The organism is Tenacibaculum agarivorans, assembly GCF_001936575.1.
Lineage (GTDB): Bacteria > Bacteroidota > Bacteroidia > Flavobacteriales > Flavobacteriaceae > Polaribacter > Polaribacter agarivorans.
The window spans coordinates 1-57,671 of the sequence record NZ_MSMP01000014.1; the positions used below are offsets into that span (position 1 = coordinate 1).

Annotated in this window: 47 protein-coding genes and 1 pseudogene (1 of these 48 running past the window's edge); 24 read left to right on the plus strand and 24 right to left on the minus strand. The window is 30.8% G+C overall.

The genetic code is table 11. The features are described 5' to 3' along the window. The first annotated feature begins 138 nt into the window (after positions 1 to 138). The 3 genes from BVC87_RS12105 to BVC87_RS12115 all read left to right on the plus strand — a co-directional run bounded on the left by BVC87_RS12105 (position 139) and on the right by BVC87_RS12115 (position 4,188). Complete coding sequence (locus BVC87_RS12105) at positions 139 to 2,358, plus strand: RelA/SpoT family protein (protein ID WP_075342649.1); 2,220 nt, start codon at positions 139 to 141, stop codon at positions 2,356 to 2,358. Between the two features lie 73 nt (positions 2,359 to 2,431). After that, complete coding sequence (locus BVC87_RS12110; RefSeq protein ID WP_075342650.1) at positions 2,432 to 2,881, plus strand: Fur family transcriptional regulator; 450 nt, start codon at positions 2,432 to 2,434, stop codon at positions 2,879 to 2,881. Between the two features lie 35 nt (positions 2,882 to 2,916). After that, the gene (locus BVC87_RS12115) at positions 2,917 to 4,188 is read left to right on the plus strand and encodes an adenylosuccinate synthase (protein WP_075342651.1); all 1,272 of its coding nucleotides are present in this window, start codon (positions 2,917 to 2,919) and stop codon (positions 4,186 to 4,188) included. A gap of 43 nt (positions 4,189 to 4,231) precedes the next feature. On the opposite strand, the gene BVC87_RS12120 is transcribed toward BVC87_RS12115, so the two are convergent. Beyond that, positions 4,232 to 5,668, minus strand: coding sequence for a pyridoxal phosphate-dependent decarboxylase family protein (locus BVC87_RS12120; protein ID WP_083629427.1), 1,437 nt, complete (start codon positions 5,666 to 5,668; stop codon positions 4,232 to 4,234). A gap of 123 nt (positions 5,669 to 5,791) precedes the next feature. On the opposite strand from BVC87_RS12120, the gene BVC87_RS12125 reads away from it, so the two are divergent. From BVC87_RS12125 to BVC87_RS12135, 3 genes are all read left to right on the plus strand, one after another. Further along, positions 5,792 to 7,459 (plus strand): OstA-like protein, encoded by a 1,668-nt coding sequence (locus tag BVC87_RS12125; protein WP_075342653.1) that lies wholly within the window; start codon positions 5,792 to 5,794, stop codon positions 7,457 to 7,459. Positions 7,460 to 7,527: 68 nt separating this feature from the next. After that, positions 7,528 to 8,712 carry an aspartate aminotransferase family protein gene (locus tag BVC87_RS12130; RefSeq protein WP_075342654.1) on the plus strand — a complete coding sequence of 395 codons (1,185 nt, stop codon included), beginning with the start codon at positions 7,528 to 7,530 and terminating at the stop codon, positions 8,710 to 8,712. 191 nt (positions 8,713 to 8,903) lie between these two features. After that, a complete protein-coding gene (locus BVC87_RS12135) occupies positions 8,904 to 10,676 on the plus strand; it encodes an AMP-dependent synthetase/ligase (protein ID WP_075342655.1) in 1,773 nt (590 codons plus the stop codon). Between the two features lie 74 nt (positions 10,677 to 10,750). Here the strand turns inward: BVC87_RS12135 and BVC87_RS12140 are convergent, their stop codons facing one another. Beyond that, positions 10,751 to 11,110 (minus strand): hypothetical protein, encoded by a 360-nt coding sequence (locus BVC87_RS12140; RefSeq protein ID WP_075342656.1) that lies wholly within the window; start codon positions 11,108 to 11,110, stop codon positions 10,751 to 10,753. 136 nt (positions 11,111 to 11,246) lie between these two features. After that, entirely contained in the window at positions 11,247 to 12,902 is a 1,656-nt protein-coding gene (locus BVC87_RS12145; protein WP_075342657.1) for a M1 family metallopeptidase, read from the minus strand. Between the two features lie 298 nt (positions 12,903 to 13,200). Here BVC87_RS12145 and gcvT point away from each other — a divergent pair, with 298 nt between their 5' ends. Continuing rightward, positions 13,201 to 14,283 (plus strand): glycine cleavage system aminomethyltransferase GcvT, encoded by a 1,083-nt coding sequence (gene gcvT, locus BVC87_RS12150; RefSeq protein ID WP_075342658.1) that lies wholly within the window; start codon positions 13,201 to 13,203, stop codon positions 14,281 to 14,283. Between the two features lie 73 nt (positions 14,284 to 14,356). On the opposite strand, the gene BVC87_RS12155 is transcribed toward gcvT, so the two are convergent. Then, positions 14,357 to 14,917, minus strand: coding sequence for a 1-acyl-sn-glycerol-3-phosphate acyltransferase (locus BVC87_RS12155; protein WP_075342659.1), 561 nt, complete (start codon positions 14,915 to 14,917; stop codon positions 14,357 to 14,359). Positions 14,918 to 14,964: 47 nt separating this feature from the next. Between BVC87_RS12155 and rmuC the strand changes: the two genes are divergently transcribed. The 6 genes from rmuC to BVC87_RS12185 all read left to right on the plus strand — a co-directional run bounded on the left by rmuC (position 14,965) and on the right by BVC87_RS12185 (position 22,834). Further along, on the plus strand, positions 14,965 to 16,404 hold the full coding sequence (gene rmuC, locus BVC87_RS12160; RefSeq protein ID WP_083629433.1) for a DNA recombination protein RmuC: 1,440 nt from the start codon (positions 14,965 to 14,967) through the stop codon (positions 16,402 to 16,404). A 13-nt stretch (positions 16,405 to 16,417) separates the two neighbouring features. Beyond that, the gene (locus tag BVC87_RS12165; RefSeq protein ID WP_143569773.1) at positions 16,418 to 17,122 is read left to right on the plus strand and encodes a DUF4178 domain-containing protein; all 705 of its coding nucleotides are present in this window, start codon (positions 16,418 to 16,420) and stop codon (positions 17,120 to 17,122) included. Between the two features lie 5 nt (positions 17,123 to 17,127). Continuing rightward, on the plus strand, positions 17,128 to 18,027 hold the full coding sequence (locus tag BVC87_RS12170; protein WP_075342661.1) for a DUF350 domain-containing protein: 900 nt from the start codon (positions 17,128 to 17,130) through the stop codon (positions 18,025 to 18,027). Between the two features lies 1 nt (position 18,028). Continuing rightward, positions 18,029 to 19,585, plus strand: coding sequence for a polyamine aminopropyltransferase (locus BVC87_RS12175; protein WP_075342662.1), 1,557 nt, complete (start codon positions 18,029 to 18,031; stop codon positions 19,583 to 19,585). 2 nt (positions 19,586 to 19,587) lie between these two features. Then, positions 19,588 to 19,908 carry an S-adenosylmethionine decarboxylase gene (locus BVC87_RS12180; protein WP_099098852.1) on the plus strand — a complete coding sequence of 107 codons (321 nt, stop codon included), beginning with the start codon at positions 19,588 to 19,590 and terminating at the stop codon, positions 19,906 to 19,908. Positions 19,909 to 20,206: 298 nt separating this feature from the next. Next, positions 20,207 to 22,834, plus strand: coding sequence for a starch-binding protein (locus BVC87_RS12185; protein ID WP_075342664.1), 2,628 nt, complete (start codon positions 20,207 to 20,209; stop codon positions 22,832 to 22,834). A gap of 122 nt (positions 22,835 to 22,956) precedes the next feature. Here the strand turns inward: BVC87_RS12185 and glyA are convergent, their stop codons facing one another. From glyA to BVC87_RS12210, 5 genes and pseudogenes are all read right to left on the minus strand, one after another. Next, positions 22,957 to 24,231, minus strand: coding sequence for a serine hydroxymethyltransferase (glyA, locus tag BVC87_RS12190; protein ID WP_075342665.1), 1,275 nt, complete (start codon positions 24,229 to 24,231; stop codon positions 22,957 to 22,959). Position 24,232: 1 nt separating this feature from the next. Then, positions 24,233 to 24,529 (minus strand): LETM1 domain-containing protein, encoded by a 297-nt coding sequence (locus tag BVC87_RS23955; RefSeq protein ID WP_075342666.1) that lies wholly within the window; start codon positions 24,527 to 24,529, stop codon positions 24,233 to 24,235. After that, positions 24,529 to 24,750: pseudogene (locus tag BVC87_RS12200) on the minus strand (proline dehydrogenase family protein); the annotation flags it as partial. The pseudogene BVC87_RS12200 and the gene BVC87_RS23955, both read right to left, overlap by 1 nt. Before the next feature lie 19 nt (positions 24,751 to 24,769). After that, entirely contained in the window at positions 24,770 to 25,300 is a 531-nt protein-coding gene (locus BVC87_RS12205; protein ID WP_075342667.1) for a hypothetical protein, read from the minus strand. Between the two features lie 184 nt (positions 25,301 to 25,484). Beyond that, positions 25,485 to 26,648 (minus strand): proline dehydrogenase family protein, encoded by a 1,164-nt coding sequence (locus BVC87_RS12210; protein WP_075342668.1) that lies wholly within the window; start codon positions 26,646 to 26,648, stop codon positions 25,485 to 25,487. Positions 26,649 to 26,748: 100 nt separating this feature from the next. Here BVC87_RS12210 and aroB point away from each other — a divergent pair, with 100 nt between their 5' ends. Together aroB and BVC87_RS12220 are read left to right on the plus strand one after the other, a co-directional pair. Further along, positions 26,749 to 27,807, plus strand: a complete 1,059-nt coding sequence (gene aroB, locus BVC87_RS12215; protein ID WP_075342669.1) for a 3-dehydroquinate synthase — start codon at positions 26,749 to 26,751, stop codon at positions 27,805 to 27,807. A 29-nt stretch (positions 27,808 to 27,836) separates the two neighbouring features. Beyond that, complete coding sequence (locus BVC87_RS12220) at positions 27,837 to 28,187, plus strand: hypothetical protein (RefSeq protein WP_143569774.1); 351 nt, start codon at positions 27,837 to 27,839, stop codon at positions 28,185 to 28,187. A 483-nt stretch (positions 28,188 to 28,670) separates the two neighbouring features. Here BVC87_RS12220 and bshA read toward each other — a convergent pair whose 3' ends face one another. Further along, positions 28,671 to 29,792 carry an N-acetyl-alpha-D-glucosaminyl L-malate synthase BshA gene (bshA, locus tag BVC87_RS12225; protein WP_075342671.1) on the minus strand — a complete coding sequence of 374 codons (1,122 nt, stop codon included), beginning with the start codon at positions 29,790 to 29,792 and terminating at the stop codon, positions 28,671 to 28,673. Between the two features lie 128 nt (positions 29,793 to 29,920). Next, positions 29,921 to 30,766: a transketolase gene (locus BVC87_RS12230; protein ID WP_075342672.1), complete on the minus strand. Its 846-nt coding sequence runs from the start codon at positions 30,764 to 30,766 to the stop codon at positions 29,921 to 29,923. 296 nt (positions 30,767 to 31,062) lie between these two features. On the opposite strand from BVC87_RS12230, the gene BVC87_RS12235 reads away from it, so the two are divergent. Beyond that, positions 31,063 to 32,772, plus strand: coding sequence for a helix-turn-helix domain-containing protein (locus tag BVC87_RS12235; protein WP_075342673.1), 1,710 nt, complete (start codon positions 31,063 to 31,065; stop codon positions 32,770 to 32,772). Between the two features lie 110 nt (positions 32,773 to 32,882). On the opposite strand, the gene BVC87_RS12240 is transcribed toward BVC87_RS12235, so the two are convergent. The 3 genes from BVC87_RS12240 to dnaB all read right to left on the minus strand — a co-directional run bounded on the left by BVC87_RS12240 (position 32,883) and on the right by dnaB (position 36,176). Beyond that, on the minus strand, positions 32,883 to 34,148 hold the full coding sequence (locus tag BVC87_RS12240; protein ID WP_200799187.1) for an asparagine synthetase B: 1,266 nt from the start codon (positions 34,146 to 34,148) through the stop codon (positions 32,883 to 32,885). Positions 34,149 to 34,155: 7 nt separating this feature from the next. After that, positions 34,156 to 34,509, minus strand: a complete 354-nt coding sequence (locus BVC87_RS12245; RefSeq protein ID WP_075342674.1) for a lipoyl domain-containing protein — start codon at positions 34,507 to 34,509, stop codon at positions 34,156 to 34,158. Between the two features lie 146 nt (positions 34,510 to 34,655). After that, entirely contained in the window at positions 34,656 to 36,176 is a 1,521-nt protein-coding gene (dnaB, locus tag BVC87_RS12250) for a replicative DNA helicase (protein ID WP_075342675.1), read from the minus strand. A gap of 128 nt (positions 36,177 to 36,304) precedes the next feature. Between dnaB and BVC87_RS12255 the strand changes: the two genes are divergently transcribed. The 4 genes from BVC87_RS12255 (at position 36,305) to lysA (ending at position 40,670) form a co-directional block, all read left to right on the plus strand. Next, entirely contained in the window at positions 36,305 to 37,378 is a 1,074-nt protein-coding gene (locus BVC87_RS12255) for a DUF3810 domain-containing protein (RefSeq protein WP_075342751.1), read from the plus strand. Then, a complete protein-coding gene (locus tag BVC87_RS12260) occupies positions 37,375 to 37,920 on the plus strand; it encodes a hypothetical protein (protein ID WP_075342676.1) in 546 nt (181 codons plus the stop codon). Before BVC87_RS12255 ends, BVC87_RS12260 begins: the two co-directional genes overlap by 4 nt. A 31-nt stretch (positions 37,921 to 37,951) precedes the next feature. Continuing rightward, entirely contained in the window at positions 37,952 to 39,190 is a 1,239-nt protein-coding gene (pepT, locus tag BVC87_RS12265) for a peptidase T (RefSeq protein ID WP_075342677.1), read from the plus strand. Positions 39,191 to 39,467: 277 nt separating this feature from the next. Continuing rightward, entirely contained in the window at positions 39,468 to 40,670 is a 1,203-nt protein-coding gene (gene lysA / locus BVC87_RS12270) for a diaminopimelate decarboxylase (protein WP_075342678.1), read from the plus strand. Positions 40,671 to 40,858: 188 nt separating this feature from the next. On the opposite strand, the gene BVC87_RS12275 is transcribed toward lysA, so the two are convergent. The 4 genes from BVC87_RS12275 to rpsF form a co-directional block, all read right to left on the minus strand. After that, positions 40,859 to 44,014 (minus strand): TonB-dependent receptor, encoded by a 3,156-nt coding sequence (locus BVC87_RS12275; protein WP_200799188.1) that lies wholly within the window; start codon positions 44,012 to 44,014, stop codon positions 40,859 to 40,861. A gap of 115 nt (positions 44,015 to 44,129) precedes the next feature. After that, the gene (gene rplI / locus BVC87_RS12280) at positions 44,130 to 44,579 is read right to left on the minus strand and encodes a 50S ribosomal protein L9 (RefSeq protein ID WP_075342680.1); all 450 of its coding nucleotides are present in this window, start codon (positions 44,577 to 44,579) and stop codon (positions 44,130 to 44,132) included. 14 nt (positions 44,580 to 44,593) lie between these two features. Beyond that, positions 44,594 to 44,890, minus strand: coding sequence for a 30S ribosomal protein S18 (gene rpsR, locus BVC87_RS12285; protein ID WP_072554894.1), 297 nt, complete (start codon positions 44,888 to 44,890; stop codon positions 44,594 to 44,596). Between the two features lie 6 nt (positions 44,891 to 44,896). Continuing rightward, positions 44,897 to 45,238 carry a 30S ribosomal protein S6 gene (gene rpsF, locus BVC87_RS12290; RefSeq protein ID WP_075342681.1) on the minus strand — a complete coding sequence of 114 codons (342 nt, stop codon included), beginning with the start codon at positions 45,236 to 45,238 and terminating at the stop codon, positions 44,897 to 44,899. 112 nt (positions 45,239 to 45,350) lie between these two features. Between rpsF and BVC87_RS12295 the strand changes: the two genes are divergently transcribed. Continuing rightward, the gene (locus BVC87_RS12295) at positions 45,351 to 46,247 is read left to right on the plus strand and encodes a sterol desaturase family protein (RefSeq protein ID WP_075342682.1); all 897 of its coding nucleotides are present in this window, start codon (positions 45,351 to 45,353) and stop codon (positions 46,245 to 46,247) included. 15 nt (positions 46,248 to 46,262) lie between these two features. Here BVC87_RS12295 and BVC87_RS12300 read toward each other — a convergent pair whose 3' ends face one another. The 4 genes from BVC87_RS12300 to mqo form a co-directional block, all read right to left on the minus strand. Beyond that, on the minus strand, positions 46,263 to 47,333 hold the full coding sequence (locus BVC87_RS12300; protein WP_200799189.1) for a hypothetical protein: 1,071 nt from the start codon (positions 47,331 to 47,333) through the stop codon (positions 46,263 to 46,265). 50 nt (positions 47,334 to 47,383) lie between these two features. Then, positions 47,384 to 48,160 carry a hypothetical protein gene (locus BVC87_RS12305; protein WP_075342684.1) on the minus strand — a complete coding sequence of 259 codons (777 nt, stop codon included), beginning with the start codon at positions 48,158 to 48,160 and terminating at the stop codon, positions 47,384 to 47,386. Then, positions 48,147 to 48,707 (minus strand): RNA polymerase sigma factor, encoded by a 561-nt coding sequence (locus tag BVC87_RS12310; RefSeq protein WP_075342685.1) that lies wholly within the window; start codon positions 48,705 to 48,707, stop codon positions 48,147 to 48,149. Before BVC87_RS12310 ends, BVC87_RS12305 begins: the two co-directional genes overlap by 14 nt. A gap of 402 nt (positions 48,708 to 49,109) precedes the next feature. After that, positions 49,110 to 50,585, minus strand: a complete 1,476-nt coding sequence (gene mqo / locus BVC87_RS12315; RefSeq protein WP_075342686.1) for a malate dehydrogenase (quinone) — start codon at positions 50,583 to 50,585, stop codon at positions 49,110 to 49,112. 61 nt (positions 50,586 to 50,646) lie between these two features. Between mqo and BVC87_RS12320 the strand changes: the two genes are divergently transcribed. Beyond that, on the plus strand, positions 50,647 to 51,159 hold the full coding sequence (locus tag BVC87_RS12320; RefSeq protein WP_075342687.1) for a hypothetical protein: 513 nt from the start codon (positions 50,647 to 50,649) through the stop codon (positions 51,157 to 51,159). On the opposite strand, the gene priA is transcribed toward BVC87_RS12320, so the two are convergent. Continuing rightward, positions 51,134 to 53,611, minus strand: a complete 2,478-nt coding sequence (gene priA / locus BVC87_RS12325; RefSeq protein WP_234974665.1) for a replication restart helicase PriA — start codon at positions 53,609 to 53,611, stop codon at positions 51,134 to 51,136. The two genes, BVC87_RS12320 and priA, sit on opposite strands and share 26 nt — an antisense overlap. A gap of 36 nt (positions 53,612 to 53,647) precedes the next feature. Here priA and BVC87_RS12330 point away from each other — a divergent pair, with 36 nt between their 5' ends. Both BVC87_RS12330 and BVC87_RS12335 read left to right on the plus strand, forming a co-directional pair. Continuing rightward, positions 53,648 to 54,508 (plus strand): alpha/beta fold hydrolase, encoded by an 861-nt coding sequence (locus BVC87_RS12330; RefSeq protein WP_075342688.1) that lies wholly within the window; start codon positions 53,648 to 53,650, stop codon positions 54,506 to 54,508. A gap of 103 nt (positions 54,509 to 54,611) precedes the next feature. Next, a complete protein-coding gene (locus tag BVC87_RS12335; protein WP_075342689.1) occupies positions 54,612 to 55,277 on the plus strand; it encodes a hypothetical protein in 666 nt (221 codons plus the stop codon). A 145-nt stretch (positions 55,278 to 55,422) separates the two neighbouring features. Here BVC87_RS12335 and BVC87_RS12340 read toward each other — a convergent pair whose 3' ends face one another. Further along, positions 55,423 to 57,671, minus strand: partial view of a DUF559 domain-containing protein gene (locus BVC87_RS12340; RefSeq protein ID WP_075342690.1) — the 3' portion only. 280 nt of this gene lie beyond the right edge of the window; only the last 2,249 of its 2,529 coding nucleotides appear in the window; the start codon falls outside the window, past its right edge; its stop codon occupies positions 55,423 to 55,425.

Below are 57,671 nucleotides of genomic sequence, written 5' to 3' on the forward strand. Positions count from 1 at the left end.
AATAATATTTTACAAAAAGATGCTAACTCAAAAGTTAGCATCTTTTTTGTTGAAATAAGCAAAAACTTGTTCATTACGATTCTTTATAGTAACTTCACTTTACAATTGTAGTTAAAGTATTAACCCCCATAGTAAGAAATGGCATATTCTGCAACAGTAGAGGAAGAAAATAAAGAGATAGCAAATCGATACAAAGATTTACTAAAAGGGACATATCAAACATTATCTGAAGAAGATAAAAAATTGATTCGTAAAGCCTTTGAGGTTGCTGTTGAAGCACATTCGAAACAAAGAAGAAAATCAGGAGAACCATACATCTTCCACCCTATTGCTGTTGCCAAAATTGTTGCTTACGAAATTGGTTTAGGTGCTACATCTATTGCTGCGGCTCTTTTACATGATGTTGTAGAAGATACACATTACACCATAGAGGATATGGAGCAATTGTTTGGAGAAACTGTTGCTCGTATTGTGAGTGGATTAACTAAAATCTCCATTTTAAATAAAAGTCAAGACGCCTCTATACAGGCCGAAAACTTTAGAAAAATGCTACTTACTTTACACGATGATGTTCGTGTAATTCTAATCAAAATAGCTGACCGTTTGCATAATATGCAAACTATGGATGCAATGCCTCCACATAAGCAAGTTAAAATTGCTTCGGAAACCTTATATATTTATGCTCCTTTGGCACATCGATTAGGTCTGTACAATATAAAAACCGAACTTGAAGATTTAGGATTAAAATATACTGAGCCAGAAGTTTATAAAGATATACTTCTAAAAATTAAAGATAGTAAAGAAGAGCAACAACAATATATAGACCTTTTTAATTCAAAAATTCAAGAAGCATTAGATAAAGAAGGTTTTAAATATGAAATTAAAGGTAGATTTAAGTCTATTTTCTCCATCAGAAGAAAAATGCGCAAGCAAAATGTTTCTTTTGATGAAGTATACGACAAATTTGCTATTCGAATAATTTATACACCAACATCTAATGATGAAAAATTTGATGCTTGGAAAATCTATTCTATTGTTACCGATTTTTACAAACCTAATCCTGCAAGATTACGAGATTGGATTACCCAACCAAAATCTACTGGATATGAAGCATTACATATCACTGTAATTGGTCCAGAAGCTAAGTGGGTCGAAGTGCAAGTTAGATCACAGCGAATGGATGAGATAGCCGAGAAAGGTTATGCAGCTCATTTTAAGTATAAACAAGGTAATGTAAATGAAAATGGACTAGAAGGTTGGTTAAACAAATTAAAGGAAACTTTAGAAAACAATAATACACTTAATGCTGTTGATTTTGTTGAAGATTTTAAACTCAATCTATACGCAAAAGAAATCTATGTATTTACACCTAAAGGAGATTTAAAATCACTGCCTAAAGGTGCTTCAGCATTAGATTTTGCTTTCGCTATTCATACTGATGTTGGATTAAAATGTAGAGGAGCAAAAGTAAACGGCAAATTAGTTCCATTAAGTCACGAATTAAAAAGTGGAGATCAGGTTGACATTTTAACAACATCGGCAAATAAACCTAATGCTAGATGGTTAGATTTTGTAATAACAGCCAGAGCAAGAGCTAAAATAAAATCAGCATTAAAAGCTGATGAAAAGAAAATAGCAGAAGAAGGAAAAGCTATTTTAGTACGTAAGCTTAGACATCTTAAAATTAATTATGATGAAAAGCTAATACATGAAATCTCTAGTTATTTCAATTTAAAAACTAGCTTTGATCTTTTCTATCGTATTGGAAATGGTGCTATTGATAACTCACAATTAAAAGAGTTTGTAGCACAAAGATCTAGTCCGATAATGAGCTTTTTAAAAAATCCTTTCAAACGAAATGCTTATAAGGATATTACTGATGATGAAGAAGTAACTAATAAATATGATGCATTAGTATTTGGACAAGATGAAGAAAAACTAGAATATACACTGTCTGTATGTTGCAATCCTATTGCTGGAGATGAAGTTTTTGGTTTTGTAACCATTAATGATGGAATTAAAGTACATAAAACCAATTGTCCTAACGCCATTTCTCTTCAATCTAACTTTGCTTATAGAATTATTAAAGCGAAGTGGATTGATTCTACTAAACAAGAATTTTCTGCTATATTAAAAATTAGTGGAGTAGATAATAAAGGAATTGTAAATAATATTACCAAAATCATTTCCAATACTATGAATGTGTACATTAATAGTATTAATATATCTGGTAATGCTGGTGTTTTCGAAGGAAAAATCTCATTGACTGTAAAAAATAGAAATCAACTTACCAAACTTATCAACCACATAAAAAAAGTAGAAGGTGTACAAAAAGTATCTCGTGTTAATACTTTGTAGATATCTTCCTGAAAAGCCTATTTTTTTATCAATAAATAACCGTAAATTTGCATTTGGTTAAATAGTTAAATATATGAGTAACTCGGCTGAAAATCAAGAAATCGTAAAAAAAGTATTCACTTCATTTTTAGAAGAAAATAAGCATCGTAAAACTCCTGAACGTTATGCTATTTTACAAGAAATATATGATGCCGATGAGCATTTTGATATTGAATCATTATATATCAAAATGAAAAATAAAAACTATCGTGTTAGTAGAGCAACGCTATACAACACTATGGATCTATTGTTAGACTGTGGATTGGTACGTAAACATCAATTTGATGGACAATCTATGGCTCGATACGAAAAAAGTTACTTCGACAAAAACCATGATCATGTAATTTTAACAGATACTGGTGAAGTAAAAGAATTTTGTGATCCAAGAATTCAAATCATAAAACAAACTATAGAAGAAGTTTTTGATATTGATATTCACAACCACTCGTTATACTTCTACGGAACAAAAAAAGAATCTAAATAGAACTTTAAATACACACATAACAACACACTAATATAATGGCAGTAGATTTATTACTAGGCTTGCAATGGGGAGATGAAGGAAAAGGAAAAATTGTTGATGTTCTTACTCAAAATTATGATATCATAGCAAGGTTTCAAGGAGGTCCAAATGCAGGACACACCTTAGTTTTTGATGGAAATAAATATGTTTTACATACTATTCCTTCAGGAATTTTCCATAAAACAGCATTAAATGTAGTTGGTAACGGCGTAGTTATCGATCCTGTAATTTTCAAAAAAGAACTAGAAAATTTAGATAACCACAATATTAATTATACTGACAAACTTTTAATTTCTAGAAAAGCACATTTAATACTTCCAACGCACCGATTATTAGATGCAGCCTCTGAAACTTCTAAAGGAAAAGCTAAAATTGGTTCTACCTTAAAAGGAATTGGTCCTACATATATGGACAAAACTGGTAGAAATGGTATGCGTGTTGGTGATCTAGAGCTAGACAACTGGAAAGAAAAATATAAATCATTAACTGAAAAGCATATCAAAATGCTAGACTTTTTTGAAGTTGATATTCAGTATGATTTAGACGAATTAGAAGAAGAATTTTGTAGAGGTATTGATAAATTAAAAACATTACAGTTTATAGATTCTGAAGAGTTTTTAAATACTGCTATAAAAGATGGTAAAAAAATATTAGCAGAAGGAGCTCAGGGCTCTTTATTAGATATTGATTTTGGAACTTATCCATTTGTTACTTCAAGTAATACAACTGCTGCTGGTGCATGTACTGGTTTAGGTGTAGCTCCTAATAGAATTAAAGAAGTATTTGGAATTTTTAAAGCCTATACAACAAGAGTAGGCTCTGGTCCTTTCCCAACCGAGCTTTTTGATGAAGTTGGAGAAACAATGGGAAGAGTTGGTCATGAATTTGGTGCAACTACTGGTAGGCCTAGACGTTGTGGATGGTTAGACTTGGTTGCTTTAAAATATGCAGTTCAAGTTAATGGAGTAACACAATTAATGATGATGAAAGGTGATGTTCTTTCTGGTTTTGATACACTTAAGGTATGTACTTCATACAAATACAAAGGTGAAGAAATCAAACACCTTCCTTATAATATAGAACCTGAAAATGTAGAACCTATTTATTCTGAATTTAAAGGTTGGGAAGCTGACTTAACAGGAATGACCGATGAGAAATCTATGCCTGAAAACTTAGTCAATTATATCAATTTTATTGAGAAGGAAACTGGAGTACCGATTAAAATTGTTTCTGTAGGTCCAGATAGAAAACAAACTATTGTAAGATAGATTATTCAAAAAAAGAGTTCTTTTCAGAACTCTTTTTTTTATATTATAATACTACATCTTGAGCATAACTTTCACATTGATGTAATGTTTCTAAAACATCTTCTAAAGTAGTTCTTGGATTGATCAAGCACATTCTCAACACTACCTGTTTATTTAATATAGTAGTTACAAAAACAGCTTCTCGAGACTCCATTACTTTTTTGGAAATTTCTTGATTGATTTTATCAATTACTTCTTCTGAATACTCCTTATCAATAGGATTATATCTAAAGTTTATAACAGCTAATGTCGCTGGAGAAACAACTTCCCACACCCTACTGCTTCTCAAATACCCTTCAACTTGTTCAGTCAATTCAATATTATACGTAATTGCTTTTCTAAACGCTTGTAGACCGTAGGTTTTAATAGACATATAAAACTTTAATGCGCGTAATCTTCTAGTTAATTGCACTCCATAATCATAAAAATTAATTTCAGATTCGTTTCCTTCTATATCTCTTAAATACTCAGGTTTTTCACTAAATGTACTACTTAACCAAGAAGCATCTTTAACCAACAGACATCCTATTTCATACGGCTGAAAAAACCATTTATGTGGATCTACTGTAAGCGAATCAGCTCTTTCAATACCTCGTAACATACGTTTACCTTTTTCAGCAAGTATAGCAGCTCCACCATACGCTCCGTCAATGTGCAACCAAATATTTTCGGTTTCGCATATATCTGCTATTTCATCTAAAGGATCAACAGTCCCAGTATTCGTAGTACCTGCATTCGCAATAAAACAAAAAGGTTGTAGTCCTTCAAGTTTATCCTTAGCTATGGCATTTTTAAGCTTATTCACTCCTAATCTAAATTCAAAATCAGTAGGAATAATTCGAATTTGCTCCTTCTTAAATCCTAACACTCTTATCGCTTTTATATTCGATGAATGTGCTTGATCAGAAAGGTAAATCACCACTTTAGAAAAATCATCTCCACACTTTTTTCTTCTAGCAGTTACTAAAGCTGTTAAATTTGCCATAGATCCTCCACTGGTAAAGATTCCTCCTCCCTTTTTAACGGGAAAATCATACATTTTCAACAACCAATTGATCGTTACAATTTCTAATTCTGCCGCTGCAGAAGACACCAACCATCCTCCTGAAAAAATATTAAATCCTGTAGCTAAGGAATCAGACATAGTACTAATAAAATTACTAGGCCCTGGTACAAATGAATAAAATTTTGGATGTGAAGCAATAGTACTATTAGGTACTACATTTTGCATTACAAAATCTAAAATTTCATTAGCATCTGTGGCTTCTTCTGGTGCTTCTTGTAGAAATATAGCATCCAATTCTTTACGACTTTTAAATTCAGGAACAGGCTTTTTATGTCCCATATCATTCCAATGTTCTGCAATAATATCTACAATTTTATATCCGTAAGACTTCATCTCTTCTAAAGATAGATCGAAGTAATTTTCCATGTTTGTCATTAATTTAGTGCAAAATTATACTTCTTTTAACGAATAGAAATAGTATTTGAAACTAATTTTATAACATCATTTAGAAATTTGGCATGTTCTTTTCTTTATTTTTGTGCATTAAATTCAAAAATTTTGAAGAGATTACTTTTTTTTATTTCATTTATAGTATCAATTACTAGTTTTTCACAAGAAAAGAAAAATAAGAAAATCAAAATCTTATCTTCTCAAATCTCCACTTTTGATGAAGGCAAATATCCTGGTGCAACTATACTTATAGGAAATGTTAAAGTTGCACATGAAGGTGCTACATTAGATTGTAAACGCGCGCTACTTTATAGAGAAGACAACATTTTTAAAGCTATTGGTGAAGTCGTTATTGAACAAGGTGATAGTATTATTCAATATTCTGATTTTGCTAATTATGATGCCAATACTAAAATTGCTAAATCTTGGGGAAATGTAGAAGTAAACGACAAAGAAATGACGTTAAAAACAGATACGTTATACTTCAACAGAACTGAACAAATTCTATTTTATCCAGCTAAAGGAACCATTAGAGATCAAAAAAACACGTTAAAAAGCTATAAAGGAACCTATTACTTAGAAGATAAAAAGTTTACGGCTAAAAACAATGTTAATGTGATTAATCCTGATAATGAACTGAATTCTGATCATTTGGATTATTACACCAATACAAATCTAGCGTACGTTTATGGTCCTTCTACTATTTTTAACTTTAAAGATAGTACCAAAGTTTATGCAGAGAGAGGCTTTTTTGATACCGATAGAGATGTCTCATATTTTGTAAAAAATGCAAAACTCTATTTAAAAGATAGAACCATTAATGCAGATAGTTTGTATTATGACAAAAGAAAAGGATTTGCTTCTGCTAATAATAGAATAAAAGTTATTGATACAGTTCAGGATATGGTTATTAAAGGGAATTATGCTGAGCTTTTTGAAGATAAAGATTCTATGTTTATCATTAAAAAACCTGTAGCCATTTCAATTTTAGAAAAGGATTCTTTATACATACATGGCGATACTATTCTTGTTACAGGCAAAAAGGAAAACCGAATATTGAGAACCTATCATAATGTAAAAATATTCAAATCAAATCTGCAAGGTAAATGTGATTCAATTCATTCTAGTCAAGCTATTGGATTAACAAGAATGTTTAGAAATCCTATTCTTTGGTCTGGAAAAAGTCAAATTACTGGAGATAGTATTCAATTTACTAATCATAAAGAAACAAATCAATTAGATTCTTTACGCGTCTTACAAAATGGTTTTATCATACAAAATGACTCTATAGATCCTAGTAATTTTGACCAAATTAAAGGAAGAAATATCTACGGAAAATTTGAAGATAATAATTTAAGAACGCTGTTAGTTAAGGGAAATGCAGAATCTTTATATTATAATAGAAATGAAGAAACCTTAGAATTAGAAACCATTACTAAAGAAATTTCTAGTGATATTGAGTTTTTACTAGAAGATAATGAAATTGTAGAAACAAAATATTTTAAAACTACTGAAGGGAAAACTTTTCCTCCTTCTGAATTTCCTGAAAAAGACAAACGTTTTCCTGGTTTTCTGTGGAGAGAAGAAGAACAACCTAAGGTTATGGAAGATATCTTTATAAAAGATAATGCTACTGCTGAAAAAGAAACTGTAGAAAAAACAAACCCCGATGTAGAAAAAGCTAAGAAGCAGCTATTTCAGGAAAATGAGAAACGAGACTTAAAACGTTCTAAAGAATTAGAATTAAAAGAAATACAATTAAAGGAAGAGGAATAAAATTTATATGAATTATTGAATGTATTCAATTTTTTAAACAATTCAATAATCAAAAAGATGTTAAACAAATGAAAAATGAATTCTTAACATACCAAGCACAAACCTCTCCTCACCCACTTTGTATAGAAATTTCTCACGCTAAGGGTTCTTATATTTATAGTACTGAAGGTAAAGAATATTTAGATTTTGTAGCTGGTGTTTCTGCTAATAGTCTAGGGCATAATAATCTTAAGGTTAATGAAGCCATAAAACAGCAAATAGATGCGTATACTCATGTAATGGTTTATGGAGAATTTATTCAGAAACCACAATTAGAGTTATGCAAAGCTTTAACTAAAACTTTACCAACACATTTAAATTGTGTGTATTTAGTAAACTCTGGGACTGAAGCTACTGAAGGTGCACTAAAACTGGCTAAACGCTTTACTAATAGAACTGAAATTATCGCTGCAAAAAACGCCTATCATGGTAATACTGCTGGTGCGATGAGTGTTTGCGGTGCTGAATCACAAAACAGCGCTTTCAGACCTTTAATTCCAGGCACAAAATTCATTCAATTTAACACAGAAGATGATATCCAAAAAATTACTACAAAAACTGCTGCTGTAATTCTAGAAACCATACAGGGAGGAGCTGGATTCATTGAACCTAAAAACAATTTTCTAAAAAAAATAAAAACCAAGTGTGAAGAAGTTGGCGCTTTGTTGATTTTAGATGAAATTCAAACAGGAGTTGGTAGAACTGGAACATTCTGGGGCTTTGAAAATTATAATGTTACTCCTGATATCATTATTACAGGAAAAGGTCTCGGTGGAGGAATGCCTATTGGTGCATTTATTGCTTCTAAACAACACATAGATTGTTTGAAAGATAATCCTAAATTAGGACATATTACTACTTTCGGTGGACACCCTGTAATTGCTGCAGCGGGTTTAGCTACTATAAATGAAATTAGCACTTCCAATATTATGGAAGAAGCATTGAGAAAAGAAACCATTTTTCGAACACACTTAACACATCCTCTTATTAAAGAAATTAGAGGAAAAGGATTAATGTTAGCTTTAATTGTTGAGACTCCTGAAATTACAAATGAGGTAATTTTACAGTGTTTTGAAGAAGGACTTATCTTATTTTGGTTACTTTATGAAAAGAAAGCCATTCGAATAACCCCGCCTCTAACAATCTCAGATGAAGAGATTATTAAAGGTTGTAAAATTTTAACAAATATTTTATGCAATATAAAAATCTCTTGATCGTTTTATTAATACTTCTATAGTTGATTGGGGATTTTATTAACTATTGAATCGGTTGAGAGTGATTTCTCAACCGGTTTTTTTTTACATAGGTTAAAAACCTTTCACTAAACCCAAGCAAATCAAGGATAAACAATTTTTGCCTAAACAAGTTAATTTGTTTAATTTGTAACGCACAAATTTAGATTTATATGTCGATTGAAATTACGCGTCTTTTTGATTTTCCATATTATCAATTGGAAAAATACAATCTTGAAAAATCATTAACTACTAAGTACAACGGAGAATGGAAATCTACGTCTACAAAAGAGTATTTAGCAAAAGCTAATGCTATTAGTAGAGGATTACTAAGATTAGGAGTACAACCCAATGATAAAATAGCAATTATATCTACAAATAATTGCACAGAATGGAATATCTGTGATATTGGAATTTTACAGGTAGGAGCACAAAACGTTCCTATATATCCTACAATTTCGAAAGAAGATTACGAGTATGTTTTAAACCATTCTGAATCTACCTATTGTTTTGTTTCTGATGAAATGATTTTAGAAAAACTAAATCAAATAAAAGGAAATACAAAACTTAAAGAAGTTTTTACTTTTAAAGATATCGCTGGAGAAAAAAGCTGGGATGAAGTTTTAGAGCTTGGTAAGGATGAAAGTAATCAAAATGAAGTTGAGGAAAGAAAAGCCGCTGTAAAATCTGAAGATTTAGCTACTTTAATCTATACTTCAGGTACCACAGGTAGACCAAAAGGAGTTATGCTTTCTCATCATAATATTGTTTCTAATGTTTTATCTAGTGCCGCTAGAGTACCTTTAGATGCAGGTTATGGTAGAAGTTTAAGTTTTTTACCTGTGTGTCATATATTTGAACGTATGATCCTCTATTTATATCAATACTGTGGTATTTCTATTTACTTTGCTGAAGCTATAGATAAATTGAGTGAAAATGCACAAGAAATTAAGCCTAATGTAATGACTGCAGTACCTAGGCTTTATGAAAAAATTTACGATAAAATTTATGCAAAAGGTACCGAGTTATCTGGTGTTAAAAAAGCATTGTTTTTCTGGGCTATCAAATTAGGTTTAAAATATCAACCTTATGGTAAAAATGGATGGTGGTATGAGAAACAATTATCAATTGCCAGAAAACTAATCTTCTCTAAATGGCAAGCTGCTTTAGGAGGTGAACTTAAAATTATGGTTTCTGGTAGTGCTGCATTACAACCAAGATTGGCTCAAGTTTTTGCTGCCGCTGGAATGCCAGTAATGGAAGGTTATGGTTTAACTGAAACTTCACCAGTAATTTCAGTAAATGATTTAAGGAATAATGGTTTTAAAATAGGTACTGTAGGTAGGATCATAGATGGCGTAGAAGTTAAAATTTCTGAAGAAGATGAAATTTTGGTGAAAGGTCCTAATGTAATGATGGGATACTACAAAGATCCTGAAAAAACAGCACAAGTTTTAAAAGATGGTTACTTTCACACAGGTGATAAAGGTAAAGTTGAAAATGGCTTTTTAAGTATTACTGGAAGAATTAAAGAAATGTTTAAAACTTCTGGTGGTAAATATGTAATTCCTACACTTTTAGAAGATAAATTAAAACAATCTCGATTTATAGAGCAAGTAATGGTTGTAGGTGAAGGAGAAAAAATGCCAACAGCATTAATACAACCTAATTTTGATTTCCTTAAAGAATGGGCTTCTCGTAATGACATGAACATCTCGGATCAAAAAGATTTAGTGGCTAACGAAAAGGTTATCGCTAGAATTCAAGAAGAATTAGACGATTGCAACTGTCATTTTGGGAAATGGGAGCAAATAAAACGTTTTGAACTAACTCCTGATCAGTGGACCATTGATGGTGGACATCTAACTCCAACCATGAAAATGAAGCGAAAAATTATTAAAGAAATTTATACAGATCTGTACGAAAAAATGTACGATAGAGCTTAAAATAAAAAAAGATGATCTTACAAGATCATCTTTTTTTATTTATAGACATTTAATTAACTAATGTATTTTTTAATTTAATATTCTTCAAAAGTAAATTCGGTTAGTTTTTTTTCAGAAGTTAATTTAATTATGAGTACCATAGAAGCATTATCAAACTCCAATAGGTAGCAAAACCCTCTTTCTCCTTCTATCATAAACTCAGAAGAATGAATACTTCCTAGTTCATTATGGTAATTTTCAATGTTTTTCTCTAACGTGGTAACAGCTAAATTCGATTGTAATTCAGAGGAAAATAAGCCATGAATACTTTTTGCTTTCTTGGTATTGATATAATTAATAATAGTTTCTACTAATTTAGTGTAATCGTCTTCAGTTTGTGCAAAAGAAAATTGAAAAGAACATAACATTACAATTACACAGATAATTTTTTTCATGTACTATGAAATTTGGGGTTAATAATTGGGGTTTATTAAAAGATTATAATCTCACACAAATATAGGAGCTAACTTCCTGATAACAAAACCAAAAGATAGCCTAACTAGACTAAGAAACAAAAACCTTGCCGAATAGTTATTCTTCAGCTTTTTTTACATAAAAATTTCTATTAATTTCTATAACTGAACTTTTTCCTGTAGATAATTTCATTTCTTGCCAAGAATCAGACGGGTAAAGTAATACTTCTTTGGTATTTATTTTTAATGCAATTGGCATAGTAAACCCTTTAATTACATTAGTCCATTTATACTTTAACTTTCCTTGTTCTATTTTATAATCAAACACTGGAATATCAATTGTTCTCAAATATTGATCGAAAACTTTTGAAAAATCTATTCCTGATTTTTGATTGATATACTCTTCTATCTCTTTAGTCGTTACGGTTTTATGAAAAAATGTTTCATTTAAACCTCTTAAAATAGCTCTCCATTTGGTATCATCATCAATTATTGTTCGTATGGTATGTAACATGTTTGCTCCTTTAAAATACATATCACCAGAACCTTCAGAATTCACATTATACACTCCTATAATTGGTTTATCATTAGCTATTAATGCTCTAGTACCTATAACGTAATCTTCTCCTGCTTTTTTCCCATAATAATACTCTAAGAAAAGACTCTCTGAATAAGACGTAAAACTCTCATGAACCCACATATCTGCAATATCTTTGTTAGTAATGCTATTTGCAAACCATTCATGACCAGATTCATGAACAATAATGAAATCGAATTTTAATCCCCAGCCTGTTTGAGATAAATCTCTCCCTGCATATCCTTTTACATATTGATTTCCATAGGTTACAGAACTTTGATGCTCCATTCCTAAATAAGGAACTTCAACAAGTTTAAAACTGTCTTCATAAAAAGGGTATTTTCCAAACCAATGCTCCAAAGCTTCTATAGTACGTGGTGCATCTTTAAAATGGATTTGTGCTTTTTCCATATTATCTTTTAATACATAATAATCCATATCTAGCTTTCCTCCTTCTCCATCATATTTTTCTGAAAATTGTACATAATCACCAATATTTACATTTACACCATAATTATTAATAGGATTACTTACAAACCAATGATAAGTTTTACTATCATCTTTATGTTCATCAATCTTACGTAATCTTCCGTTTGCAACTCCTACTAAACCTTTTGGTACTTTTATACTTATAGCCATACTATCCACTTCGTCATACATATGATCTTTATTTGGCCACCAAACACTAGCTCCCAAACCTTGACAAGATGTAGCTACAAAATCTTTTCCATTTTTATCTTTTTTCCACGAAAAACCACCGTCCCAAGGTGCATTTTTTGCTTCTTTAGGATGTCCTTCATAAAAAACTGTAATTGCATTTGTATTTCCTTTTAGTTGTTTTTTTTGTAGGCGAATATAATGTGCATATCCTTCGGATGAAAACTCCAATTCTTTATCATCTTGAATAATCTTAGTTATTTTCAATGGAGATTGTAAATCGATTTGTAGAATATTAGACGACTTTAAAACTTCATATTGAATTGTGTTCTCCCCTTTTATAAATTTTTGTTGAGGATCTACAGCCACATCTAAATGATAGTATTTTAAATCCCACCAAATACGTTCTGGAGTAATACTACCTCTTAGTGTATCTTGTTTAGTGAATGTATTTCCATCTTTAAATAGCCCTTCTTGTGCTGTAAGATCAGTAGAGAATAAATAGATAAGTAAAAATAAAATTGTTATGATTTGTTTCATTATATACATAAAGCTTTTGCTAACGCGAATATATCGATTCTTAACATAGAATAGTAATCACAAAGCATGCCTTTCTATTCAAAGGATATAATTAAGCATAAAAAATACCTGATGATCTTTTCCTAAAAGCCCCAGCTTCTAACTTTAAATCCTAGTATTAGAAATTAAACATTGTTAAATGATCAGAGATAATTGTTTATTTAAAAATCAACACTTGTTATCAGAATACTTGAAAAGATTATAATTATTTTAAAAAGGATTCAATATTTTTGGTGTATCAAATTAACAAACAAATTCAATGAAAAATACTGCTTTAACACATGTTCACGAAGCTCTAGGAGCTAAAATGGTTCCTTTTGCAGGATATAATATGCCAGTACAATATGAAGGTGTAAATATTGAACATGAAACTGTTAGAAAAGGTGTTGGAGTTTTTGACGTAAGCCACATGGGGGAGTTTTTCCTTAAAGGTGAAAATGCTCTAGCATTAATTCAAAAGATAACTACAAATGATGCGTCTAAGTTAGTTCCTGGAAAAGCTCAATATACATGTATGCCTAATGCAGATGGAGGAATTGTTGATGATTTAATTATCTATATGATTGCTGAAAATGAGTATATGCTTGTTGTAAATGCTTCTAACATAGAAAAAGACTGGAATTGGATCTCACAACATAACGACTTACAAGTTGATATGGAAAATAGATCAGAAAACTGGTCATTATTAGCTATTCAGGGTCCAAAAGCCGCTGAAGCAATGCAATCATTAACTAAAGTTGATTTATCTACTATTAAGTTTTACACCTTTGAAATTACTGATTTTGCTGGTATTCCAGATGTAGTAGTTTCTGCTACAGGATATACTGGTTCTGGTGGATTCGAAGTATATGTTAAAAATGAAGATGTAGAAGCTTTATGGAAAAAAGTTTTTGAAGCTGGTGCTGATTGGGGAATTAAACCTATTGGATTAGCTGCTCGTGATACATTACGTCTAGAAATGGGCTACTGTTTATACGGTAATGATATTACGGATACTACTTCTCCTATTGAAGCTGGTTTGAGCTGGATTACTAAATTCTCTAAGGATTTTGTAAATGCTGAAGCTTTAAAAGCCCAAAAAGAAAATGGAGTTTCTAGAAAATTAGTTGCTTTTGAGTTAACTGAACGTGGAATTCCTCGTAAAGACTACGAAATTGTAAGTCCTTCTGGTGAAGTTATCGGACAAGTGACTTCTGGAACTATGAGTCCAAGTTTAGGAAAAGGAATTGGTTTAGGATATGTAACTATTGAAAATTCTAAAGTAGATTCTGACATTTTAATACAAATCAGAAAGAAACAAGTTCCTGCTAAAGTAGTGAAGTTACCTTTCTATAAAGGATAAGTAAAGGATATTTATAAAACACAAGACCTCACAAGTTTTAGAAACCTGTGAGGTCTATTTAGTTTATACAATTTTAAAGTAGATTTTCAGCATTAAACTGCTCAGGTTTTGCTCCTTGTATATCTTTATAGAAATTCAAAAAGTGTGTAAAATCAGCTTCTTTATCGTCGGTAGTGTAAAAGGGTTCTGCTACTTTAATCGTTTTGTTTCCGAAGTCAAAAGCAAACATAACAATAGGTACGTTTGCCCCTTTAGCAATATAATAAAATCCTGTCTTCCATTTCTTCGCTAGTTTTCTAGTTCCTTCAGGAGATATTCCTAATCTAAATTCTTCTTTTTCATTGTAAATCTGCACCACAGAATCTACAAAATTATTACTCTTTGTACGATCAACAGGTGTACCGCCCAACCATCTATAAATAAACCCGAATGGAGGTTTAAATAACGAAGCTTTACCAACAAAATCTATAGGAATTTGTATAACATTTCTTGTTAAAATAGCTATTGGGAAATCTTTCCAACTGGTATGTGGAGCACCTATTAAAACATACTTTTTTATATCGCCTCTAAAGCTTCCTTCAATCTTCCATCCTAAAATTTTATGAAAAATAAATTTAGAAATTACATGTATCATTAATTGATTTTAAAACGGTAAATTTAAGGCTTAAATTTTTTATGCAGATGAACGAACAGCTTTTATATATTTTAATAACTGGTTTTGTAGGAGTTATCATAGGTTATTTAGTAGGTTTTATTATTCAAAAAAGTAAAACTTCAATACTAGAAAAAGACAATTCTAGCCTTCAAGAGCGAAATTCAATGCTTTTAGAAAACAAAACTACTATTGAAAATAGCATAACTGAATTGAAAGAAGAATTAAAAACTGTTCAAACTGAAAAAGATACTTTAAAAGAAAGAAATCAATCTTTGTCAGAGTACAAATCTTCTGCTGAAAAAAATACTGAGGAATTGAAAAGCGAGTTGAAGTTTTTGCAAACGGAAAAAGAAAGTTTAATTAAAGTCAATACTCGTCAAGATGTAGATTTAAAGAATCTACAACATAAACTCGCAGAACAAAAAGGAGAAATTGAAGGTTTACAAGAAAAATTCACCAAAGAATTTGAAAATCTAGCAAATAAAATCTTAGAAGAAAAATCGAATAAGTTTACGGTTCAAAATAAAGAAAATATTAAGAATATTCTAAATCCTTTAGAAAAGAAGATTAAAGACTTTGAGGAAAAAGTAGATAAAACACATAAAGAAAGTATCGATTACCATTCTGCTTTACGTCAACAAATCCTAGGGTTAAAAGAATTAAATGCTCAAATGAGTAAGGAAACCTTGAATTTAACTAGAGCGTTAAAAGGTGATAGTAAAACTCAAGGAAACTGGGGTGAATTGGTTTTAGAACGTGTTTTAGAAAAATCTGGTTTAGAAAAAGATCGGGAATATTTTGTACAGCAATCGTTTACTAATGAGGAAGGAAAACGTATTCTACCTGATGTGGTGATTCATCTTCCTGATAATAAAAAGATGGTGATCGATAGTAAAGTATCGTTAACAGCATATGAAAAATATGTAAATACTGATGATGAAACAGAAAAAACAGCCTACGTAAAAGAACATTTAATGTCATTAAAGAGACATGTTGAACAACTTTCGGATAAGAAATATGAAGATATTTATAAAATAGAATCTCCTGATTTTGTTTTACTATTTGTTCCTATTGAACCTGCCTTTGCCGTAGCTTTAAATGAAGATAATACATTATACAACAAAGCATTTGAACGAAATATTGTTATTGTTACACCTACTACGCTATTGGCTACATTACGTACTATTGATACGATGTGGAATAATGAAAAACAACAACGTAATGCCTTAGAAATTGCTAGACAAGCAGGTGCGTTGTACGATAAGTTTGAAGGATTATTAAAAGATTTAATCAACATTGGTAAAAAAATAGATGCTACTAAAAGTGATTATAGCGCTGCTATGAATAAACTAGTAGATGGTAGAGGGAATCTAATCACTAGTGTTGAAAAACTAAAGAAAATGGGAGCCAAAGCTAAAAAAGCACTTCCTGATAGTATTATTGAAAGAGCTAGTGAAGAGAGCTAATCAAAAAATTGAAATGGAAATACAAAAGTTAAAAATAGGATACTTATTTGATTATAAAAATCAGACTTGGAAAGTTACTGATATTTATAAAATCAATTGGGATGATGGTTCTAAAACTACTGAATATAAAGTAAAGGATAAAAACGGGATTGTTCGCTATCTAATGGTAGAATTGGTTAGAAAACAAAGGCCTAATTATACATTCTGGGAAAAATTACATGATATTGATCACTTTTTAGCGCAAATCAATCAAACCGAAAGTGATTATGTTGCTATCAACAATGCAAAATTTCCTAAGCAATTTTATTATAAAAACGTTGAGTATAATTTTGACGAACGTTGCGATGGTACCTGCTATTATGACTCTGAATCAGAACGTGTAAATTCTTTAGATTATACAAACTCACGTGACGATCGTTTTTTTTCAATTCAATTATGGGATGATGAAATTGAGATTTGTACTGGAAAAACCATCTCTAAAAGTGAAATTAAGAATATCCAAGAACGAAAAATAGCAATAGGAGACTCTATCAGTGTTTTCTTTTCTAAATATTTTGTAGGGATTATTTTTATTTCTTTTATGCTGCTAACATTCGCATTGCAAAAATGCTCTAAAAGTACTTGGAATGGAAATAGAGATCCAAATGATTCTACAAAAGTGCATAGAAGTACGAACAATTATTATAGAGGGAGAAGTTCTAGAGGTTACGGAAAATAAAAATTATGGAAGAAAATACACTTATTTGGTTAGCTAAAACAGTAACATACGTTACCCTTTTTTATATTTCATTCATCATTTCTAAGTTATTTTTCAAATTAAAAAATAGAAAAATAAACATTGAAAAGGAATTAACACTGAAAGACAATGTGGCTTTTGCCGTAACTGCTACAGGGTATTTTATAGGAACTTTGATCATCTTTGTAGGAGTTTTACATGGTGAATCTCATGGACTTGTAAAGGATAGTATTTTAATATTTTTCTATTCTCTTTTTGGAAATATACTTTTAATATGTTCTTCAGTTATTAACGAAAAAATTGTTTTTGGTAAAAAATTCAGGTTCTACAAAGAAATTATAAGAGATGAAAACTTAGGAACTGGATTTATTGAAGCTGCTAATTTTATTGGTTCTGGATTAATTGTTTATGGTGCTATTTCTGGTAGAAATATTAACTTATTCCCAGAAAATGGAGAAATTGGTCATTACTTTTCTGACTTCTTAAGTCTGTTGTTTTTCTGGTTATTAGGTCAAATTGTATTGTATATTTTTTTAAAAATATACCGTAATTTAGTTAAATATGATTTCATCAAAGAAGTCCAAAAAGACAATAACGCTATAGGAATTGTATATGCCAGTATTTTTATTGCTATATCTTTCTTATACTCTTTTGCCTCTAGAGGAGATATTGAATCTTGGGAAATCGCTTTGGAAGACATAGCTTACCATTTAGGATTAGCTATAATTCTATTGCCACTTACAAGACTTTTTGTAGAAAAAGTGATACTTCCTAAAAGTAATCTTACTGAAGAAATTATACATCAAGAGATTCCAAATAAAGGAGCGGCCTTAATTGAAGCTTTCGCATACATAGGTAGTGCTATAATTATAAGTTATTGTATGTAAAATGGCTTCTATAAAAGTTAAACGAAGAATCTTATTTCTTGCCTTATTTGCTACAGGGTTATCCGGTATTGTTGCTGAATATTGTTTTGCTACGCTATCTACTTATTTTATTGGTGACTCTGTAAAGCAGTGGTCTATTGTAATCTCATTAATGTTATTTAGTATGGGATTAGGAAGTAGAATTACCAAATCTTTTGATGGAAACGTGTTTAAACTTTTCATCTTCACAGAGTTTTCTCTCTCGTTGCTAGTATCATTTTCTGCTGTTACAACGTATTATTTAGCTACACAGTTAGAATATGTTTCTATATACATTTATACTATGGCTATTCTAACAGGAATGTTAATTGGAATGGAACTTCCTTTAGCCATGCGATTAAATAACGATTTTCAATCTTTAAAGCTCAATGTGGCTAACATTTTAGAAAAAGATTATTACGGTAGCTTAATTGGTGGATTATTCTTTGTTTTTATTGGTCTCCCCTATCTTGGGCTCACGCATACACCTTTTATTCTAGGTTTTATCAATTTATTTGTTGCCATTCTCTTGCTTATATTTTTTAAAAATAAGTTGAATCGAAAAGAGAAAAACATATTGTTTTCTATTGCTGGAGGTTTAATTATCGTACTAATTACAGGAAATGTTTTTGCAGAAAAAATTATTTTACACGGCGAACAGAGCAAGTATAAAGACAAAATTGTTTTTCAAGAACAATCTATATATCAAAAGATTGTGGTTACCAAATGGAAGAATGATTATTGGCTCTATTTAAATGATAATTTACAATTTTCAACTTTTGATGAACCCATGTATCATGAAGTTTTGGTACATCCAGTCATGCATATTTTAGATAAGCCTAAAAATATATTAATTCTAGGTGGTGGTGACGGTTGTGCTGCTAGAGAATTATTAAAATATCCATCCATTCAAAAAATAACATTGGTCGACTTAGATAAAAAGCTTACTGATCTTTTTATTCATCAACCTGAATTGGCTGAAATCAATAAAAACTCATTAACTCATGATAAAGTAGACGTTATAAATCAAGATGGGTTTAAATATGTTTCCGAAACAACTGAGTTTTTTGATCTAATTCTTATCGATTTACCTGATCCAAGAAATGTAGAATTGTCACATTTATATTCAAAAGAATTTTATGAATTATGCCATTTGAAATTAACTCCAAATGGAGGATTAATCACTCAAGCTGGAAGTCCATATTACACTCCTTATGCCTACAGGTGTATTGAGAAAACCCTAAAAAAATCTAATTATAGTGTACTAGCTTTACACAATCAAGTACTTTCTATGGGAGAATGGGGTTGGATTTTGGGAAGTAAAAAACAACTTTCTAAACAGGAAATGCTTACCAAACTGAAATTAATAGACACAAACATCATTGAAACTAAATGGTTGAATACAGAAGCTATTCAATTAATTACTTCTTTTGGAAAAGATTTTTTTAGAAAGAAAAAATTAGATTCTATACAAGTAAATCAGATTAGTAATCCTGTGCTATATGATTACTATAATAAAGGAAATTGGGACATCTACTAACTATGGAAAATAACAACGAAAAATATATTGCTTTACAAGCAGAAATGTTTCATTATGATGTTTGGATACCTACAATAGATCCAGAAAAATTAAAACATAAAATATCTATCTTATTAACTGAGTGTGATTTCAACATTGTAAATTTTGTAGAGCATAACTTTCCTGTTAAAGGATACACAGCTGTCTGGTTATTAGCAGAAAGTCATTTAGCTATCCATACTTTTCCTGACCAAGAAAAGACTTTTTTACAAATAAGTAGCTGCAATAAAATAAAGTTAGAATTACTAAAACAAAAGATAAAAAGTGTAATTCAACCTTCTTAAAATTGCCAATTTCAAAATCTAAACCGTTATAGTAATACAATAATTATAGTTTTCATTAGTTAAAATTGAAATTTCAGTAAAACCAACTCCACTAAATCGATTTATTTATCAACACGAAAACGTTTTAGTACTATTTCTACTTTTTATTATTAACAGTTTCGTAATAAATTCGTTCAATAATTAATTAATTACTTTTTTCAAACCCTTTAAATAGAAAATTTAATAATTGAGTTTTCTAACCTTTAAGTTTATAGCTATAAAGAGTTAAACCTTTTAAATCCTTTAACAAAACAAACCAATGAAAAAAACCTTAACAATAATGAAACTGTTCTTGATGCTTCTATTATTTCAAGGATTACACGCTCAAGATGAGGATGTAATGTTTCAGGCATTCGATTGGAATGTACAAAATCAACCTGCTGGTCAAACATGGTATAATATAGTTACACAAAGTAGGAATGAATTAAATAGTGCTGGTGTAGATTTAATTTGGTTACCGCCAGTAAGTGACTCTGCAGCACCTCAAGGTTATTTACCTAGAGAGTTGTATAATTTTAATAGTGCCTATGGATCTGAAGCCCAATTAAGAAACCTAATCAATCAATACCACGGTTTAGGCATAAAAATTATTGGGGATATAGTTATCAATCACAGAGTAGGTACTAATGATGCAGTTACGTTTACTAATCCTGCTTGGCCTACTACTTTTATTACGGCAGATGATGAGGGAAGAAACTTTGTAAATTTCCCAGTAGAATTTAGTATAAACTCTGATTATTTTCCAGGTACAGCTTTAAAGGCTGATGGATCTAATGGAACTTATGGACCTGCTAGGGATTTAGATCATAGAAATCCTGCTGTTAGACAGGAAATTAAAAACTGGATGAACTTTTTAAAAAATGATCTAGGATTTGATGGTTGGAGATATGATTTTGTGCATGGATATGATCCTATTTACAACAAGGAATATAATGATGCTACTCAGCCTTATTTTGCTGTAGGTGAGTTATTAGAAAGTAGTAGAGTTCAAACTAATAACTGGGTAAACTTTACACAACAATCATCATCAGCTTTTGATTTTAATACTAAAGTTACATTACAAAACGCTATTCGTGACAATAATATGTCTTACTTAAGAGATGGACAAGGAAGACCTTCTGGTATGATTGGAATTAATCCAGGAAAATCGGTTACCTTTTTAGATAATCATGATACTGGCTTTGCGCAACAATGCTGTGGATCTAATTATGTTTTCCCAGGTGGTGAAACAAATTTAAGAAAAGGATATGCTTATATTTTAACGCATCCAGGTAATCCAATGATCTTTTGGACACACTACTTCGATGCAGGTAATGGCGTTAGACAAGCGATTAAAGACCTTATTGCAATTAGAAAAGATGTAAGAATTTTTGCTAGCTCTTCTATTAATATTGCTGAAGCTAGAAATGATGTTTATGCTGCTTACATTGATGGTAGAAATGGAACTATTGCCATGAAACTTGGTGGTGGTAATTGGTCTCCTCAAGGTTCTGGATGGACCTTAAGAACTTCTGGCACAGACTATGCTGTTTGGACTCAAGGTGGGAATACGAATCCTCCTCCTCCTCCAACTCCTGCTGAACCATTTACGGTAAATTTTAAAAAGCCTAATAGCTGGAGTAATAATGTAAATGTATACTTATTTGATGCATCTACAAATTCAATTATTCCTGGGACCTCAGGTTGGCCAGGGCAATCTATGACTAATATATCTGGAACTCCTTGGTATTCTTATCAAGTTAATCCTCCTTCTACTATATCTGCTCAAAACATCAGAGTCATTTTTAATGATGGAAATAATCAAACTGATGATTTATCAAGAAGTACAGATGGTTGGTACGATAATGGAACTTGGTCAGATAATTGTCCTTCAGATTGTAACGGTAGTACAAACCCACCAAATTCAAGTACTCAATTCACTGTAAACTTTAAAAAGCCTAATGGATGGGGAAATGCTGTAAATGTATACTTTTTTGATAATGCAGCTAATGCAACTATAGCAGGCACTTCAGGATGGCCAGGACAATCCATGACTAATATTTCTGGAACTCCTTGGTATTCTTATCAAGTTACTATTCCTTCTGGAACTTCTTTAAATAACGTTAGATTAATTTTTAATGATGGTAACAATCAAACAGATGATTTAGCAAGAAGTTCTGATGGTTGGTATGATAATGGAACTTGGACTAGCTCTTGTCCTTCAGATTGTAGTGGTAGTAGTACTACACCTCCTAGCAATAGTGGAGTTACATTTAACTTTTTAAGAACTTCGTCTTGGGGAAATACAGTAAACGTATACTTATATAATACAGCTACAAATTCAACTTTAGCAGGAACTGCTGGTTGGCCAGGACAACAGATGAATAATCAAGGTGCTAGTTCATGGTCATTTTTAACATTTGCTATTCCTAATGGTGTTTCTACCAACAATATTGGAGTAGTATTTAATAATGGAAATGGACAACAAACAGTAGACTTATCTAGAGGTACTTCAGGCTGGTTTAGAATAACTGGTAGTTCTAATGGAAAAGCTACAGGTACTTGGACTAATAACTGTACAACACAATGTACTTCTTCTAGAAATATTGCTATTCAATCAGATTCTTCTGAAAAATTTATTGAAAATAGTGATAATGTTACCATAGCTCCTAATCCAATAATTGATAATGGAGTTTTACACATAAATACTTCTCAAAGAGGAACTTTAGAAGTGTCTCTAATCAATTTATTAGGACAATCGAGCCTTATTTTTAAAGGTAAAAAAGATCCAGGAAGTCATAAAATTCCTGTTGATAGCAATAATTTCAGTAGAAATGGCGTTTACTTCATCAGTACGAAATTGAATGGTGTAAATATATCAAGTCCAATAAAAGTACTAAAAAGATAGCATGATAGTTTTTTTATGCTAGTAATCCCCTAAAGAAAAATCGGTTGTTTATAATTAATTAACAACCGATTTTTATATATAATTAATCTGTATTTTCTTTACGATAATGAAAGAGTTTACTACTACATCACAAATAATCTTCTGTAATGCATTAAATCATGAACTTTAGTTCCAATTTCTTTCAACTTCTCGTCGTTATCTGCATTCTGAATTGCTTCATCTATTAAATCCACAATAACAGTCATATCTTCTTCAACCAATCCTCTAGTAGTAACTGCTGGTGTTCCTACTCTAATTCCAGAAGTAACAAATGGTGATTCAGTATCAAAAGGTACCATGTTTTTATTTACTGTAATTTCTGCTTTACCTAAAGCTAATTCTGCATCTTTTCCAGTAATCCCTTTATTTCTAAGATCAATTAACATCATATGATTGTCTGTTCCTCCAGAAATAATATGATATCCTTTAGCTACAAATGCCTCAGCCATTGCTTTTGCATTTTCTCTAACTTGAACTTGGTAATCTAAAAACTCATCTGTTAATGCTTCTCCGAAAGCAACTGCTTTAGCAGCAATTACATGCTCTAAAGGCCCTCCTTGGTTTCCTGGAAAAACAGCTCCATTTAATAAAGAAGACATTTTCTTCAGTTTTCCACTTTTTAACGTTAATCCAAATGGGTTTTCAAAATCTTTCCCCATCATAATCATTCCTCCTCTAGGACCTCTTAGTGTTTTATGCGTAGTTGTAGTTACAATATGGCAATGAGGTAACGGATCATTTAAAATTCCTTTAGCTATTAATCCTGCAGGGTGAGAAATATCTGCCATTAATATAGCTCCAACGCTATTTGCTATCTCTCTGAACTTTTTAAAGTCCATATCTCTAGAATATGCAGATGCTCCAGCTATAATTAACTTTGGTTTGTGCTCTTCTGCTTGCGCTTTAATCTGATCATAATCTAACATACCTGTTTCTTTATCTACTCCATAAAAAACAGGGTTGTATAATTTACCTGAAAAGTTTACTGGTGAACCATGTGTTAGGTGACCTCCATGCGATAAATCAAAACCTAAAATAGTATCTCCTGGCTGTAAACATGCTGCAAAAACTGCTGTATTTGCTTGACTTCCTGAGTGAGGCTGAACGTTCACATATTCAGCTCCAAAAAGCTCTTTAGCTCTATCTATAGCAATTTGCTCTACCACATCAACTACTTCACATCCTCCGTAATAACGTTTTCCTGGATATCCTTCAGCGTATTTGTTGGTTAAAACTGAGCCTTGCGCTCTCATTACATATTCACTTGTAAAATTTTCAGAAGCTATCAGCTCTAAACCATTTAGCTGACGCTCTTTCTCCTCTTGAATTAAATCAAATATTTGATGATCAAACTGCATTTTATATGTCTTTATTTTTAGTGTTTGTCCTAAATGAACTTGGTAACATACTAGGTATTAACTTGAAGAACAAAAATAACCATAAAGTTCCAGCTGGTAACATAAAAATTAAAAAAGCGGGAATTAGTTTTAACAAACTTTTAGTTTGACTTTTTACTTTTTGTTGTTCTTCGCTATTAAGCTTTTTGTAAAATGATTTTTTTACTAAAGAAAATAGCTCTTTAGTTCTATTAAACTCAAGTATAAAACATGATTTATAAAATAGAAATCGCTGTTTTATAACATGAAATTTAATCATTATAATTTCCTACGTTTTTTCTCTATTTTTAATAAATTCAATTCTCTAGAAGTTTGTCCTTCAACAGAAGTATTTTCTTCAGCTCTACGAATTAAATATGGCATTACATCTCTAACTGGTCCAAAAGGAACATACTTTACTACGTTATATCCTTCTTTGGCTAGATTAAAACTAATATGATCACTCATTCCATATAGTTGGCCAAACCACATACGCTTGTCCTCTTTAACAACTATTAGTTTATTTATCTATTGTTATTCTTCCACTTATGATGGCTTTACCCGCTTCTCCAACATATTCTAAATCTTTAAATTCAACAACCCATCTATTCTTATTTATTTTAAGATTGAAAGTCTGTTCGCTTTCGTTAAAAAAATAAGGATTTCCTACATCAAAACTTGAAAAAGATTTATTACCACCAACACCACCAAAAATAAACGTAGGGTATATACCACTTTTTATATTTTCTACTTTATCTTCTGATATTGTAAAGTCTATACCAAGGCGATTGGGATTATAACCTCCAAAATTTGCTATTAATGAATTGTTAGGGTCTTCTATTATTAGCTGAATACTATGTTCTAAATTAAAAGTCGAATTCACAACTCTCTTTGTGATTTTTAATTCAGAATCTCCATTATTTATTATTTCTCTTGTATCTCCATTAATTGTTAAATAAGTTTCAGGTAAATTATTCTCTTCATCATCATTTGAACAACTAGATACAATAATCGTGATTAATAAAATTGATAATAATTTAAATATTTTCATTGTATGTTTTTAATAACAGTTCGTTTTTTATTCTTTTTCTGTTTATTTTGAATGAATTCTGGCTAACGTCTAATTATTTTATAAAAGTTCTTCAATAATTATCATAAGTTTCATTTTCTTCTATATTAATGTATATATAATATTAATATTTTTTGAAAATTATGAAGTATGGCACATGACAACATTATAGTTTTCTACGTTTTTTCTCTATTTTTATTAAATTCAATTCTCTAGAAGTTTGTCCTTCTACAGAAGTATTTTCTTCAGCTCTACGAATTAAATATGGCATTACATCTCTAACTGGTCCAAAAGGAACATACTTTGCTACGTTATATCCTTCTTTGGCTAGATTAAAACTAATATGATCACTCATTCCATATAGTTGGCCAAACCACATACGCTTGTCCTCTTTAACGATATTATATTTCTCTGCCAATTGCATTAAAAGATAAGAACTCTTTTCGTTATGGGTTCCTGCAAACAAAGCCATATTTTTATGCTCCATCATATAAAGAATAGCCTCATCATAATTTTCATCTGTCTTTTCTTTATTCTTACAAATTGGTGAAGGATAACCCATTTCTTCTGCTCTTTCTCTTTCTTTCTCCATGTAAGCACCTCTAACTACTTTCATTCCAATGTGAAAGCCTTTCTGATGGGCTCTTTGATGCAGTAATTTCAAATACTCCATACGATCATGTCTATACATTTGTAGTGTATTAAAAACAATCGCTTTTTCTTTATTATACGTTTCCATCAACTCTTCTACTAAATCATCAGCTGCATCTTGCATCCAGCTTTCTTCTGCATCTATTAATAAAGGAACATCTTTATCAAAAGCAATCTTACAAACTTTATGGAAACGTTTTTTTACTCGCTTCCACTCTTCTTGCTCTTCAGAAGTTAGTTCTTTTTGTTCTCCTATTTTCTGATACAAGCCAAATCTTCCAAAACCTGTAGGTTTAAAAACTGCAAATGGAATAGATTTTTTTTCTTCAGAGAAATTGATAATATTTATAATAGTTTCTACTGCACTATCAAAACTTTCTTCTTCTTCTTTACCTTCAACCGAATAATCTAACACACTATGAACGTGAGCTTGGTTGTACATCTTTTCTATATTCGGAATACAATCTTCTTCTGTAATTCCTCCACAAAAATGATCGAAAACTGTTGATCGAATTAAACCTTCAACTGGTAAATGTGCCTTTAATGCAAAATTGGTAACTGCTGTTCCAATTTTTACCATAGGCTGACTTTGTATTAAGCGAAATAAAAAGTAAGCTCTTTCTAACTCAGAATCAGACTTTAACTTAAAAGCGACTTCTGTATTTTCAAAAAGTTTCATACGTAGTATTAACCCGTTTATATTGTTAGCGCAAATATAGAAGAGAACATTTAAATATTTTAATATTTTCTCTTTATTTTGCACGATATTTTAAGAATCCATGAATACAATTCAAGCCACAACTTATCCTATATATTTCAATGAAGTAGCTTATCAAGAAATCAACCATTTTTTAGCTCAAAAAAACTACTCTTCTCTATTTATTTTAGTAGATACAAATACATTAAGAGATTGTTATCCTAGATTTATTCAGCTACTAGAAACTAATTTAAAAATTGAAGTTATAGAAATTGATGCCGGTGAAATTCATAAAAATTTGGAAACTTGTTTTGGAGTTTGGAACGCCATGACTGAACTTGGTGCTGATAGAAAGAGTTTACTAATTACTTTAGGTGGTGGTGTTGTTACTGATTTGGGTGGTTTTGTAGCTTCAACTTTTAAACGAGGAATTGATTTTATTAATATCCCTACTACCTTACTTTCTATGGTAGACGCTTCTGTAGGAGGAAAAACAGGGGTTGATTTAGGGGTGCTGAAAAACCAGATTGGTGTATTTGCTAATCCTCAAATGGTATTGATTGATCCTGAATACTTACATACTTTAGATCCTAGGGAAATTCGTTCAGGAACGGCAGAAATTATAAAATATGGAATGACTCATGATATTCATTTATTCAATGAAATAAAGGACAATCCTGAGTTAAATATTGTAGACTTAATTCACAGATCTATTGAAATAAAAAATGAAGTGGTTACTGAAGATCCTAAAGAAAAAGGATTAAGAAAAGTACTAAACTGGGGACATACAATTGGTCATGCCATTGAATCTTATTTCTTAGATACTGACCATAAAGAAAACTTAACACATGGAGAAGCTATAGCAATAGGTATGGCTTGCGAAGCTTATTTATCTTCTAAGATTTTAAATTTTCCAATGGAAAAAGTCGAAGAGATAAAAGAAGCTATCATCAAAATTTATGGAAAAGTAAATATTTTGCCAGAAGATATTCAACCTATTATGGATTTATTAATTCACGATAAAAAGAATGAAGCTGGAGTAGTAAAATTTGTACTTTTAAACGATTATGAAAATTTTGAATTAAGCTGTGAAGCATCTGATAGCTTAATTTTGGATAGTATTCAATTCTATAACGTATAAAACTCAACGTATCTCTAACAAAACGATTAATGTATAAAAGAATCCTAAAATTAACAGCAAATTACATCATATGGTTTTTTGTTACTGTTAGTATAGGAATGATAGGAGTTTGGTTAAATATTGGAGCTCCTGTAAAAGAGGATACTGGAAGCTTTTTTTCTAAATTAAATGACCTAGTGGTTCATTTTGTTGTTTTTTACATTGGTTTTATAAGAGGAGTACTAGGTTTTCTTATTTTTTTACTTTTTGACATAAAATACTTAAGACACCACAATACTAATTCAAAAAGAACTCTATTCCGAATATTAACTATCCTACTAATTACGATTGGAGTAGCTATTATTCACGATATTTTAGAATACAAATTGGACTGGATTTAGGGTTTTATACTATTATATAACTAAGTTATAAAGATTCGTATTTTTTTATAAACTTCCTGTTCATTTTTTTGCTTGTCCAAAAAAACGAACCAAAAAAACGACACTTCTTCAATGAATTTTTTAGCATAGCTAAAAACCAAATTTCACTTCTAAAATCTCTCCAAGGCTTCGAGACTTCTTAACGAAATGAAATTTTATTCTGCGAAGAAGCTTCAAAAGCTCTGCTTTTAATCGGTTTATAATAGATTCTGTTATTTAAAATTCGTAATTAATAAATCGTTTTTTTAGTAACATATCATTACAACCGTTTTACAAAATTTTTGTCAGGTATCTAGAGCTGACAAAAAATTTGTCTTTACGAACTAAACGAAGTGTAGTGAAGTAATCTTTATATTGTTAGGTAGAAATCATGATTTTCAACATAAAAACATCACGGGGTTTTTAAAACCTGGTGGTTCTGAAAATTAATCGATTTCAAAAACTTTAAAAACAAGCCTGATATATATTTACATATTCTGGTAGAATCTTTTCTATTGAGAATTGTTTCGTATGTTGTTTAGCATTTTGCTTAAACTGTAATAACTGAGCATCACTTTCAAGAATTGTTAAAACATTTTTCGCCATATCTTCTATGTCTCCCAAATTGCTTAAGAAACCTGTTTCACCATGTACATTTACCTCTGGTAATCCTCCAGAATTTGTAGAAATAACAGCAGTATTAGCAGCCATAGCTTCTAATGCAGCCAAACCAAAACTCTCAGCCTCAGATGGTAATAAAAAGATATCAGAGTAACATAGCAATTTAGGCACCTCATTACTGTTTCCTAAAAATATAATCTTATCACTAATGCCTAACTCACGAGCCAAGGATTCTGCTTTAACACGTTCTGGTCCGTCTCCAACCATTAACAGTTTGGCAGGTAATTTTTGTTGCACCTTATCAAATACTTTCACTACATCCAAAACTCTTTTTACAGGTCTAAAATTACTAACATGCGTTAGAATTCTTTCATCTTCATTAGCTACAGCACTTCTCAAACATTCTTGTTGATCTGCCATTTCATATTTAGCAATGTCTATAAAATTATACACTACTTTAATATCTTTTTTAATATTAAATAATCGTAAGGTATCTTCTCGTAAACTATTAGATACGGCAGTTACTTCATCAGACTGATTAATACTAAACTCTACAGCTTTTTTATATGATGGATGACTTCCTACTAGTGTTATATCTGTTCCGTGTAAGGTAGTTACTACTTTTACGCGTATTCCTTCATCTTTTAGCATTTTTTTTGCCATATAAGCAGCATAAGCATGCGGAATCGCATAATGTACGTGTAATACATCTAAAGAGAATTCTTTTACAACTTCCACCATTTTACTAGATAATGCCAATTCATAAGGCTGATACTGAAATAACGGATATTCCTCTAACGCAACTTCATGAAAATGCAAATTGTGTGAAATAAAGTCTAAACGAACAGGTTGATTGTATGTTATAAAATGAACTTCATGGCCTTTATCTGCAAGTGCCATTCCTAATTCAGTTGCCATTACGCCACTTCCTCCAAATGTTGGATAACATACAATTCCGATTTTCATTCTCTATTAATTTCGATTGTTGATTCTAGTGTAAAAATACACTTTTGAATCTGCTGTAGTGTTAAGATTTATTAAAAAAGAAACGCTGTCATTTTCATGACAGCGTTTATAAAATCATATCGTGTTGATTAATAATCTCCTAAGGTTGCAGGATTCTGTTCTAACGCTGAAGCCAATTGTTCATCATTAGGTGCTTTACCGTGCCATGCATGCGTGTGCATCATAAAATCTACTCCATTCCCCATTTCTGTATATAATAAAATACAAACTGGTTTTCCTTTACCTGTTTTTGATTTTGCTTCTTGTAAACCAGTTAAAATAGCCTCTACATTATTTCCTTCTTTAACTTCTAAAACATCCCAGCCAAAAGCTTCAAATTTAGCTTTTAAACTTCCCATAGCTAAAACCTCATCAGTAGTTCCGTCTATTTGTTTTTCGTTAACATCTACAGTAGAAATTAAGTTATCTACTTTTTTAGCAGCTGCATACATTGCTGCTTCCCAAATTTGTCCTTCTTGTAACTCTCCATCACCATGCAAAGAAAACACTAACTTATCATCTCCATTTAATTTCTTAGCTTCTGCTGTTCCAATAGCTACACTCATTCCTTGACCTAAAGAACCAGAAGCTATTCTGATACCTGGTAAATGTTCATGAGTTGTTGGGTGACCTTGTAAACGAGAATCTAATTTTCTAAATGTAGCTAACTCTTCTACAGGGAAGAAACCACTACGAGATAATACACTATAGAATACTGGAGAAATATGTCCGTTAGATAAAAAGAATATATCTTCATTTTTACCATCCATATTAAAATCTGTTGAATACTCCATAACTTCCTGATATAGGCAGCTAATAAACTCAGCACATCCTAAAGATCCACCAGGGTGACCCGAATTTACGGCATGTACCATGCGAAGTATGTCTCTACGAACTTGTTGTGTAAAATCTTGAAGTTGTTGTGTTGTTGGCATTATAAATAATTTTATGCCAGCAAAAGTAAGAGATTAAAAATAGAAAGGCAATAGTTATAAAACAAAAAGGGTTCGCATAGCTTAGTATTTTAAATTTTCTTTCTCGTTACATTTCCCCGACTTTCGACCTGTTATCTTTCTCTCGAACCCTTTATACTTCAAAGAAAACACGAATCTCTGGGGTATCCAATTTTTAGTAGTCTAGATTTATAAAATCAGACTCCTAAAACATCTAAACTCTTGTTTATTAAAAAATTACAATTTCACTATTTTTGCGTTAAAATGCAGAAAATCACATGAATTTCACAAAGTTTAGCATCTCCCTTTTACTGCTTACAGGTTTGATAATTCCATCATACAGTCAAAATGTACATAAGGATACCTTATTAAGTAAAACCTATGATAAATTAGAAAACTTATTTTACGATAATTTTAATGATAGTATTGCAGCAAAAAAGTATGCTAAGGCTTATTTTAAAAAAGCTAAAAAGGAGAATAATTTTTTGAGGATGGAAACTGGAAAGTATTTTTTAGCTCAACTAAAAGATAACTTTATTATTTACTACCATTTTTGTGATTCTTTAATCAAAAAAAGTAAAGAGAAGAAAGATTTTGAAATGGAAATGAAAATAAGAATTAGCAAAGCTATATCCTATCATCATTATAATTTACCTGAAAAATCTCTTAATGAGTTTTTAATTATTAATGATATTTTAAAGCTTCATAAAAATGATAGTATTGAATGTTTAAAAAACATATATCTAGGGTTAGCTAAAAAAAGAGATAATAAAATCTCTGAATCTTTAAAACTATATAATAAGGCGTATACTTACATCGATACTTTAGATTTGAAAAAATTAAATGATACATTTTTAAGTTTACCAAGTTTAATAGCCAACTTATATAAAGACTTAGGACAATATGATTCAGCAACATATTATTTAGATAAGGCAGAGAGTGTTTATAAAAAATATGGGGATAATGACATGTTAGGAAATTTGCCTTACTCAAGAGGCAAGTTAGAGTATCACAAAAAAGATTATAAAAAGGCTATAAAATATTTTGAAGAATTTACTAAAAAAGGTTTAGAGGATCTTAATTTTAGATTATTGATTTCTACTTATTCAATGCTTGGAGATAGTTACCACAATATAAATCAAGATTTAAAATCTGATTTATGTCATAAAAAAGCCGACTCGTTAAATGATGTTTATAAAATGTTTAACCCAAAAATAGAAAAAACTTATAATTTTTTCATCAAAAAAAGTAAACAACAAAACAATCTTACTGAGCAATTAAAATATATAAATAAGTTAATTAATTTTAAAGACTATCGATCAAATCAAAAAAAAGAAATCACTAAATCATTAACCGAAGACTATGACAAACCCAAACTCATCGCAGAAAAAAATGCGGTTATCGCTAAATTAGAACGCAAAGCACAAAAAGATAAATACTACAAAATCTTTTTTGGTTTTATCATTCTACTTATTCTTGGTTTATTAGCATTTCAGATTCAAAGAAAGTATAGCTATAAACAGCGGTTTTTACAATTAATGAATCAAGATAAAACTATAGAAACTACTGTTAAAAACACAAAATCTGCAGTAAACCATACGAAAGAAGTAAGCGGATTACCGAAAGAAATTGTCAATAATCTACTTGAGAAATTAATCGATTTTGAAAAGAATTTATCGTATTTGAATCCTCAGGTAAGTTTAAAACATGTAGCTGATCAGTTAGAAACTAATTCTAGTTATTTATCGAAAGTGATCAATCAACATAAAAACCAAACCTTTAGCAATTACATTAGTCAATTGAGAATTAATTATGTGGTTAATGAATTAAAAAACAACTCCAAAATGAGAAAGTATACCGTGAAAGCCATTGCTGAGGAAGTAGGCTTTAAGAATACGGAATCTTTTTCTAAAGCTTTCTATAAGTTCACCAATGTAAAACCTTCTTATTTTATAAAAGAGTTGAAGAAGCTAGAAGCTAGAAGTTGATTTCGACAAGCTCAATCACCAGTAAAAATATACAGTTTATTCCGGATTATTTATCTCTAAACGATCAATACTATCTAGAAATGAATACAACAATAATTGATAATTGAAACTTACGTTTTCTGTTTTTTCTTTTTAGCTGCTGGGAATAACACGTTGTTTAGTATCAATCGATATCCTGGAGAGGTAGGATGTAAATCTAATTCAGTTTTTGGATCTCCTACCCTATGCTGATAATCCTCAGGATCGTGTCCTCCATAAAAAGTGAACAGTCCTTTTCCTTTAGTTCCGTGAATGTAACGTGCCTCTCCATTGGTTTTACTTTCACCTAAAATCATTACAGTAGACTTCACAGCTTTTCGCTCGAACGAAGTAGTTTGTCCCATAAAGCCTTTTACTAATTGCGTATGATTTTGACACAGCATCGTAGGTACTTGGTCCCATTTAGCAGAAAACTCTTTTAACACAAAGTAATCCGTTTCTTTATTTATTCTTCGCTTTCGCGTCATATCAATAGAAGAAAACTCATACGTCGTAGGATTACGAATCAATTCAAAATTCTTGAATGCAAATGTATTGTTAAAGTTTATTTTAGCCTGATAATTCGGTTCTGAAGCATCTCCATCAAACATTGCTTCACAAATATCTACTCCATCCGCTGCTAAGGCAATATCAAAGCTATCTGTAGCCGAACACATGGCGAACATAAAACCACCACCAATTACAAAATCTCTAATTTTTTTAGCTACTGCACCTTTGGCTTGAGATACTTTTGCATAACCTAATTTTTTAGCTAAAGCTTCAGCATCTTTCTTTTGTTGAATATACCAAGGAGCGGCTCTAAATGCTCCATAAAACCGTCCATATTGTCCTGTAAAGTCTTCATGATGTAAGTGTAACCATTCATACAATAATAGTTTATCTGATAGTACTTCTTCATCATACACTACATCAAACGGAATTTCTGCATGTGTTAACACCATAGTTACTGCATCATCCCAAGGCATTTTATCTTTTGGAGAATACACGGCTATTTTAGGTGCTTTTTCTAAAGTTACCGCTTCTTGATTCATACTTGGTGAAGAGATTTCTTCTAAGATTAACTGTGCTTTAGCATCTGAAATTACTTGATATGAAACCCCTCTAACCTTACACTCATTCACTACTGCATCATTATTCTCAATTAAGAAAGCTCCTCCATCATAATTCAATAACCATTTTGCTTTTAATCCATTTTGTAATCCATAGTATACAATACCATACGCTTTTAAATGTGCTTTCTGATTATCATGACTCATTGGTAAATACACAAAAGATGCCCAAGCAGATTTTGCTAAAAATGTAAAGAAGAGTACTATATAAACATGTTTTTTAAACATCGACTAACTATTGTGTTATTTCTAAAGTAAGTAAAATATCGTTAATTTTAACTTCTCTATTTCTATTAATGTTTGTGATTTTTCCAGAATAAAAAGATTCGAAATCTAAAGAATACGTATCTGTTTCTATTTCACATAAGATATCTCCTTTACGAATAAAATCTCCTACTTTATAATTGTACTTTAAAATTTTGATTTCTTTAGCTTCAGATAGAAATTCTGGTACTCCTATTTCTACTAAATTAATTTTTACAACATTGAATTGTTTGTCTTCATTACTTCGATTACTTACAGGAGTATCAACATTGACATTTTTTGTTTGCTCTTTTTTTACAAATATTTTCTCAAAAAATCTTTTCATTCTAAAACTAAAATACACAATTACAATGAAGCAACTGTGTATTTCTATGATTTTATCATTTATTTAATATCATTTCGCTTCAAGATATAAAAATGAAATAGTAATCATTCTTGATTATTTATCTTAAAACTAAACTATTTTTTTACCTAAAAAGGAACATCATCATTAAAATCGTTTTGTGAAGTGTCTGCAGGTCCAAATGCATCTTCAGCAGACGGTAGTGCTCCAGACTCAAATGTATTCATACTCGATTGGAATTCACTACTAAATCCTTCTTCCAAATCTGAGAATTTTGCTAAGTGTCCTGTAAATTTCAAACGAATATTATCTAACCCACCATTACGGTGTTTTGCTACAATAAATTCTCCTTGTCCCTCACATGGCGAATGGTCATCATCATCCCATTCTGTCATTCCATAATACTCTGGACGGAAAATGAACGATACAATATCTGCATCCTGCTCAATCGCTCCAGATTCACGAAGATCGGATAGTAACGGACGCTTACTTCCTCCACGAGTTTCTACCGAACGTGATAACTGTGATAATGCGATTACTGGTACATCTAATTCTTTAGCTAATGCTTTTAAGTTACGTGAAATCATCGAAATTTCTTGCTCACGGTTTCCTCCCGCTCCACCTGCAGTCATTAACTGTAAATAATCAATAATTAAGATCTTTACATCGTGCTGAGAAACTAAACGACGTGCTTTTGCACGTAAGTCGAAAATAGATAATGCTGGAGTATCATCAATAAAAATAGGAGCATCAGAAAGTTTTTTAACTTTTACGTTCAATTGTTCCCATTCATGCGGTTCTAGATTTCCTTTACGTAGTTTTTCTGAAGTCAATCCCGTTTCAGAAGAAATCATACGCGTAATTAACTGTACCGATGACATCTCTAAAGAAAATAATGCTACAGCATGATTAAAATCTATTGCCATATTTTTTGCCATAGAGATTACGAAAGCCGTTTTTCCCATACCAGGACGTGCAGCAATAATGATTAAATCCGTAGGTTGCCATCCAGAAGTAAGCGCATCTAACTTTGTAAAACCAGTAGCTAAACCACTCATTCCTTCTTTATTAGAGATCTCTTGAATTTTAGTAATGGCTTGTTGTACTAAAGATTGTGCGTTTTCTGCTCCTTTTTTAAGATTTCCTTGTGTTACTTCAAATAATTTTCCTTCGGCATCATCTAATAAATCGAAAACATCTGTAGTTTCATCATAAGCATTCTCAATAATCTCAGAAGAAATTGAAATTAGTTTTCGTTGTATAAATTTTTCTAATATAATTCTTGAGTGAAACTCTATGTGTGCTGAAGATGCTACTTTTTGCGTTAGCCCTATGATGTAAAAATCTCCACCTGCAATGTCTAACTTTCCATCTTTTCGTAACTGATTGGAAACCGTTAATAAATCAATCGGTTCTGAATTTTGAAATAATGCATAAACAGCAGCATATATTTCTTGGTGTCTTCTATCATAAAAAGCTTCAGGATGTAAAATATCTATAACCTCATCAATACCCTTCTTATCCGTCATCATAGCCCCCAAAACAGCTTCCTCAAGATCTATTGCCTGTGGTGGAATTTTACCCTTCTCTAGATTTACAACTCTAGATCGGTCTGCTCTACCTGCCCTTAAACTTTGTCTTTTCTCCATGGTGGCAAAAGTAATTTTTTACGTTCATATTGTTCCTAGCTTATGTTAATTTTCTTTTTTCACAAATTATGTAAACAAAATTGTTACTAACTTGTTGATAACCTTCAATGTTTTATATTTTTGGGGGAATGAAACTATATAAAAAACACGTTTTTTTAGCAATTTTATTGCCTCTACAAATTCTTTTTGTCCAATTTTTAAGCAAAAAACCTGAATTTATAGAAAAATATTACGCTAATGGAATTTATCCATATATATCTAGGTTTTTCAGATTCATTTTAGGATGGATACCTTTCTCCTTTGGAGATATTTTAGGGCTTTTTTTAATTGGTTTGTTTGTATTTGAGATTTACAAGCTCTTTAAAAATAGATTTCGTACCATTATACCAAAACTTCTACAATTTACAGCTTTTTTATCCCTACTTTATTTTTGTTTTTATTTGTTTTGGGCATTAAATTATTTTAGAGAACCTTTAGCTAAAAGTTTACAGTTATCCCAATCTAAATACACTACAGAACAATTGGTGTATACTACAAAAAAAACAATACAAGAACTTAATCGAATACACTATAATATTACGGCTAATGATACTTTGAAGATTCATGTTCCTTACAGTACAAAAGAAATATATACTAAAGTTCCTTTAGCGTATCAAAATCTTGCTGAGCATTATCCACAATTATCTTATAAAACAACTTCTTTGAAAAGTTCTGCCGTAAGTCTTTTTCAATCTTACAATGGTACTTCAGGTTATTTAAACCCGATTACAGGAGAAGCACAGGTAAATGCTATGATTCCTAAAGCTGGATTTCCAGCCACAGCTTGTCATGAAGTAGCACATCAAATTGGTTGGTCTGCTGAAAATGATGCTAACTTCATAGGTTTTTTAACCTGTATTTATAGTGATGATGTGTATTTCAACTATTCTGGATACAGGATGGCTTTTCGATATTGTATGCGAGAAGTGCGAAAAAGAGACAAAGAATTGTACAAAGAACTATGGAAAACCGTACATAAAGGAATTTCTAAAGAATTAAAAGACAACTACAATTTCTGGAAGAAATATGAAAATCCTATAGAGCCTTATATTAAGAAAGGATATAACTCCTATTTGAAAGCGAATAATCAATCAAAAGGGATAGATTCTTATAGCTATGTTGTAGATTTGCTTATTGCTTATTTTGAACAACAAAAATCATGAAATACATACTATTATTTTTTTCAATTGCTACATTAATTTCTTGTAATTCTAATCAATTAGCTAAAGATTTTAATTGTGAAACCTCTGGTTTTTCTAATCTAGAATCTGTAGAAGACATCAAAAAGAAGTTTCGTGTAGAATTACCTAAACATTGGAAAACAAAATTATATTATGATGATGGGGTATCTTCTATTTATTCTGCCGATACTACTATTAGTTTATCAAAAACTATAGTAATGGATGTCTCATTTATTAATAATACTTCAGAAATTGATTATAATTTTATCGCCAAAGTTAAAAGTGATAACACACAACAAGAATTAACTGAATTACATTCAAAAAAAGTAAAATTTCTTCGTAATAGTGGATATTATAATTTAGCTAAAGGAAAGCGTGGTAAGTATGATTATCACCTTTTAAATGTATTTAGCAAAACTAAAACTGGGTTTATACATGCCAAAACAGAAATTTATGGTGATTCATTAGTTGATGAACGCCTATGTAAATCTATCCTTCTTTTACATAAAATTGATGTAAACTAACTCTTGCAAATTAAAAACAAAACATACTTACATGAATAAACAACATATTATAGATCGTTTTATCAGCTATGTAACCATTGATACGGAATCTGATCCAAATAATCCAGATTTTCCAAGTACAGAAAAACAATGGAATTTAGCTCGATTGCTAGAAGAAGAACTTAAACAAATAGGATTGGAAGATGTTGAATTAGATGAAAATTGTTATCTAATGGCAACACTCCCTAGTAATTTAGATTATGAAGTACCTACCATTGGGTTCATTTCTCATATAGATACCAGTCCAGATTTTACTGGAGCAAATGTAAAACCTCAAATTCATGAGAATTATGATGGAAAAGATATCATTTTAAACGCAACTGAAAACATTATACTTTCTCCTTCTTATTTTGATGATTTATTACAGTACAAAGGTCAAACTATAATTACTACAGATGGTACTACGCTTTTGGGTGCTGATGACAAAGCTGGGGTAACTGAGATAGTATCTGCAATGGAATACTTAATTCAACATCCAGAAATTAAACATGGTAAAATCAGAATTTGCTTCACCCCTGATGAAGAAGTTGGAAAAGGTGCGCATAAATTTGATGTTGAAAAATTTGGAGCACAATGGGCGTATACTATGGATGGTAGTCAAGTTGGAGAGTTAGAGTATGAAAATTTTAACGCCGCTGGTGCTGTAGTAACTATACAAGGTAAAATTGTTCATCCTGGTTATGCTAAAGGAAAAATGGTTAATGCCATGACAATTGCCAGTAAATTTATAAATGCACTGCCTGAAAAAGAAGTTCCTGAGCATACTACCGGATATGAAGGTTTCTTCCATTTACATACCATGGAAGGTAAAGTTGAAAAAGCAATACTACGATATATCATTAGAGATCATGATATGGAGTTGTTTCAACAAAGAAAACAATTAATGCTCGATACTGCACAGAAAATAAATACTGAGATTGGTAAAGAAGCTATACAAATAGAAATTAAAGACCAATATTATAATATGAGAGAAAAGGTTGAACCTGTAATGCATATTGTTGATATTGCCGAAGAAGTTATGAAAGATTTACATATTACTCCTTTGATAAAACCGATTAGAGGTGGTACTGATGGTTCTCAACTTTCTTACAAAGGACTACCTTGTCCAAATATTTTTGCTGGAGGACATAATTTTCATGGGAGATATGAATATGTACCTGTAGAATCAATTCTAAAAGCTACTGAAGTTATTGTTGGTATTGCTCAGAAAGTCAGCGAAAAATTTCAATAATACTTTACATACCTATATAAAAGTAAGAACTCCGGTAGAGAACTACCGGAGTCTTAATTAACCTCCTATTAAAATCAAATATATGAAAACACTCCCTATCAATATTGATTTCAACGCACAAATATAAGGCTATTTTACTTGTCCATACAAGGATTTTCACTCTTTTTAACATTAAAAGTGTAAATTTTCACATAATGTAATATTTATGTTATTTTCGAGTAAGCTTTTTTTTCTTCATCTATGTTATATATACATTTGAATTTTAAAATAAAAAAACATGGATAACAACTTACTTTTAGATTTAGCTAAAAAATATGATAGCCCTTTGTATGTGTATGATACTGATAAAATTAAACACCAATATAAACGTATCACTAAGGCTTTTTCTAAGGTAAAAAACGTTAAAATAAACTATGCTACTAAGGCTTTATCTAATGTAAATGTCCTTAAAGTTTTCAATCAATTAGGTAGCGGATTAGATACCGTTTCAATTCAAGAAGTTAAACTAGGTTTATTAGCAGGTTTTGAACCTAAAGACATTATATACACCCCAAATGGCGTTTCTTTAAAAGAAATTGAGGATGTTGCTAAGTTAGGAGTGCAAATTAATATAGATAATTTATCTATTCTAGAATTGTTTGGTCAAAAACATCCCAATATTCCAGTTTGTATTCGTATCAATCCACACGTTATGGCTGGAGGAAATTCTAAAATTTCTGTAGGACATATCGATTCTAAATTTGGAATTTCTATCCATCAAGTTCCACATATAAAACGAGTAGTCGAAAATACAGGAATGCATATCAATGGAATCCATATGCATACAGGTTCAGATATTTTAGATGTAGATACTTTTTTAATGGCTACGGAAATTTTATTTGGTGTTGCCAAACAATTTGATGAAATACAATTTATAGACTTCGGAAGTGGATTTAAAGTGCCATATAAAGAAGGTGACATTTCAACCAACATTGAAGATTTAGGTAAACATTTATCTAAGAGATTCAATGAGTTTTGTAAAGAATATGGTAAAGACTTGACGTTAATGTTTGAGCCTGGAAAGTTTCTAGTAAGTGAAGCTGGTTATTTTTTAGCAACAGTAAATGTAATAAAACAAACTACTTCTACTGTATTTGCAGGAATCGATAGTGGTTTAAATCACTTGATTCGTCCTATGTTTTATAACTCTTACCATCGTATTGAAAACTTATCTAACCCTAAAGGAAGAGAACGTTTTTATAGTATTGTAGGCTACATTTGCGAAACAGATACTTTTGGTACTAATAGAAGAATTAATGAAATTAGAGAAGAAGATATTCTTTGCTTCTACAATGCTGGTGCCTACTGTTTTTCAATGGCTTCTAATTATAACTCTAGATACAGGCCTGCTGAAGTTATGATTCATGACGGAAAAGATTACCTGATTAGAAAACGAGAAACGTTTGAAGATATCATGAGAAATCAAGAAATAATGATTTAAAAAAAGAAACTCCGACATATGTCGGAGTTTTATGTTTTATATAATTAATAATCCCCTAAAAAAATTATATAAAAGTATGTATAACAAATATCACCTAACTATTTCTCTAATCAAAGGGAAAAACCCTGTTTTTTAATAAGTTAAAAAACAGGGTTTTTCCCTTTATGATATATGTTTTACGTTATTAGTTAAAATATATAACGTAAACCTAACTGCATTTGCCAACGAGAATTTAAACTAGAGTCAAATCCAAAAGTCTCTTGTAGAGATGGATCGAAAGTAAAAGTAGGTACTCCACTAGCATCAATACTATCTACAGAAATTGGAGATAAATTATTCGATTGTTGAACTACACCCCACTCTGAGTTTAATAAATTACCAAAATTCAAAATATCTATACTAAATTGAATTGTATTTTGCTTTCCATCTGCAACATCAAAGTTAAAATCTTGAAGTAATTTCACATCCCATCTACTTCTCCAAGGTGCTAAAGCCCCATAACGATCCATATAGTTTCCTCTATTTGCACTTAAGTATTCATCTTGTTGAATATAAGCTTCAAAAGCTTCCGCTTGTCCTGTACCACTAAATTGCATTTGTTGCACTTCTGCAGCAGTTGGAATGTATAGTAGGTCATTATTTTGGAAAGAAGAATCACCATTAATATTTCCTCCGTATGTATAATTAAACCTTCCTCCTTGTGCATATTCAAAGAATGTAGAAATAGTAGTTGCAAATTTTTCTCCACCATAGTTGAACTTTTTAGAAGCTACACCTATTACTCTGTGCGTATCTCCATATCTAGAGTATGATAATACATCATTGTTTGCATTTCCTACTACAGGATTAAAATCAAAGGCATCTCCAGTAATTTCTGCTTCAATAGAGTTTACATCTTTAGCATTTAAATAGTTATACGCTAAACTTGTATATAAACCATTATCAAATGTTTTTTGAAGTTTTACAGAAGCATTCCAAATTCTACCTTTGTCAGAGTTTGTAAATACATACGCATTATTACTTAAGAAATCTCCAGAAGTATATACTGGACGATTATCTCCAGGAGCGTTTAATGTTCCTGAAGGATTACGTAATCCCCAATTTTGCACATGTGCTCCATTAATATCTTTAGTGTAAGAAGCATCTAAAGTTACAATAATGTCGTTTTCTAATCTGTAATCTAATCCTAAACTTGTTCTCCAAACTTGTGGCCATTTAAAATTAGGATCTACAATTTGATAGAAAAAGAAATCTAATCCTTGTACTTGGTTTCCTAACCAAACGAAAGGAAAACGTCCTGTAAATATACCTGTTCCTCCTCTTACTTGAGTAGTATTATCTCCTTTCACATCCCAATTGAATCCTAATCTTGGTGAAATTAAGAAGTCATTATCTGGTAATGTTCTAGAATCTAACTTCGTTAACTCCCCAGTATTAGGATTAAAGTAATCATTGTCAGGTTGGAATGTAAAAGGCTTTCTAGCTATATTTTCGTCAATTTTTTGTTGTGTATCAAAATACAATGGCTTATCAAATCTAATTCCATAAGTTAATTTGAAATTATCAGTAATACTCCACTCATCTTGTAAATATAAAGCTAACTGTCCTACATTAGTTTCTGCCAAGGCCCATCCTTCCCCTAATGGAAGTGAATTATTTGTTGCTGCAATTGATTGTGCATTTGCAATAGCTGCTGCTAGAGTACCATCATTAACATCTGTTAAAAACGCAGCTAAGTCAGGATATGCTGCAAAAGCACCTACTTCTTGTACAAAATCTCCATTTTCATCATATCCATAAGCACCAAGGTTGAATGAATTATCAAATTCAAACTTTTCAAAAGAAATACCTGCTGTTAGTGTATGATCTCCAAGAAAAATATTGGTGTTATTTGTAAATTGAATAACTTTCTGATCTAACTTATTATTAATTGAAAACGGCTCGTGCCCCGCTATTATATAATTGTTTCTGTTTCCATCTTGAATAGTGATTGCTGGAATTGGTGTAGATAGAGCATCTCTAAAATCATCAAATTGAGTAAATCCTGCCTGAAATTTATTAGTTACATTTTGTGAAAATGTAGAGTTAACTTCTAATTGAAATGAATGAATGTTATTGTTGATTTCATAACCTGAATTTTCAAATTGTAAAGTCTGAAAACTTGGACCTCTTCTTCCTAATGCTGTTGGATGAGCTGGTTTTTCTTTAGCTGCAGTTAAAAAATTATAGATTAATGCTAATCTATGATTTTCATTAATATTTAAATCGAATTTAATAATACCTTTTGTAGATTTAGAATCATAATTAAACCCTTGAAAAGCTCCTGTATTATATCCTAAAGTTGCTAAGGCATCACTTACTGTTTGTAAGTCACTAGCTAAAACTCTTGATTCATTAATAGCTCCACTACCTGTATTAGGCACCCATCCTGCAGTACCTAAATCTGATCTATCATCTCTTTCGAAATTAGCAAAAAAGAATAGTTTATTCTTTACAATAGGTCCACCAATACTAAATCCGTATTGAGTTTGACTTAAATCTGCCTTAATTACATCTTGCCCATTGATACTCCCACCTGTTAAATCTTGATTTCTAAAAAAACCGTAAGCTGTTCCATGGAATTCGTTAGTACCACTTTTTGTTACTGCATTTACAGAAGCTCCTGTAAAACCAGATTGTGTAACATCATAAGGAGCTATAGAAACTGAAATTTGCTCTATGGCATCTAAAGAAATAGGTTGTGCATCTGTTTGTCCACCTGGTGTTGGAGCATCTAATCCGAATGGATTATTAAAAATAGAACCGTCTAATGAAAAGTTATTAAACTGATCATTTCTACCTCCAAAAGAATTACCACTTGCAGTAGGTTCTAAACGTGTAAAATCTGAAGCAGATCTCGAGATAGTTGGTAATGTTTTTAATTGAATTGAACTTACACTTGTTTGTGCTCCTGTTCTGTCACTATTAAACACTTTACTTTTAGAAGCTGAAATTACAACTTCTTCTAATGTTTCACCATCTTCAGATAAAGCTGCATTGATATTTGTAGTTTTTCCTAATGTTAAAAAAACATTTTCAACTACTTGATCTTTAAAACCAATATAAGATACCGTTACTTTATAAGGTCCCCCAACTCTTAAGTTAGGTACTGTATAACTACCATTATCTTGCGCTACAGCACCAGATATTGTACCAGAAGGTACGTGCAAAATAACAATATTAGCGCCAAATAAAGGCTCGCCAGCTTTATCACTTACTACACCTTTAATTTTTGATGTGGTAACTTGTGCGTTTATTGTACTTATTACTAAAAAAAGTAAGGACAAAAAATAAATTTTCCTCATTATAAAGATTTTTTGATTTCGATTAATGCTCTAATATTTCACACAAAATTAACAAAAAAAGCACGCTCATAAAGAGCGTGCTTAACTTTTTTTTAACGAGTAATTAACTGATTTTTTACTTTTCAGCTACTACTTCAAATATAATGTCTGCAACTACAGATCTGTGTAAACGTACAGAAGCGTTATACTTCCCTAATCTTTTTACGTTACCTCCAGTTACTTTAATATATTTTTTCTCGATTTCAGTACCTTGCTTAGCTAAAGCTTGAGCTACATCTGCATTGTTAACTGAACCGAATAATTTATCTCCAGATCCTACTTTAGAAGCGATCTTTAATTCATATCCCTTAACAGTTTCTGCTAATTTGTTAGCATCTTCTACTAATTTAGCTTCTTTAAATGCACGTTGCTTTAAATTTTCTGCTAATACTTTTTTAGCTGATGAAGTAGCTAAAATTGCATATCCTTGTGGAATTAGGTAGTTACGACCATAACCATTTTTAACAGTTACAACATCGTCTTTAAAACCTAAATTGTCTACGTCTTTTTTTAATATCAATTCCATGTTCTACTTCTTTTTTATTTTAACATATCACCAACATATGGCATTAAAGCTAAGTGACGAGCTCTTTTGATTGCTTGAGCCACTTTACGTTGATATTTTAATGAAGTTCCTGTTAAACGTCTCGGTAAAATTTTACCTTGTTCGTTTACTAAATACATTAAGAAATCTGCATCTTTGTAATCGATGTACTTAATACCATTCTTTTTGAAACGACAGTATTTAGCTTCTTTTTTTGTCTCTATATCAAGCGGAGTTAAGTAACGTACTTCTCCTTGCTTGTTTCCTTTTGCTTGTTGTTCAATTGATGACATAACTGATTACTTTTTTGCAGATTTAACACGTACTCTTCTCTTCTCAGCCCAAGCTGCTGCATGCTTGTCTAACTTTACAGTTAAATAACGCATAATGCTATCGTCACGTCTAAACTCTAATTCAAACGGAGCAATAACTTCTCCAGCTACTTTGTACTCGAATAAGTGATAAAAACCACTTTTCTTCTTTTGGATAGGATAAGCTAATTTCTTTAAGCCCCAATCCTCTTTGTGGATCATTTCTGCTCCTTTAGAAACCAAATAGTCCTCAAACTTTTTTACTGCTTCCTTTATCTGTCCTTCAGATAAAACGGGATTCAATATGAAAACAGTTTCGTAATGATTCATAATTATTAAATTTATTTTTAAGCGTGCAAATATACATAATTTTTCATAGATAACACAACTTAAACAAACATATTTCATTTTGTTATCTTGCGGTAAATAAAATGTAAAATTAATGGAAATACCTCAAATCCCAGAATTAATACACTACGCTATTCCTGTTTTTGTGATTACTGTTGTTGTTGAAGCTATACTAACTGTAAAAGTAAAACTTGAACATTATGAATTTAAAGACGCTCTCACCTCAATTGGAATGGGACTTGGTAATGTTTTTATTGGTTTATTTACCAAAGGATTGATTTTAGCTGTATTTTTATTTTTATACAAATATCGATTTTTCACTATTCCTTTTACTTGGTGGACATGGCTGGTATTACTTTTTGCTGAAGATTTAGTATATTATTGGAATCATCGAATTGCTCATGAAAGTCGATTATTTTGGGCTAGTCATGTAGTACATCACTCTTCACAAAAGTATAATTTAAGTACAGCGTTACGTCAAACTTGGACTGGAAGTTTTTATACATTCATATTTTGGTTACCATTAATTTTGATTGGGTTTCACCCTATTATGGTAATTACACAAATGAGTATTAGCTTACTTTATCAATATTGGATTCATACAGAAATCATTCAAAAATTACCAAAATGGTTTGAGGCTGTTTTCAATACTCCTAGTCATCACAGAGTACATCATGCAACAAATCCGCAATATTTAGATAGAAATCATGCAGGCATTTTTATTATTTGGGATAAACTATTTGGAACTTTCGAACCTGAAGTAGAGCAACCTGTTTATGGATTGGTTAAAAACATCAATACTTATAACCCTATAAAGATTGCTTTTTTAGAATGGTATAATATGTTTACTGATGTTTTTACTAGTAAAACCTCAGTAGGTAAAAAACTTAAATACCTTATAAAGCCTCCTGGATGGAAACACGATGGAACTGGAGTTCTTTCAGAAGACTTGCGAAAGGAATGGGAACAAAATCAAAAAAGAGAACATTAAGTGTTCTCTCTTTTTTTAATTAATATCAAAACGTACTCCTAATGAAAAATTTCTTATATCTGTATTTTTAAAGAGTGGGTTTAAATCGTATTTAGCATACAACCCTATTCCTTTATAAGCTAGGAAACCACTCACCCCATAATTGAAAACATTTGTATTGAAATCGTTTTTTTGTACTTCTTCAACTGTTACCCCTTGTGGGTCTACAAATTCTAAATACTGACGAGTACCTAACTTAAATCCAAAGAAGCCTCCTAGTCCAATACGAACATCTTTATGGGTTTTATCTACTACCTCTCCATCTGGATACTTTTTGTTTTTAGTAAAGTCAAATTCTAAATGCATTGGAAAAATCATTTGTACGTGTCTTAATCTACTTTCAGATAATGTATTTGTATCCACTACTAGATCTGTTTGATCTCCATTAACAAAATGATACCTATTATTATCTGCCCTTAAGTTATTCCACAGAAAAGAAATACCATATTTAAAATATGTTTTTGAAGGTTCTTTAGAAAAACGAGTTTTCCATGTAAATCCTAATTCATAAAAGCGTGATCGCCAAAACTCATAATTAGAATCATTTAATGAACCTAAATCATTATTTACAAGAACATTATTTACTCCTAAAGCAAAAACAAATTGTGTGGTCGTACGTTTATTTCTCCTTTTTCTTTTTCTAATTTCATCATCATCGTCATGATCAAAAAGTTTAAATTTAAAGGTTTTATCTCCTATTGTAAACACATCATACTCGTCATCTTTACTACTTGCGATCTTTCCATTTGTTTTATCCTGAACTAATTGCTGTAACTTTTGTTCTTCTACACTAACTAATTCTTCAATTCTTTCTGCATGATAAGCTGCTGCTTCTTTTTTAAGCTTTTCTGCTTCAACATCAGTTATTTTTTTCTTTTCTAATTTTAGATTTATTTCCTTTACTTTATTTTTCAAAGAATCTTTTTGAGACTTAGTAATTTCATCAATTTTTTCTGAAATATGTTCTACTTCTCTTTCAAAAGTTCTTTTTTGAGATTGGACAATAGTAGTGCTCAGAAGCACTAATAAAATTAGTATTCTTTTCATGATTGATTATATCTTAAAATTTAACTTAAAATTTTTAGGTCTCTCCTAGTCTATTTATTTCTATCTGCTATAGCAACGATTATGTTTGAAATTTTTACTCCTAAATTTTCTTTAAAACTTCCCTGAATTTCTTCGTCTTCTATTAAAGACTCTACTTCAGCCAATATTGTTTCAGGGTTCACCTTTACATTAGATATTTTTAGTTGTTTTTTTATACTATCTAATACATCTCCTCTAGTTAACTCTAACTTAGCATAGTACTTTTTCACCTCCTCAGGGGTATGAGTAACCGCATACAATAGGTCTTCACTGTTTACATGAATACGTTTCTCTTTAATTTTAGATTCAGTAAGTGTTTTTTCAATAGTTTTATTGTTTACTATTATTTCTGGAGTACTCTCGTAAACTACTTTCTTTGCGTCTAAAACTGGTTTCTCATTGATTCTAGCCTCTATTTTTTTTGTTGCATATTTATTTTCTTTCGTATCTATTGATACTATTTCGTTTTTTTCAGGTATTTCCTGTTCAAGAGTAGTATCTTTAAAATTATTAGTTTCTTTTGAAAGTATATCCTTTTGAACTTCTTCTAAAACAATTACTTCATTTTCTAACTCTTCTACTCCATTAATATTTATATTAAAAAAAACACCAATAATTAGACTAACACTAGCTGCTACGGTAAGAGTTTTGTATAGAAGTAACTTTTTAGACTTTACCTTAGATTCTTCCAATGAGTTTTCTAAACGTTCCCAAGCAGAAGGAGAAGGTTTTAACTCTCTACTTTCTAACTTTTGTTTTATAATATTATCTATCTCATTTCCTTCCATTACTCACTTCATTTATTTTAATATAATTAGATTGTAACCACTTGCGCGCTTTAAACAATTGTGATTTTGATGTACTTTCTGAAATACCAAGTTTCTTAGCTATTTCTGAATGCTTATAACCTTCAATGGCATATAAATTAAAAACCATTTTATAACCTTCAGGGAGCCTATCTATTAAGTTTTGAATGTCTTCTACAGATGTATTTTCTAGATTTTCAATAGCAAGATCAGAAAAAACATATTCTTCATCTGTAAATTGAATTGGATTCTTTTTTCTTAGATAACTGATACATGTATTCACCATTATCTTTCTTATCCAACCCTCAAAACTTCCTTGATGATTATAGGTATTTATTTTAGTGAAGACTTTTAAAAAACCGGATAACATTAATTCTTCAGCATGATACATATCTTTCACATATTGTCTACATACATTAAGCATCTTAGGTGAAAAAATTTCAAATAACTCTTTTTGAGCTGCTCTGTTTTGTTGCGCTGCTTTTTTAATTAAGTTCTTTTGTGATATATGTAAAGGTATGATTCGCAATTGCTAATTCGTTTTTTTACGTCTTACAAATATAAAGACGGTATTTTTCAAAAAAGGGTTGCCTAGGTAATTAAAAAAAGAAAAACCTCCTAAATCGGATTAGAAGGTTTAAGCTACATACACTGATGTAATTATCGGGGGAAAGAAATATTTTTTTGTTTCTATCTGCTTACATTGTAAATATACAATTTTGTTTAACTTAATAAAAGGGAAAAACACCTTTTAAAACATAAAAAACCAGCAATAACAGCCCTTTAAGTGGTTTTATGAATTTAGAAAAAAGTTAAACAAAAAACAATCTTCAAAACACAAAATACTTTAAAAATTCACTACAAAGGCATAATTTTGTTTAACGTTTAAAAGAAAGCAATTAAAAAAACGCACTAATTTTTTTTAAAATACTTAGAGATTTAGTATTCTATTTACTCTTTTTAATTCCTTTTTAAATATATTTTCTGTCACTTCCATAGTATAAAAAGGTGCCATTTCTTTTACTATTTTTTTGTTCTTAGTGGCGTTTAATAATTCAGGAAAAGCGTGTTCTAAAACTTCAAGCATAATAGAAGTAGCTGTTGAAGCTCCTGGTGAGGCTCCTAATAAACATGTAATACTACCATCTTTACTACTCACAACCTCTGTTCCGAACTGAAGTTTCCCTCCTTTATATTCATCTTTTTTAATGATTTGTACTCTTTGCCCTGCTTTAACCACATCCCAATCTTCACTTTTAGCATTTTTCATGAACTTTCTTAACGCATTCATTCGATCTTCTTTATCCATTAACACTTGATGTATTAAATATTTTGTTAAGGGTAAATTATGCCAAAATGCTCCTAACATTGGTGAAATGTTATCAAATTCTATAGACTTAAGTAGATCTAAATTAGATCCTTCTTTTAAAAACTTTGGACTAAACCCTGCAAAAGGACCAAAGAGTAATGCTTTTTTACCATCTATGTATCTTGTATCTAAATGTGGAGTAGACATTGGAGGATCGCCGATACCTGCTTTACTATATACTTTGGCATTATGCTGTGCTATAATCTCATCATTATTACAAACTAACCATTCTCCACTAACAGGAAAGCCTCCATAGCCTTCTTTTTCTTCTATTTCTACTTTTTGTAACAATAACAAACTTCCTCCTCCCGCTCCAATGAACACATGTTTTCCATCTATATTATGTTTAGTACCTGTTTGGGTATGCTTCATTTCAACAGTCCATTCTATATCATTATCAGGATCTATATCTGAAACTTCATAATTACAATGCACAGGCGTATCAAACTCTTCTTCAAGAATTTTAAACAATTTTTTAGTTAGTTTTCCATAATTAACTTCCGTTCCTCTATCTATTCGAGAAGCAGCCATTACTTCACCTTTTTCTCTACCTTCTGTAATTAATGGAAACCATGCTTTCATCTCTTCTACATCTGTAGTGAATTCAATAGTATCAAACATAAAATGCTTTTGAAAAGCCTTAAAACGTTTTTCTAAATACTCACTATTTTCTTTTCCTGTAACCCAACTATGATGTTTTACTGGCATCACAAAATCATTAGGATTATCTATATACCCTTTCTCTATTAAAAAAGCCCAAAATTGTTTAGAAATTTCATATTGAGTACATATCTTCTCTGCTTTTTCAGTTTCTACAGTACCATCTTCTTTTTCTGGGCAATAATTTAGTTCGCAAAGGGCTGAATGACCTGTTCCTGCATTATTCCAAGCCGCAGAACTTTCTAAAGCTACGTTATCTAATCGTTCGAGAATTAATATACGCATATTAGGATTTAACAATTTTGCCATTAAAGCTAAATTTGCACTCATTATCCCTCCTCCTACGCAAATTAAATCGTATTCTTTTTCGAAATTCATTGATTTTAATTTAGATTTGAAGTAAATATATTTAGAATTAATTCTTTTAAAGAAAATTGTTATGATAAAAAATACAGATCACTGCGCTTTATGTGATCTTAGTGAAGCACATTTAAAACTGGGATTAATTTGCTCTTTAACTAATAATCTTCCTATTTTTCATAAGAGTTGTTCTCCCATTATATTGAGTAATAGATTACAGGAAAAACTTTTTGAATTAGATCGACAGACAGAAGAGTTAAGTCTTATCAAATTTCAAGTATTACGCAATTTGTTCTTATATCCATTATTTGGTATAGGCATTTTAATTGGAGATTATTTTTTCTATTTAAAATACATTAAACCTTATGGGATACTTAATACAGAAATGGGAATGTATTATAGTCCTTCAGCTTTCTTAATTTTTACTATTCTACTTATTTCTGGATTAGGGTTTTTCGGAAAAGCAATTGGTCCTTTCTTACATTATAAGGAAGATAAAAGAGCGAATGAACTAGAAATTGAAAAAGTGTACAAAGTATTACAACTTTATCCAGTTAAAAACACCTTTAATACGCATCAATATCTAAAATAAACCGGATTGGACGAAACTCTTTTACTGCTTCAAATGATGTTTTAATTCTTTGAATTTGTTCTTTAGTTTTCACCAAAGATTGTTTCGGTGGAATTTTAATCATTAAATTTTTGATGTACTGATTTCGTATTCTAGATACGGCTGGTGCTGTTGGTCCTAAAACATTTTCTCTAAATACGTTTTGTAATGCTTTAACCAACCAATTAATTCCTTCGTCTACCTTAACATAATCTTTATGTTTTAATGTAATTTTAATCACTCTATAATAGGGAGGATAAAAATACTGCCATCTATCTTGGAGTTGTTCTTTATACATTTCTCCATAATTATTAGTAGAAACTTGCTGCAGTATTTGATGATACGGATTATAAGTTTGTATAGCTACCATTCCTTGCTTTTTAGATCTACCTGCTCTTCCTGATACTTGTACCATAAGTTGAAAAGCTCTTTCATGTGCCCTAAAATCTGGAAAATTCAACATCGTATCTGCACTTAAAATCCCAACTAAGGAAACATTCTCAAAATCTAATCCTTTTGATAACATTTGAGTCCCTACTAAAACATCTATTTCTTGTGATTCAAAAGCCTCAATAATTTTCTGATATCCATACTTACCCCTAGTAGTATCAGAATCCATTCTTCCAATAGTATGATTAGGAAATAGCTCTTTCAACTCTAACTCTATCTGCTCCGTACCAAACCCTTTAGTATCTAATGAAGTGCTACCACAAGCTCCGCAACTATTAGGCATTGCTCTTTGATAATTACAATAATGACATTTTAATTCATTTCTATATTTATGATACGTTAAGCTTACATCACAATTTGGACATTGAGGAGAATGTCCACAAGTTGAACATTCTACAATAGGTGAAAATCCACGACGATTTTGAAATAAAATCACTTGTTCTTTTTCCTCTAAAGCTTCATCAATTAATTTGATTAAACGATTAGAAAAATGCCCCGTCATTTCTCTTTTCTTTCTTTTTTCTTTTATATCTATGAGTTCAATCTTCGGCATTTGTACGTTACCATGCCTTCTGGTTAAATTCACCAAACCATATTTTTGTTGATCTGCATTGAATTTAGACTCTAGTGAAGGTGTTGCTGAACCTAATAAGATTTTTGCATTGTGAATCTTTCCTAATACTACTGCTGCATCTCTTGCATTATATCTTGGTGATGGCTCAAATTGCTTGTAGGAAACTTCATGCTCCTCATCCACTACAATTAATCCTAGATTAGAAAAGGGAAGAAAAACAGCAGAACGTGCTCCTAGAATAATTTGGGCTTTTGATTTTGATTCTAAAACATTATTCCAAACTTCCACCCTTTCATTAACAGAATATTTAGAGTGAAAAACAGAAATTTGATTTCCAAAATAATTTTGAAGTCGGGTAATAATTTGTGTAGTTAACGCAATTTCAGGCAGCAAAAACAACACTTGTTTTCCTGTAGCTAATACTTCCTTTATTAATTTAGTATATACTTCTGTTTTTCCAGAACTTGTAACACCATGTAATAGCGTTATATCTTTCGTTTCAAATTCTTTTTTGAGTTCTGAAAGTGCTTTTACTTGATGTTCATTTAAGTTTTTTAACGGATTTTCTTCTCCTTTATATTCAACTCTATCTGTTTGAATTTGATAAAACTCAAAGATATTTTTATCTACTAACGATTTTAATATTTGAGAAGAAACCTTAGCTTTTTCCTGTAATGTTTTCGCTTTTATTGGCTTTTTTTCTGTTTTTAATTGAAAAAAAGTCAATACGGCATCTCTTTGTTTTTTAGCTCTGGATAATTCAGTTAATAAACTTTGTAATCCTGCTTCTTGTCTGTAATTTTCATGTAAACGAACATACTTAACCAGCTTAGGTTTATACGTTTCGTATATTTCTTCTTTAATATATAAAACCGACTTATCAATTAACTGATTAATAACAGGAAAAACTTTTTTCTTATCTAAAATAGCAGTTACTTCATGGAGCGTGAGTTGTGATTGTCTTTGTAACGCTTCATATAATAAGAACTCTTCATCATTTAAAATTTCAACATTGGTAAAACTAGTATTCTTATGAATTATCGTTTCACTTTCTAATAAAAAAGCTGAAGGTACAGCTGCTCTATACACCTCTCCAATAGCACACATATAATAATTAGCTATCCATTCCCAATGCTTGAGTTGTTTTGAATGTACTATCGGTGTTTCATCTAAAATTTGATGAATCTCTTTTGGTTCGTAAAGTTCAGGTGGATTTTGGTGAATAGTAAAAACTAATGCCGAATACATTTTTGATTTACCAAAAGAAACAGCCACTCTCATTCCTATCTGTAAGAAATCAGCTTCTTCTTTGGTTACCGAATAGGTAAAAGTTTTAGCTATCGGTATAGGTAATATGACATCTATAAAATAAATACGAGAATACTTTTTTGCTACATCAAAACTAAACAAAAATCACTACATTGTTAACATAATTGTGATAAGATTATGACAGCAAATCAATGGAAACAACAAGGTAAATTCATTAATATATTTGATAATCAAGTTTTTGTAATCGACAAAGGCAAAACCAATAAAAAAACTATGGTTATTTTACATGGTTACCCAACTTCTTCTTTTGATTATTATAAAGTTTTAGACACTCTAACTAAAGAATATAGAGTTATTATTCATGATCATTTAGGTTTTGGTTTCTCCGATAAGCCTAAAAATTATTCTTATTCTCTTATTGAACAGGCTGATATAGCTTTAGCCTTATGGAAAAAATTAGATATTACTGAATTTACTTTACTTGCACATGATTATGGTACAAGTGTGGCTACTGAAATTATAGCCAGACATCATATGAAACAAATTGATGTTAATATTAATGAATTGATACTCTGTAATGGGAGCATGCATATTGAATTGTCTCAATTACGATTGATTCAAAAACTACTCAAAAATAAGATGACAGGGAAGCATGTAGCTAAACTCACTAATGAATTCATTTTTTCTAAAAATATTAGAAATGTTTATTTTGATAAGAATAAAGTAACCAATGAAGAACTTAAAGATATGTGGCAACAGTTGATCTACAATGATGGAAAAGCTGTGATCCATAAGTTGTCTAATTATATTAACGAACGTTATTACTTTTGGTATAGATGGATTGGAGCCTTAAAAGAAACAGAGATTAAAACTAAAATAGTTTGGCCTAAGAATGATCCTGTAGCTGTATATGCTATGGCAGAATTACTAACTCAGGAAATTAAAAATAATACGCTATACACCTTAGAAAATTCTGGCCATTTTCCCATGTTGGAAAACCCTAAGGAGTGGAGTGATTTGGTTTTAAGGGTAAAATAAATTTGCTACAAATTTAATTTATATAGTTACATTTGCGCCAAAGCTGTGAAAAAATAAAAAAATTGGCTTATTACTATTAGTAACTTTAATACATATTTAAATTATGGAAAAGAACGAAAGATTACACTTTTGCAAAAAGTGTTTGAACAAACAATTGAATCTACAAACGGGCATTCTCTGTGGACTTACTGAAAAAAAACCTAATTTCATCGGTGAATGTAAAGACTTTGAGTTAGATGAAACATACATTGAAAGTTTAGACAATGAAGAGCCTGTTGAACATAGTGATGTTTTATCTAAACTATCTGAAAAAGATCTTCAAAAGTTTAAACTTGAACAAAATTATAATTCAGCTCTGATTACTGGAATAGCATCTGGTTTAGTAGGCGCTATTTTATGGGCTTTTATCACTGTAATTACGAATTATCAAATAGGCTATATGGCCATTGCCATTGGTTTTATGATAGGATTAACCATGAGACATTTTGGTAAAGGCGTAGATCAAATTTTTGAAATAACAGGTGGAATTATAGCTATTACAAGTTGCTTATTAGGTAATTTTTTAACTACTCTGGGTATAATTGCAAATGCTGAGAATATGAGCTTCTTTGAAGTAGCCGCACAATTCGATTACAGCCAAACTATATCAATTATAACAGCAACGTTTAGTCCTATGGATATCGTATTCTATGGAATCGCTGCTTATACCGCATATAATTATGCTTTCAGAGCATTTACTGAACAGGAATTAGCACAACTTGAAAACTAAAATTAGAAAGGCTGTCTGAAAAGGTGTTTTCAAACGTCATTACGAAAAATTTAATTTTGAAGTAATCTTATTATTAGCAACTTAAATTTAAAAGATTCCTTCATTTTATTCGGAATGACGACTTTTCAGATAGCTTATTTAAATTTTAACTAATTTTACTCCAAATACCACTTGTACGTTGTAATTGGGTTAGTCTTTTTAGTATTGCGGCGTTTTGTTTTCCAGATAAACTTGGATCTTCATTTAATAGTTTTATTGCACATTGCCTAGCCTTAAATAAAATAGGACTGTCTTTTACTACATCAGCAATTTTCAAATTCAATACTCCGCTTTGTTGAGTTCCCATAATATTTCCTGGACCTCTAAGTTTTAAATCTACTTCCGCTATTTTAAAACCATCAGAAGTTTCCACCATAGTTTTAATTCTAGTTTTTGCATCTGATGATAACTTTACTCCTGTAAGCAAAATACAATAACTCTGTTCTGCTCCTCTTCCTACTCTACCTCGTAACTGATGTAATTGACTTAATCCAAATCGTTCTGAACTTTCTATAACCATTACGGAGGCATTGGGAACATTAACACCAACTTCTATTACTGTAGTGGCTACCATAATTTGTGTTTCTTTTCTTAAGAAACGTTCCATTTCATAATCTTTATCCGCTGGCTTCATTTTTCCGTGTACAATACTAATTTGATACTCAGGAGCTGGAAATTCTCTTACAATACTTTCATAACCATCCATTAAATCCTTATAATCCATAGCTTGAGATTCTTGAATTAAAGGATACACTACATACACTTGTCTTCCTTTTGTAATTTCGTCTTTTAAAAATCGAAATACTCCTAACCTATGACTATCATATCGATGCACTGTTTTTACTGCTTTTCTACCGGGAGGTAGTTCATCAATAACAGAAATATCCAAATCTCCATATACAGACATTGCTAACGTTCTTGGAATTGGCGTAGCTGTCATTACCAACACATGAGGTGGAATAGCCCCTCCAACCTCCCCAGAAGGGAGGCTTTTTAAGTGATCAGCTATTTGCTGTATTACATTTTCTATATTTCCAAGAACTTCCTCATTTGTAAATCGAATCACTTTATACCCAAATTCATTTAAAATTTGAGTTCTCATTTCATCAACTTCTATTTGATTTGGATTATTATGATATCCTCCATCTACCTCAATGATTAATTTCTTTTCCAAACAGATAAAATCAACAATAAACTCATCAATTATATGTTGTCTTCTAAATTTAGAACCTAGTTGTTTTGTTCGTAAACTTTCCCATAAAGCTTTCTCAGCATCTGTAGTATTTCTTTTTCTTTCTTTCTGAAATTCTTTAAGTAATCCATAAGTTGAAGGACGAGCAGTCATGTACTTTTTTCGTATCTCTTCAACTCCCTCCCTTTGGGTGGGCTGGGATGGGCTTTTCTTCCATAATTTACTTCGTTGTGCAACACCAAATCTATGTTGCTCGTCTATTATGGCTAATCCCAACTTTTTAAATTGGACTTTATCCTCTAAAATCGCATGAGTCCCAATCAAAATATGTAGGCTTCCATCTTCCAAACCTTTATGTATTTCTCTTCTTTTTTTAGTTTTAGTAGACCCTGTCAATAATTCAACTCGAATATTGGTATTGGATAATAACTCTACAATTCCATTATAATGTTGATTAGCTAATATTTCTGTAGGTGCCATAATAGTAGCTTGGTATCCATTATCTATTGCTAACAACATGACTAACAAACCTACTATTGTCTTTCCCGAACCTACATCACCTTGTAATAAACGGTTCATTTGGGCTCCAGAACCTACATCTTTTCGTATTTCTTTTAATACCCTCTTCTGTGCATTTGTTAATTCAAAAGGAAGATTATTATTATAAAAATTAGTAAACTGTTCTCCTACACTTTCAAAAATAAACCCTTTGATTTTAGATTTATTGATCATTTTTTTGACTAAAAGTTGTAATTGAATGTAAAAAAGTTCTTCAAATTTTAATCGGTGTTGTGCTTGTGCTAATAACTCTTGACTTTTTGGGAAATGAATATTTAAAATGGATTCTTTCTTATGTAATAATTGATATTCTTGCCTAAAATCATTCGAAAAAGTTTCTTCAATAGCTTCAAAGGATTGTTGTAATAAATTTTGCATCATACCACGCATGATCTTATTACTCACACCTTTGTTGGACAATTTTTCTGTTGAAGGATATACAGGTTGCATTGCCATTTGTAACTTACTCTTATATTCTGCTACTGACTCCATCTCTGGATGTGGCATACTTGCTGTGCCTTTGAACCAATTTAATTTTCCATAAATAACATAAGGCACATTAATCTTTAAACTGTCTTTAATCCATTTTACACCTTTAAACCAAA

Coding starts and splice junctions, on each gene's coding strand:
- BVC87_RS12105 (WP_075342649.1), top strand. CDS start 139: ATGGCATATTCTGCAACAGTAGAGGAAGAAAATAAAGAGATAGCAAAT.
- BVC87_RS12110 (WP_075342650.1), top strand. CDS start 2,432: ATGAGTAACTCGGCTGAAAATCAAGAAATCGTAAAAAAAGTATTCACT.
- BVC87_RS12115 (WP_075342651.1), top strand. CDS start 2,917: ATGGCAGTAGATTTATTACTAGGCTTGCAATGGGGAGATGAAGGAAAA.
- BVC87_RS12120 (WP_083629427.1), bottom strand. CDS start 5,668: ATGACAAACATGGAAAATTACTTCGATCTATCTTTAGAAGAGATGAAG.
- BVC87_RS12130 (WP_075342654.1), top strand. CDS start 7,528: ATGAAAAATGAATTCTTAACATACCAAGCACAAACCTCTCCTCACCCA.
- BVC87_RS12135 (WP_075342655.1), top strand. CDS start 8,904: ATGTCGATTGAAATTACGCGTCTTTTTGATTTTCCATATTATCAATTG.
- BVC87_RS12140 (WP_075342656.1), bottom strand. CDS start 11,110: ATGAAAAAAATTATCTGTGTAATTGTAATGTTATGTTCTTTTCAATTT.
- BVC87_RS12145 (WP_075342657.1), bottom strand. CDS start 12,902: ATGAAACAAATCATAACAATTTTATTTTTACTTATCTATTTATTCTCT.
- gcvT (WP_075342658.1), top strand. CDS start 13,201: ATGAAAAATACTGCTTTAACACATGTTCACGAAGCTCTAGGAGCTAAA.
- BVC87_RS12155 (WP_075342659.1), bottom strand. CDS start 14,917: ATGATACATGTAATTTCTAAATTTATTTTTCATAAAATTTTAGGATGG.
- rmuC (WP_083629433.1), top strand. CDS start 14,965: ATGAACGAACAGCTTTTATATATTTTAATAACTGGTTTTGTAGGAGTT.
- BVC87_RS12165 (WP_143569773.1), top strand. CDS start 16,418: ATGGAAATACAAAAGTTAAAAATAGGATACTTATTTGATTATAAAAAT.
- BVC87_RS12170 (WP_075342661.1), top strand. CDS start 17,128: ATGGAAGAAAATACACTTATTTGGTTAGCTAAAACAGTAACATACGTT.
- BVC87_RS12175 (WP_075342662.1), top strand. CDS start 18,029: ATGGCTTCTATAAAAGTTAAACGAAGAATCTTATTTCTTGCCTTATTT.
- BVC87_RS12180 (WP_099098852.1), top strand. CDS start 19,588: ATGGAAAATAACAACGAAAAATATATTGCTTTACAAGCAGAAATGTTT.
- BVC87_RS12185 (WP_075342664.1), top strand. CDS start 20,207: ATGAAAAAAACCTTAACAATAATGAAACTGTTCTTGATGCTTCTATTA.
- glyA (WP_075342665.1), bottom strand. CDS start 24,231: ATGCAGTTTGATCATCAAATATTTGATTTAATTCAAGAGGAGAAAGAG.
- BVC87_RS23955 (WP_075342666.1), bottom strand. CDS start 24,529: ATGATTAAATTTCATGTTATAAAACAGCGATTTCTATTTTATAAATCA.
- BVC87_RS12205 (WP_075342667.1), bottom strand. CDS start 25,300: ATGAAAATATTTAAATTATTATCAATTTTATTAATCACGATTATTGTA.
- BVC87_RS12210 (WP_075342668.1), bottom strand. CDS start 26,648: ATGAAACTTTTTGAAAATACAGAAGTCGCTTTTAAGTTAAAGTCTGAT.
- aroB (WP_075342669.1), top strand. CDS start 26,749: ATGAATACAATTCAAGCCACAACTTATCCTATATATTTCAATGAAGTA.
- BVC87_RS12220 (WP_143569774.1), top strand. CDS start 27,837: ATGTATAAAAGAATCCTAAAATTAACAGCAAATTACATCATATGGTTT.
- bshA (WP_075342671.1), bottom strand. CDS start 29,792: ATGAAAATCGGAATTGTATGTTATCCAACATTTGGAGGAAGTGGCGTA.
- BVC87_RS12230 (WP_075342672.1), bottom strand. CDS start 30,766: ATGCCAACAACACAACAACTTCAAGATTTTACACAACAAGTTCGTAGA.
- BVC87_RS12235 (WP_075342673.1), top strand. CDS start 31,063: ATGAATTTCACAAAGTTTAGCATCTCCCTTTTACTGCTTACAGGTTTG.
- BVC87_RS12240 (WP_200799187.1), bottom strand. CDS start 34,148: ATGTTTAAAAAACATGTTTATATAGTACTCTTCTTTACATTTTTAGCA.
- BVC87_RS12245 (WP_075342674.1), bottom strand. CDS start 34,509: ATGAAAAGATTTTTTGAGAAAATATTTGTAAAAAAAGAGCAAACAAAA.
- dnaB (WP_075342675.1), bottom strand. CDS start 36,176: ATGGAGAAAAGACAAAGTTTAAGGGCAGGTAGAGCAGACCGATCTAGA.
- BVC87_RS12255 (WP_075342751.1), top strand. CDS start 36,305: ATGAAACTATATAAAAAACACGTTTTTTTAGCAATTTTATTGCCTCTA.
- BVC87_RS12260 (WP_075342676.1), top strand. CDS start 37,375: ATGAAATACATACTATTATTTTTTTCAATTGCTACATTAATTTCTTGT.
- pepT (WP_075342677.1), top strand. CDS start 37,952: ATGAATAAACAACATATTATAGATCGTTTTATCAGCTATGTAACCATT.
- lysA (WP_075342678.1), top strand. CDS start 39,468: ATGGATAACAACTTACTTTTAGATTTAGCTAAAAAATATGATAGCCCT.
- BVC87_RS12275 (WP_200799188.1), bottom strand. CDS start 44,014: ATGAGGAAAATTTATTTTTTGTCCTTACTTTTTTTAGTAATAAGTACA.
- rplI (WP_075342680.1), bottom strand. CDS start 44,579: ATGGAATTGATATTAAAAAAAGACGTAGACAATTTAGGTTTTAAAGAC.
- rpsR (WP_072554894.1), bottom strand. CDS start 44,890: ATGTCATCAATTGAACAACAAGCAAAAGGAAACAAGCAAGGAGAAGTA.
- rpsF (WP_075342681.1), bottom strand. CDS start 45,238: ATGAATCATTACGAAACTGTTTTCATATTGAATCCCGTTTTATCTGAA.
- BVC87_RS12295 (WP_075342682.1), top strand. CDS start 45,351: ATGGAAATACCTCAAATCCCAGAATTAATACACTACGCTATTCCTGTT.
- BVC87_RS12300 (WP_200799189.1), bottom strand. CDS start 47,333: ATGAAAAGAATACTAATTTTATTAGTGCTTCTGAGCACTACTATTGTC.
- BVC87_RS12305 (WP_075342684.1), bottom strand. CDS start 48,160: ATGGAAGGAAATGAGATAGATAATATTATAAAACAAAAGTTAGAAAGT.
- mqo (WP_075342686.1), bottom strand. CDS start 50,585: ATGAATTTCGAAAAAGAATACGATTTAATTTGCGTAGGAGGAGGGATA.
- BVC87_RS12320 (WP_075342687.1), top strand. CDS start 50,647: ATGATAAAAAATACAGATCACTGCGCTTTATGTGATCTTAGTGAAGCA.
- BVC87_RS12330 (WP_075342688.1), top strand. CDS start 53,648: ATGACAGCAAATCAATGGAAACAACAAGGTAAATTCATTAATATATTT.
- BVC87_RS12335 (WP_075342689.1), top strand. CDS start 54,612: ATGGAAAAGAACGAAAGATTACACTTTTGCAAAAAGTGTTTGAACAAA.